This window comes from Acinetobacter sp. YH12137 (assembly GCF_013418535.1).
Lineage (GTDB): Bacteria > Pseudomonadota > Gammaproteobacteria > Pseudomonadales > Moraxellaceae > Acinetobacter.
Genome location: NZ_VPBW01000009.1, coordinates 1 through 57671 on the forward strand (window position 1 = coordinate 1; position 57671 = coordinate 57671).

The 57671-nt window shown below is 42.6% G+C and carries 52 protein-coding genes and 3 pseudogenes (1 of these 55 running past the window's edge); 27 read left to right on the forward strand and 28 right to left on the reverse strand.

Annotated features, from left to right (window positions below):
• Window positions 1–118 (forward strand): annotated as a pseudogene (locus tag FTU72_RS06585) (IS30 family transposase); the annotation flags it as partial.
• A 57-nt stretch (window positions 119–175) separates the two neighbouring features.
• Here FTU72_RS06585 and FTU72_RS06590 read toward each other — a convergent pair.
• Window positions 176–1375, reverse strand: coding sequence for an MFS transporter (locus FTU72_RS06590; RefSeq protein ID WP_159122894.1), 1200 nt, complete (start codon window positions 1373–1375; stop codon window positions 176–178).
• On the reverse strand, window positions 1372–1815 hold the full coding sequence (locus FTU72_RS06595; protein WP_179993230.1) for a MarR family winged helix-turn-helix transcriptional regulator: 444 nt from the start codon (window positions 1813–1815) through the stop codon (window positions 1372–1374). The genes FTU72_RS06590 and FTU72_RS06595 overlap by 4 nt, the downstream gene beginning before the upstream one ends.
• A gap of 260 nt (window positions 1816–2075) precedes the next feature.
• Between FTU72_RS06595 and FTU72_RS06600 the strand changes: the two genes are divergently transcribed.
• From FTU72_RS06600 to FTU72_RS06610, 3 genes are read left to right on the forward strand one after another with little or no spacing between them, the layout of a single operon-like run.
• A complete protein-coding gene (locus FTU72_RS06600) occupies window positions 2076–3521 on the forward strand; it encodes a cytochrome ubiquinol oxidase subunit I (RefSeq protein ID WP_005235865.1) in 1446 nt (481 codons plus the stop codon).
• Window positions 3518–4522, forward strand: a complete 1005-nt coding sequence (gene cydB / locus FTU72_RS06605) for a cytochrome d ubiquinol oxidase subunit II (RefSeq protein WP_034702762.1) — start codon at window positions 3518–3520, stop codon at window positions 4520–4522. Before FTU72_RS06600 ends, cydB begins: the two co-directional genes overlap by 4 nt.
• A 9-nt stretch (window positions 4523–4531) precedes the next feature.
• Window positions 4532–4639 (forward strand): DUF2474 domain-containing protein, encoded by a 108-nt coding sequence (locus tag FTU72_RS06610; protein ID WP_104426067.1) that lies wholly within the window; start codon window positions 4532–4534, stop codon window positions 4637–4639.
• A 78-nt stretch (window positions 4640–4717) separates the two neighbouring features.
• Here the strand turns inward: FTU72_RS06610 and FTU72_RS06615 are convergent, their stop codons facing one another.
• Together FTU72_RS06615 and FTU72_RS06620 are read right to left on the reverse strand one after the other, a co-directional pair.
• Window positions 4718–5335, reverse strand: a complete 618-nt coding sequence (locus FTU72_RS06615; protein WP_180011023.1) for a thermonuclease family protein — start codon at window positions 5333–5335, stop codon at window positions 4718–4720.
• 161 nt (window positions 5336–5496) lie between these two features.
• Entirely contained in the window at window positions 5497–6414 is a 918-nt protein-coding gene (locus FTU72_RS06620; RefSeq protein ID WP_180011020.1) for a LysR family transcriptional regulator, read from the reverse strand.
• 94 nt (window positions 6415–6508) lie between these two features.
• On the opposite strand from FTU72_RS06620, the gene FTU72_RS06625 reads away from it, so the two are divergent.
• From FTU72_RS06625 to FTU72_RS06655, 7 genes are all read left to right on the forward strand, one after another.
• Window positions 6509–7750, forward strand: coding sequence for an acyl-CoA dehydrogenase family protein (locus FTU72_RS06625; RefSeq protein ID WP_180031947.1), 1242 nt, complete (start codon window positions 6509–6511; stop codon window positions 7748–7750).
• 54 nt (window positions 7751–7804) lie between these two features.
• A complete protein-coding gene (locus tag FTU72_RS06630; protein ID WP_125278629.1) occupies window positions 7805–8926 on the forward strand; it encodes a phosphotransferase family protein in 1122 nt (373 codons plus the stop codon).
• Window positions 8923–9621, forward strand: a complete 699-nt coding sequence (locus FTU72_RS06635) for a histidine phosphatase family protein (RefSeq protein WP_034702771.1) — start codon at window positions 8923–8925, stop codon at window positions 9619–9621. The genes FTU72_RS06630 and FTU72_RS06635 overlap by 4 nt, the downstream gene beginning before the upstream one ends.
• 50 nt (window positions 9622–9671) lie before the next feature.
• Window positions 9672–10415, forward strand: coding sequence for an SDR family oxidoreductase (locus FTU72_RS06640; RefSeq protein WP_179993228.1), 744 nt, complete (start codon window positions 9672–9674; stop codon window positions 10413–10415).
• Between the two features lie 401 nt (window positions 10416–10816).
• Window positions 10817–11875: a fatty acid desaturase gene (locus FTU72_RS06645; protein ID WP_179993227.1), complete on the forward strand. Its 1059-nt coding sequence runs from the start codon at window positions 10817–10819 to the stop codon at window positions 11873–11875.
• Window positions 11876–12034: 159 nt separating this feature from the next.
• Window positions 12035–12745, forward strand: a complete 711-nt coding sequence (locus FTU72_RS06650; protein WP_179993226.1) for an SGNH/GDSL hydrolase family protein — start codon at window positions 12035–12037, stop codon at window positions 12743–12745.
• A gap of 32 nt (window positions 12746–12777) precedes the next feature.
• Complete coding sequence (locus FTU72_RS06655) at window positions 12778–13362, forward strand: uracil-DNA glycosylase family protein (protein ID WP_180011016.1); 585 nt, start codon at window positions 12778–12780, stop codon at window positions 13360–13362.
• A 60-nt stretch (window positions 13363–13422) separates the two neighbouring features.
• Here the strand turns inward: FTU72_RS06655 and FTU72_RS06660 are convergent, their stop codons facing one another.
• The 3 genes from FTU72_RS06660 to FTU72_RS06670 form a co-directional block, all read right to left on the reverse strand.
• Window positions 13423–13914 (reverse strand): pyridoxamine 5'-phosphate oxidase family protein, encoded by a 492-nt coding sequence (locus FTU72_RS06660; RefSeq protein WP_180011014.1) that lies wholly within the window; start codon window positions 13912–13914, stop codon window positions 13423–13425.
• 172 nt (window positions 13915–14086) lie between these two features.
• Window positions 14087–14524: a hypothetical protein gene (locus tag FTU72_RS06665; RefSeq protein WP_125278624.1), complete on the reverse strand. Its 438-nt coding sequence runs from the start codon at window positions 14522–14524 to the stop codon at window positions 14087–14089.
• Between the two features lie 263 nt (window positions 14525–14787).
• The gene (locus FTU72_RS06670; protein ID WP_180052589.1) at window positions 14788–16341 is read right to left on the reverse strand and encodes a phospholipase D family protein; all 1554 of its coding nucleotides are present in this window, start codon (window positions 16339–16341) and stop codon (window positions 14788–14790) included.
• A 120-nt stretch (window positions 16342–16461) separates the two neighbouring features.
• On the opposite strand from FTU72_RS06670, the gene FTU72_RS06675 reads away from it, so the two are divergent.
• The 5 genes from FTU72_RS06675 to FTU72_RS06695 all read left to right on the forward strand — a co-directional run bounded on the left by FTU72_RS06675 (window position 16462) and on the right by FTU72_RS06695 (window position 22952).
• Window positions 16462–17574 (forward strand): S-(hydroxymethyl)glutathione dehydrogenase/class III alcohol dehydrogenase, encoded by a 1113-nt coding sequence (locus tag FTU72_RS06675; RefSeq protein ID WP_166138145.1) that lies wholly within the window; start codon window positions 16462–16464, stop codon window positions 17572–17574.
• A 231-nt stretch (window positions 17575–17805) separates the two neighbouring features.
• A complete protein-coding gene (locus tag FTU72_RS06680) occupies window positions 17806–18330 on the forward strand; it encodes a hypothetical protein (protein WP_159122907.1) in 525 nt (174 codons plus the stop codon).
• A gap of 538 nt (window positions 18331–18868) precedes the next feature.
• Window positions 18869–19918 (forward strand): 3-deoxy-7-phosphoheptulonate synthase, encoded by a 1050-nt coding sequence (locus FTU72_RS06685; protein ID WP_180011009.1) that lies wholly within the window; start codon window positions 18869–18871, stop codon window positions 19916–19918.
• Between the two features lie 255 nt (window positions 19919–20173).
• A complete protein-coding gene (locus FTU72_RS06690) occupies window positions 20174–21352 on the forward strand; it encodes a PilT/PilU family type 4a pilus ATPase (protein WP_180011007.1) in 1179 nt (392 codons plus the stop codon).
• Window positions 21353–21755: 403 nt separating this feature from the next.
• On the forward strand, window positions 21756–22952 hold the full coding sequence (locus FTU72_RS06695) for a PilT/PilU family type 4a pilus ATPase (RefSeq protein WP_180031188.1): 1197 nt from the start codon (window positions 21756–21758) through the stop codon (window positions 22950–22952).
• Window positions 22953–23027: 75 nt separating this feature from the next.
• Here the strand turns inward: FTU72_RS06695 and FTU72_RS06700 are convergent, their stop codons facing one another.
• From FTU72_RS06700 to FTU72_RS06720, 5 genes are all read right to left on the reverse strand, one after another.
• Window positions 23028–24203 carry an MFS transporter gene (locus FTU72_RS06700; protein ID WP_179992609.1) on the reverse strand — a complete coding sequence of 392 codons (1176 nt, stop codon included), beginning with the start codon at window positions 24201–24203 and terminating at the stop codon, window positions 23028–23030.
• 252 nt (window positions 24204–24455) lie between these two features.
• Complete coding sequence (gcvH, locus tag FTU72_RS06705; RefSeq protein WP_104426083.1) at window positions 24456–24830, reverse strand: glycine cleavage system protein GcvH; 375 nt, start codon at window positions 24828–24830, stop codon at window positions 24456–24458.
• 82 nt (window positions 24831–24912) lie between these two features.
• Window positions 24913–25941 carry an AraC family transcriptional regulator gene (locus tag FTU72_RS06710; RefSeq protein WP_104426084.1) on the reverse strand — a complete coding sequence of 343 codons (1029 nt, stop codon included), beginning with the start codon at window positions 25939–25941 and terminating at the stop codon, window positions 24913–24915.
• 374 nt (window positions 25942–26315) lie between these two features.
• Entirely contained in the window at window positions 26316–28172 is a 1857-nt protein-coding gene (locus FTU72_RS06715) for an ABC transporter ATP-binding protein (protein ID WP_179992608.1), read from the reverse strand.
• A gap of 247 nt (window positions 28173–28419) precedes the next feature.
• Window positions 28420–29679 (reverse strand): mechanosensitive ion channel family protein, encoded by a 1260-nt coding sequence (locus tag FTU72_RS06720; protein WP_125278616.1) that lies wholly within the window; start codon window positions 29677–29679, stop codon window positions 28420–28422.
• Between the two features lie 430 nt (window positions 29680–30109).
• Here FTU72_RS06720 and FTU72_RS16510 point away from each other — a divergent pair.
• A pseudogene (locus tag FTU72_RS16510) lies at window positions 30110–30437 on the forward strand (hypothetical protein).
• A gap of 196 nt (window positions 30438–30633) precedes the next feature.
• Here the strand turns inward: FTU72_RS16510 and FTU72_RS06725 are convergent.
• The 5 genes from FTU72_RS06725 to FTU72_RS06745 all read right to left on the reverse strand — a co-directional run bounded on the left by FTU72_RS06725 (window position 30634) and on the right by FTU72_RS06745 (window position 35688).
• The gene (locus tag FTU72_RS06725; RefSeq protein WP_104426088.1) at window positions 30634–31170 is read right to left on the reverse strand and encodes a DUF2058 domain-containing protein; all 537 of its coding nucleotides are present in this window, start codon (window positions 31168–31170) and stop codon (window positions 30634–30636) included.
• Window positions 31171–31185: 15 nt separating this feature from the next.
• On the reverse strand, window positions 31186–31860 hold the full coding sequence (locus FTU72_RS06730; protein ID WP_104426089.1) for a YoaK family protein: 675 nt from the start codon (window positions 31858–31860) through the stop codon (window positions 31186–31188).
• Between the two features lie 42 nt (window positions 31861–31902).
• Window positions 31903–33099 carry a serine/threonine transporter SstT gene (sstT, locus tag FTU72_RS06735; protein ID WP_004785593.1) on the reverse strand — a complete coding sequence of 399 codons (1197 nt, stop codon included), beginning with the start codon at window positions 33097–33099 and terminating at the stop codon, window positions 31903–31905.
• Between the two features lie 313 nt (window positions 33100–33412).
• Window positions 33413–35161, reverse strand: a complete 1749-nt coding sequence (locus FTU72_RS06740) for a SulP family inorganic anion transporter (RefSeq protein ID WP_179992607.1) — start codon at window positions 35159–35161, stop codon at window positions 33413–33415.
• A gap of 206 nt (window positions 35162–35367) precedes the next feature.
• Window positions 35368–35688: a metalloregulator ArsR/SmtB family transcription factor gene (locus FTU72_RS06745; protein ID WP_179992606.1), complete on the reverse strand. Its 321-nt coding sequence runs from the start codon at window positions 35686–35688 to the stop codon at window positions 35368–35370.
• A 291-nt stretch (window positions 35689–35979) separates the two neighbouring features.
• Here FTU72_RS06745 and cysK point away from each other — a divergent pair, with 291 nt between their 5' ends.
• The 5 genes and pseudogenes from cysK (at window position 35980) to FTU72_RS06765 (ending at window position 40538) form a co-directional block, all read left to right on the forward strand.
• On the forward strand, window positions 35980–36978 hold the full coding sequence (cysK, locus tag FTU72_RS06750) for a cysteine synthase A (protein WP_004785600.1): 999 nt from the start codon (window positions 35980–35982) through the stop codon (window positions 36976–36978).
• A 237-nt stretch (window positions 36979–37215) separates the two neighbouring features.
• Window positions 37216–37323: pseudogene (locus FTU72_RS16555) on the forward strand (cation transporter); the annotation flags it as partial.
• 45 nt (window positions 37324–37368) lie between these two features.
• A complete protein-coding gene (locus FTU72_RS06755; RefSeq protein ID WP_373685624.1) occupies window positions 37369–39852 on the forward strand; it encodes a copper-translocating P-type ATPase in 2484 nt (827 codons plus the stop codon).
• Window positions 39852–40286, forward strand: a complete 435-nt coding sequence (gene cueR / locus FTU72_RS06760) for a Cu(I)-responsive transcriptional regulator (protein ID WP_159122916.1) — start codon at window positions 39852–39854, stop codon at window positions 40284–40286. The genes FTU72_RS06755 and cueR overlap by 1 nt, the downstream gene beginning before the upstream one ends.
• A 54-nt stretch (window positions 40287–40340) precedes the next feature.
• Entirely contained in the window at window positions 40341–40538 is a 198-nt protein-coding gene (locus FTU72_RS06765) for a heavy-metal-associated domain-containing protein (protein WP_034704558.1), read from the forward strand.
• A 53-nt stretch (window positions 40539–40591) separates the two neighbouring features.
• On the opposite strand, the gene FTU72_RS06770 is transcribed toward FTU72_RS06765, so the two are convergent.
• On the reverse strand, window positions 40592–41200 hold the full coding sequence (locus FTU72_RS06770; protein ID WP_005235816.1) for a TetR/AcrR family transcriptional regulator: 609 nt from the start codon (window positions 41198–41200) through the stop codon (window positions 40592–40594).
• Window positions 41201–41763: 563 nt separating this feature from the next.
• Here FTU72_RS06770 and FTU72_RS06775 point away from each other — a divergent pair.
• From FTU72_RS06775 to FTU72_RS06785, 3 genes are all read left to right on the forward strand, one after another.
• The gene (locus tag FTU72_RS06775) at window positions 41764–43545 is read left to right on the forward strand and encodes an acyl-CoA dehydrogenase C-terminal domain-containing protein (RefSeq protein WP_180010999.1); all 1782 of its coding nucleotides are present in this window, start codon (window positions 41764–41766) and stop codon (window positions 43543–43545) included.
• Window positions 43546–43623: 78 nt separating this feature from the next.
• Complete coding sequence (locus FTU72_RS06780) at window positions 43624–44799, forward strand: thiolase family protein (protein ID WP_180011048.1); 1176 nt, start codon at window positions 43624–43626, stop codon at window positions 44797–44799.
• Between the two features lie 125 nt (window positions 44800–44924).
• Window positions 44925–46421, forward strand: a complete 1497-nt coding sequence (locus FTU72_RS06785; protein WP_180010997.1) for a succinate CoA transferase — start codon at window positions 44925–44927, stop codon at window positions 46419–46421.
• A gap of 73 nt (window positions 46422–46494) precedes the next feature.
• Here FTU72_RS06785 and FTU72_RS06790 read toward each other — a convergent pair whose 3' ends face one another.
• Window positions 46495–47583 carry a putative zinc-binding metallopeptidase gene (locus FTU72_RS06790; RefSeq protein ID WP_180010995.1) on the reverse strand — a complete coding sequence of 363 codons (1089 nt, stop codon included), beginning with the start codon at window positions 47581–47583 and terminating at the stop codon, window positions 46495–46497.
• Window positions 47584–48040: 457 nt separating this feature from the next.
• On the opposite strand from FTU72_RS06790, the gene FTU72_RS06795 reads away from it, so the two are divergent.
• Both FTU72_RS06795 and FTU72_RS06800 read left to right on the forward strand, forming a co-directional pair.
• Window positions 48041–48499 carry a GNAT family N-acetyltransferase gene (locus FTU72_RS06795; RefSeq protein WP_179992616.1) on the forward strand — a complete coding sequence of 153 codons (459 nt, stop codon included), beginning with the start codon at window positions 48041–48043 and terminating at the stop codon, window positions 48497–48499.
• A gap of 229 nt (window positions 48500–48728) precedes the next feature.
• Complete coding sequence (locus FTU72_RS06800; protein WP_179992602.1) at window positions 48729–49616, forward strand: DMT family transporter; 888 nt, start codon at window positions 48729–48731, stop codon at window positions 49614–49616.
• A gap of 56 nt (window positions 49617–49672) precedes the next feature.
• Here the strand turns inward: FTU72_RS06800 and pcaD are convergent, their stop codons facing one another.
• The 9 genes from pcaD to benA all read right to left on the reverse strand — a co-directional run.
• Window positions 49673–50452, reverse strand: a complete 780-nt coding sequence (pcaD, locus tag FTU72_RS06805) for a 3-oxoadipate enol-lactonase (RefSeq protein WP_179992601.1) — start codon at window positions 50450–50452, stop codon at window positions 49673–49675.
• Window positions 50453–50549: 97 nt separating this feature from the next.
• Window positions 50550–51755 (reverse strand): 3-oxoadipyl-CoA thiolase, encoded by a 1206-nt coding sequence (gene pcaF / locus FTU72_RS06810; protein WP_179992600.1) that lies wholly within the window; start codon window positions 51753–51755, stop codon window positions 50550–50552.
• Window positions 51756–51885: 130 nt separating this feature from the next.
• Window positions 51886–52539 carry a 3-oxoacid CoA-transferase subunit B gene (locus FTU72_RS06815; protein WP_179992599.1) on the reverse strand — a complete coding sequence of 218 codons (654 nt, stop codon included), beginning with the start codon at window positions 52537–52539 and terminating at the stop codon, window positions 51886–51888.
• Between the two features lie 19 nt (window positions 52540–52558).
• Complete coding sequence (locus tag FTU72_RS06820) at window positions 52559–53230, reverse strand: 3-oxoacid CoA-transferase subunit A (protein ID WP_179992598.1); 672 nt, start codon at window positions 53228–53230, stop codon at window positions 52559–52561.
• 37 nt (window positions 53231–53267) lie between these two features.
• The gene (benE, locus tag FTU72_RS06825; RefSeq protein ID WP_179992597.1) at window positions 53268–54488 is read right to left on the reverse strand and encodes a benzoate/H(+) symporter BenE; all 1221 of its coding nucleotides are present in this window, start codon (window positions 54486–54488) and stop codon (window positions 53268–53270) included.
• A 58-nt stretch (window positions 54489–54546) separates the two neighbouring features.
• Window positions 54547–55332 carry a benzoate diol dehydrogenase BenD gene (benD, locus tag FTU72_RS06830; protein WP_180010993.1) on the reverse strand — a complete coding sequence of 262 codons (786 nt, stop codon included), beginning with the start codon at window positions 55330–55332 and terminating at the stop codon, window positions 54547–54549.
• A 21-nt stretch (window positions 55333–55353) separates the two neighbouring features.
• Complete coding sequence (gene benC / locus FTU72_RS06835; protein ID WP_179992595.1) at window positions 55354–56370, reverse strand: benzoate 1,2-dioxygenase electron transfer component BenC; 1017 nt, start codon at window positions 56368–56370, stop codon at window positions 55354–55356.
• A 91-nt stretch (window positions 56371–56461) separates the two neighbouring features.
• Entirely contained in the window at window positions 56462–56953 is a 492-nt protein-coding gene (benB, locus tag FTU72_RS06840; protein WP_179992594.1) for a benzoate 1,2-dioxygenase small subunit, read from the reverse strand.
• A protein-coding gene (benA, locus tag FTU72_RS06845) for a benzoate 1,2-dioxygenase large subunit (protein ID WP_179992593.1) crosses the window boundary here: on the reverse strand, window positions 56950–57671 show its 3' portion. Its footprint extends 667 nt past the window's final position; the window shows 722 of its 1389 coding nt (coding positions 668–1389); its start codon lies off the right edge, out of view — the gene reads right to left on this strand; its stop codon occupies window positions 56950–56952. The genes benB and benA overlap by 4 nt, the downstream gene beginning before the upstream one ends.

Below are 57671 nucleotides of genomic sequence, written 5' to 3' on the forward strand. Positions count from 1 at the left end.
AAACGAACAAATAGAGCAGATAGAATTTGCACTCAACCATCGTCCTAGAAAAACACTAGGTTGGTATACACCGAGTGAAGTTATGGCTGGTTTTTATACTGTTGCACTTGCCGCTTGAATCCGCCATATAAAAAACGAGCTAAATGCCCGTTTAAAAATTTTTGAATCAGCTGGTTTATGCTTTGACTGAGGTCGATTTAACCTTGCGGCCATGCAGCAGGTAATACCAGATCAGACAACTAAAGGTAAGCACTGCGGAAAACAAATAAAGCTGACGATAACCCACCTGATCCAGCAGCATACCGAGGAAATAAGGTCCGAAACCAAGACCGGCATCTAGTGCAATAAAGAAAGTCGAGGTCGCCAGACCCATCCGTTGCAAGGTGGTACTTTTCACGGCAATAGTTTGACACACGGACTGGATATTTCCAAAACCAAAACCTAATAACGCGGCACTCGCCAGTAACATCACAGAGTTTTGTGCCTGACTCAGCATTAGAATACCTACTGCCATAATCACGATTGCAGGATAGATAATGATGTTTTCACCTTTACGATCCATTAATGGGCCAGTAAATGGACGCGACAGCAGAATGGCAAAAGCATACATCAGGAAGAAGAAAGAGGCTGCTTCGACCAGATTGATGTCTTTGGCATAGAAGTGGATAAAGGACAATACGCCTGAATAACAGGTAGCCACCAGCAGGACAATGATAGCAATCGGCAAGGCATTCGGCTCTACATACTGAGCGAGCTTACTGGCAGATTGTGGAACAGAGGAAGTCGATGTACCACTCGCTTTAAGGCGCGGCGGCTGGATAAACAGACCGCAAATCAGGCAGCTGAGCGCAACAATAGTAGTAAAGATAAAAATCACCTGATAATTAAAATTCGTCATCAGCCAGATCCCGACAAAAGGACCAATCGCTGTACCAAGCGTACTGCTCATACTGAAATAACCAATACCTTCACCACGTCGTGTTGCTGGAATGGTTTGCGCAATTACTGTGCCGAGTACGGTAGATGCCATACCCATCATAAAGCCGTGTATCAGACGAATACCCAATAACACTTCTAGTTTGGCCGGAATCATATAAAGTCCGGAAAATAGCAAAAAGCCAGTCAGGCCAATCACCAGGGTATTTTTTAGTCCTAGACGATTCAGCAATTTCCCAATAAATAAGCGTCCAATTAGTGTTCCGACAATAAACAGACCGGATACCAGACCGGCTTGTGCAGTCGATGCTCCCAGTTCAGCGACCGAGAAACCGACAATCACAATCACCAGCAGGTAAAACACCAGAACGAGCTGGAAATTAACCAGACTGACCAGGACGAAATTAGAGGTCCATAAGCGGGCTTGATCTTGGCTCATTGTGGTGTTTCCTGAGATGAAGGATGTAATTGCTGAATCAGCTGTACCAAAGTGTTTTTACTGCTTTGCAGATCATCTGCATCAATCTGTTGCAGTAAGTGATCTTCAAAAGCATCAATCTGTTTGGAACACAGGTTAAAGGTTTTAACCCCTTGCTTGCTGAGTTTAAATAATTTCTGACGTTTATCTTCGGTTTCGATCTGGCAGATTAAGTCGAGTTCACTTAAATGCTGGATACGTTTGGTTATGCTTGGTTTTGAAACATTTAAATAGCTTGAAATATCAACCAGCGTGCATTGCTGTTGGGATTGAATGGTATAGAGCACTTGCCATAAGGAATAATTAAGTTGGGAGGATAATAAAATCGTATTGATTTCATCACTCATGAGTCGTGCGCAACGCAGCAACAGTGAACGAAATCTGGAAGAGGATTGAAACATATAGTTAACCTGGCTAACTAAATTGTGCCTAATTTACGCCTCTTTATTCAATTAGACAAGAGGGAAATTTTGAAAATTTTTGCATGGTTAACGTCTTTTTGACTAAGTTATTACAAGTCTTTAACCTGATTAAAAAACAATCAACAAAAGACTACATACTTTTAAGAATGATTCAGCCTAAGCTACCTAAGCACTAGAAAAATCCATCACTTAATAACTGAAGGGCAGATATGCCAAATAACACTGCATAGGTGAAGTTTATGACTCTGGGTTTAACTGCATTAGAGTTAGCACGAATACAGTTCGCCTTTACTGTATCTTTTCATATTATCTTTCCTGCAATTTCAATCGGATTAGCAAGTTTTTTGGCTATTCTGGAATGGCGCTGGTTAAAGACTAAAAATCCGATTTTTCAGGATCTGTTCAAGTTTTGGGTCAAAATTTTCGCCGTCGCATTTGGTATGGGCGTCGTATCCGGTGTGGTAATGAGCTATCAGTTCGGAACCAACTGGAGTGAGTTTTCCCGGGTCGCTGGAAGTGTGACGGGGCCCTTGCTGGCTTATGAAGTTTTAACTGCGTTCTTTTTAGAAGCCGGATTCCTGGGCATCATGCTCTTTGGCTGGGATCGGGTTGGCCCACGAGCACACTTTTTCTCCACTTTAATGGTCGCAGTCGGCACCTGTATTTCCATGTTCTGGATTTTATCTTCCAATAGCTGGATGCAGACCCCTCAAGGTTTTGCGATTGAAAATGGCCTGATCGTCCCGCAAGACTGGGTAGCGATCGTATTTAACCCGTCTTTTCCTTATCGTTTGGCTCATATGGCAATGGCCGCCTTTCTGGTCTCCGCCTTACTTGTAGCCTCAACAGCGGCATGGCATCTGATCAAGGGCCGTCGCGATCCTTTAGTCAAAACTTCATTTTCCATGGCCATGTGGCTGATTCTGGCACTTGCACCTTTACAGATTTTTGTGGGGGATATGCATGGTCTGAATACGCTTGAACATCAGCCAGCCAAACTGGCCGCGATGGAAGGCCATTGGGAAACCAATCATGATGAAGGAATGCCTTTATACCTGTTTGGGATTCCAGACATGCAAGCGGAAGAAACCAAATATGCTATTGGCATTCCTAAATTGGGTAGCCTGATTCTGACGCATTCTATGGATGGAAAAGTCACGGGACTTAAAGATTTTGCGCCTGAAGATCGACCCAATTCACTGGTCGTGTTCTGGAGTTTCCGGATTATGGTCGGGATGGGTATGTTGATGCTCTTGCTTGCATTATGGGGGCTATGGTCACGCACCCGAGGACGTTTTTATGAGTCACGTGGACTGCATCGTTTTGCACTCATCATGGGTCCATCCGGATTTCTTGCCATGCTGGCAGGATGGTTTACCACAGAAGTCGGCCGTCAGCCTTGGGTTGTCTACGGCATTATGCGGACCAAAGATGCATTATCACCAGTGTCCGCTGAACAGGTCGGTTTGACTCTGATTATCTTTGTGGTGGTGTACTGCGTCGTTTTTGGCGTGGGAATTTTCTACATGTTGCGCCTTATGCATAGAGGTCCAGAATTTATTCATTCCAGACCACACCATGAATCGGATAGCGATGTGGTTCAGGCTTCCCGTCGACCATTGAGCAGTATTCGCGAACGTATTGAAGAGGTTCCTGAACATCCGGATCAGGAGGATAAAAAATGATTGATTTATCATTAATTTGGATTGCGATTATTGGCCTAGGTGTACTGGTCTATACCATTCTCGATGGTTTCGATCTGGGCATTGGCATCCTATTTCCATTCTTCCCGCATCAGGATGAACGCGATGTCATGATGAATACGGTCGCTCCGGTCTGGGATGGTAATGAAACCTGGATGGTTCTAGGGGGCGCCGGATTATTTGCTGCCTTTCCATTGGCTTATTCGACGGTACTCTCAGCGCTATATATGCCCATTATCCTGATGGTGATCGCCTTGATTTTTCGTGGTGTCGCTTTTGAGTTCCGTTTTAAGGCGAATAAAAGCAAACACTGGTGGGATAAAGCCTTTATTGGGGGATCGATCGTTACCAGTTTCTTGCAAGGGATGATCCTGGGTGCATATATTCAGGGAATTGAAACACGAAATGGTGTCTATGTGGGCGGTGGTCTGGACTGGCTTAGCCCCTTCAGTATCTTTACCGGAGTCAGTGTCGTGGTGCTATATGCAGCATTAGGCTGTGGATGGCTCATTTATAAAACCGGTGATGATTTACAGGATCGTATGTTTAAACTGATGCCGAAGCTGATTATAGCCTTACTGATTATTTTAGGCGCTGTTAGTGTTTATACGCCGTTGACCCATCCGCAAATTGCGGAGCGTTGGTTCAGCCAGCCACAATTTACCTACTTTATGCCCGTACCGATCTTGGTCATATTGTTTACCTGGCTGGCCTTACGCGCCTGTAAAAGACGCAGTGAACTAGGTCCATTTTCCTATATGCTGGTGCTGGTATTCCTGGCATATACCGGTTTTCTGATTAGTCTGTGGCCATATATTATTCCGCCATCAGTCACGATCTGGCAGGCAGCGGCACATGAAAATAGTCAGTTATTTGCCTTGATTGGTGCCTTGATTCTGATTCCGATTATCGTGATTTATACCTGTATGTCCTATTGGGTATTCCGACACAAGGTACGTGTTGGAGATGATGGTTATCATTAAGGAGCAGTTATGACACGCAAACAGATAGTATGGTTTGTCGGCTTATGGCTTGCAGGTTTTTTGACACTAGCACTTATTGCAGGGGCATTCCGCTTTCTGGTGCATTTGGCCTATTAGGTATATTAAATGAACAAAGAAAAGGGATTTGTTAGTACAAATCCCTTTTTATAGGCTAAATTTTTGATTTTTAAAATATCAAGATGAGGCTTTGATCTGTTTACGATAAACACTTGGACGGACAGGGCGGCTGTTTTTCCATAACCCTTTTTTCTGCTTTTTAGCTTTATTCTGTAGTTCCATCATATAGCGTAAATGGTTTTTATCCCGGATATATTCCTCATAAACCCATGCCGCACCACGTTTCACAATCTCTTCATTGATATTCTTGCGATAATGATAGACCACACCGACACAGCGACCATAACGGTCAATATCCGTAATTTGTACCCGAATCATTTTATTTTTAACCATACTTTGAACTAGGCGTAGTGATTCCTTACCATAGGCCTGTGAAGATTCAGGTGCATCGACATAGGCAAAACGTAATTTGGTCTCAGAGCGACGGATATTAAAACGGTAGCAGGTGAGGGTGTCACCATCACTGACCGCACTTACCCGGCACCAATATTTCTTACCTTTCTTAAAGGGGCGAAATAGGTCCTTTAAATACACCGTAATTTTATGCAGCAAATAATAAGAAAAACACAGAAGTGCGAAGCCCAGCACAATTTGCCAGGTGGTGGAGAGATGTAACAAGGGCAAGATCCAAATCAGCAAAAACAGCCGCATAAACACAGCTAAAAGTTGAGCCATTTTAGATCAAAGCCACTCCGCATAGGGCTTAAAAAGCCATCAATCAGTGTTTAGTTTTGTACCGATAAAATAGCCTAAGCACTATCAAATTAGGCCAATCTCAATCCTAAAACCTGATAATAAAAATAGCCTAAGCAAGTTTAAATTATCTCATAAATAGCCTAAGCAAAAATTTTATAAATTTCATTTCTCAAAAATTGATGTCTTTTATTCTCCTGCAAATCTCTATGCCAATACATCCCCATATTAATTTTCGGAAGTTGTACAGGAACGTCAAAAATATTCAGACAGTTTGCTAACTGTAGATGAGTCAAAACATTTTTAGGAATTGTCAGCATGGCAGTCTTTTGCTGTTCCAGAATTTGCAGGGCTGTGGAATAGTGCTGACAACGTAAAAAAATCTGTCGGGAATAATGTTTTCGACTTAAATATATATCTTCAACTAAAACTCCCGTACGGCGTGAGGAAACGCCAATATGAGGTGAGGCCAGATAAATCTGTTCATTCATTTCTGTTCGTTGTGTACAGACCACGAATTCATCCTGTACCAGTCGTTCAAACTGAATTTTTTCACTAATACTTTGCTCCAGATCAATAACAAAATCGACCTGTTGAGAGGCGAGATCTGCAGCAATATTTTTACGGTCGAGTTTCATGCTACTCAGTTGAAGATCCAGGTTAATTTTTTGGAAATGTTGAACCAGTTTAGGAAAGATCATGGGTTCAATTTCGTCATGTACAGCAATTTTTAAGCTATGAATCGATTCCGGTCTGAATTGCTGATGCTGCATCGAAATATTCTGAATCGTAAAAAGTGCATTTTTAATTTCAGGATAGATCTGATCCGCAAACGGCGTAGGTTGCATCTTGCTACCAGTTCGCACAAATAAATCATCTTGTAAATGCTGTCTTAAACGTTGTAAAGCATGACTGGCCGCTGACTGGCTTATCGATAGAATTTGCGCAGCTTTAGAAATACTGTTTTGTTCGTAAATGGCAATAAAAAGTGGATAAAGATTAATATCAATACGATGAAAATTTCGTAGATCCATCACGGTTTTTGAATGAATACTATGCATACTACTATATGGAATTAAATCATTTTATTCATAATAAGTTTTGGGTTAAGGTGTTGTAAAGCGTATGAATTAGAATATTCAGAGGGATAAAGCAATGTTTGAGCTGTCAGCACGTGCACAGGATTATTTAAATAGAACAAAAAAGTTTATTACTGATGAAATTGAACCTGTCGAGGCTGATTTCTGGCATCAGGTGCATGAACTGAATCAAGGCGGTGACTGGACCAAATGGCAATGGCCGGCAGAACTTGAAACATTGAAAGATAAAGCCAAAGCGGCAGGTCTCTGGAATATGTTTTTGCCTTGTCCAGAATTAGGTCAGGGATTATCCGTTCAGGAATATGCGCATATCGCTGAACTTTCTGGACGAAGCCTAATTGCACCTACTGTCTTTAACTGTAATGCACCAGATAGCGGCAATATGGAAGTACTGTGGCGCTATGGTTCTGAAGAACAAAAACAGCAATGGTTAATGCCACTTCTGGAAGGGAAAATCAGTTCAGTGTTCTGTATGACTGAACCTGCAGTGGCTTCTAGTGATGCTACCAATATGCAGGCGACGGCGGTAGTTGAAGGTGATGAAATTGTTTTGAATGGTCGTAAATGGTGGTCTTCAGGTTTGGGTGATCCAAATGCCAAAATCATCATCTTTATGGCACATACACCGGATGAATCCAAAGACCGTCATCATCAGCATTCCATGGTTTTAGTTCCAGTCGATACTGCAGGCGTAAAAATCGAACGGATGCTTCCAGTCTTTGGTGACTATGATGCACCACATGGCCACGGCGAAGTCAGCTTTGATAATGTTCGTGTTCCAGTTTCGAATTTTATTGGCGGTGCAGGTCAAGGCTTTGAAATTGCCCAAGGTCGTTTAGGGCCAGGCCGTATTCACCATTGTATGCGTTGCATCGGTGCTGCTGAAAAATCATTAGAGTTGATGATTGACCGAGGTATGAGCCGTACCGCATTTGGTAAAGAGATTTTAAAACTGGGTGGTAACCTGGAACGTGTCGCAGAAGCTCGCGTTGCCATTGATCAGGCTCGATTATTAACCTTGTATGCTGCCTATAAAATGGATACTTTAGGGAATATGGCAGCACTGACTGAAATTTCTGCAATTAAAGTGGTCGCGCCAAGTGTGCTGGAAAAAGTCGTGGATATGGCAATTCAGATCCACGGCGGTGCGGGTGTTTCTCGTGACACACCGCTGACCGGATTCTTTGCCCAAGCCCGTGCCTTACGTCTGGCTGATGGCCCGGATGAAGTGCATAAAGGCATGATTGCCAAACTGGAACTGGCAAAACGCGGTTATAGCACACGTCGTAAAAAATAAGCTGGCTTTATATACAGAACATTGAAACGTATTAGAAGATTTTAAGGAAAAATTATGGCGGTCATTGATGTAGGTGGATCAGTTCGTGAAGGTGAGGAACTGGATGTACAGGCCATCACAGATTGGTTAAATCAACAAGGAGTAAATGTAGAAGGTCCTTTAGAGCTTACTCAATATTCCGGTGGAGCTTCAAACTGGACTTATCGTTTGCAATATGCCAATGCCGATTTGATTCTACGTCGTCCGCCTCAAGGGACTAAAGCTAAATCTGCGCATGACATGGCACGTGAATATCATGTACAAAAAGCTTTGGCTGAACACTATCCAGTCGTACCTGAAATGGTGGCACTTTGTCAGGATGAATCAGTCATTGGCTGTGATTTTTATGTGATGAAACGCATTGAAGGTATTATTCCGCGTGCCAAGCTGCCGCCTGAATTACAACTGACTGAACCAGATATCCAGACTCTATGTATTAATGTGATTGATAAGCTGATCGAACTACACCAAGTTCCTTACACTGGTACAGAACTGGAAAAGTTAGGCAAAGGTGAAGGCTATTGCCGTCGTCAGGTCGAAGGCTGGGATGCACGTTACGAAAAAGCCAAAACATTAAATGTTCCATCTTTTAAATACGTGCGTAACTGGCTGAAAGATAATATTCCATCTGATTCCAAAACCTGTGTCATTCACAATGACTGGCGTTTTGATAATGTCATTTTGGATCCAGAAAATCCAACTGAAGTTATTGGGGTGCTGGACTGGGAAATGGCCACCCTGGGTGATCCGCTGATGGACTTGGGTTCTGCCTTGGCTTATTGGGTAGAAGATACGGACAATGCCATTTTTAAAGCAACACGTCGTCAGCCCACCAATTTAAAAGGTATGTTTACCCGTAAAGAAGTGGTGGATTACTATCTGGAGAAAACCGGTCTGCAACCGGAAAACTGGACATTCTATGAAGTGTTTGGGATTTTCCGTCTCTCGGTAATTGCTCAGCAGATCTATTATCGTTATTACCACAAACAAACCAACAATCCAGCCTTTAAGGATTTTTGGGTAGTCATTCATGCCTTGCATATTCGTGCCTTAAAACTGATTGGTCTACAAAAGCTTGAAGCCAATGACATTGCACAAAAATATATCCTGAAATTTAAAGAGTTAATGCCAAAATGACCACCATTTACTTGATCCGGCATGGACAGGCATCTTTCGGGGCAGCCAGTTATGATCAGCTTTCGCCAAATGGGGAACTACAGGCAAAATTGCTCGGTCGTTATTTTGATGAAATTCTGAAAGAAGCACCGTATGTAGTGGCTGGTTCTATGCAACGTCATCAACAGACGGCACAGTTATCTTTAGATGAATGTTTTCCTGAAAGCGAGATTTTGACCGATAGTGCCTGGAATGAGTTTAATCATCAGCAGGTCTTTGCCCGTTATGAACCGCGTTTTAATCAGCCTGAACTGCTGAAGCAGGATGTCTCAGAACATGCCAATCCACGGGATTATCTGAGCAAGATCTTTAGTGGAGCGATTGCTCGCTGGACCTGTGATGATTATCACCATGAATATGATGAATCCTGGCCAAATTTTAAAAGCCGCGTAGAAACCGGTTTGCAGAACTTATGTGATCAGCTTGCGCAAACTAAACCGCGCTATGCAATCGTGTATACCTCGGGTGGCGTCATCTCTGTGGCGGTAGGCAAAATCCTGGGTCTGAGTCCGGAGAAAACTTTCGCTTTAAACTGGGCAATTACCAATACCAGCATTACTACATTGCGTCTGGTCGGAAATGAACCCCAGCTACTCAGTTTGAATGAACATCATTTTATTAAAGCACAGCGTCCAGACCTGCTAACCTGGATTTAAAAATTATTGAAGATAAAACACCTTATAAAATAAAGGGATAGGGTAAAAATATGGCTAAAACGATTTTAATTACTGGTGCAAGTTCAGGGATTGGTGCCGGTATGGCACGTGAATTTGCAAAAAAAGGGTATAACCTGGCGATTTGTGCACGTCGTCTGGAACGTCTGGAAACTTTGAAGCAGGAACTCGAGAGCCAATATGATATTAAAGTCATTGCCAAAACACTGGATGTGACCAATTATGATCAGGTTTTTGAAGTTTTCCGTGCCTTTAAAGAAGACTTTGGCACCATTGACCGGATTATTGTCAATGCTGGTGTAGGTGAAGGCCGCCGGATTGGTAAAGGTAATTTTGCGATCAATAAAGCTACTGTTGAAACCAACTTTATTTCTGCATTGGCACAATGTGAAGCTGCAGTGGAAATTTTCCGCGCACAAAACTCCGGTCATCTGGTGATGATTTCATCGATGAGCGCAATGCGTGGTATGCCAAAACACTTGACTGCTTATGGCGCAAGTAAGGCTGGGGTTGCACATCTGGCTGAAGGCATTCGTGCTGAGCTAATTGATACACCAATTAAAGTCACGACCATTTTCCCAGGCTATATTCGTACTGAAATTAATGAAGGCGCGAAAAAATTACCATTTGAAGTGGATGAGAAAACGGGTTCACGTTTATTGGCAGAAGAAATTGAGAAAGCGCCAGTCAAAGCCTATGTACCGAAATGGCCTTGGTTGCCACTTGGTTTAGCAATGAAAATATTACCGCTAAAATTAGTCAATAAATTAGGTTAAAACTTCAATTAAAAAAAGCTCCATTAGGGGCTTTTTTACTTTCTAGAATTAAAAAAATTAGATGAGATAAGTTTATTAATGGCTTTAAAGGTAAAAGATATGATGAATAAGGTTAGTTGAACTTCTCTAAATAGCTAAGACTTTGATGATGAATAAATTTTATTTCTATATAAAAATAAATATTCTATCAAAATAGAAATAATTAAATTTTTAAGAAGAGAATTTTTAGACGACAAGTTTTATAGAAAATACTCCTTATTTTTCTGCTTTATTCTTGATCTTGAAAAAATTACTAAAACTGCCCAAAACTTGGACATACTCGCTGCGAAAGTGGAAAGATAACTTCTCTTTTTTATAAATTCCTTTAATGTACAACTGTTCAGAAATCAAAGGTTGTCCATATGTCTACATCTTCGGATATGACTGACCAACAGCGAATCTCTAAGGTCAGAAATATCGTTACACAGGCCGGGGAAGAAATACGTACCCGTTATCCTATACTTAAACATCAGAATTTCATTGGTGCGAGTATTTTAGGTTTTGCCTGGACGGGGATGATCGCATGCGCATTGGCATATGGATATGGTTATCTTTCTGCGTGGTTCACCATTCCCCTAATTGCAATTTTTGCTTCACTGACACATGAATTAGAACATGACCTGATTCATTATATGTATTTCAAAAAAACACCTTGGGCACATCATTTAATGTTGGCTTTAGTGTGGCTGGCTCGTCCAAATACAATTAGCCCATGGGCTCGCCGACGCATGCATTTGCATCATCATAAATATTCAGGCACTGAATATGATCTTGAAGAACGTGGCATCAGTAATGGTATGCCATGGGGGGTTCGCCGCATTCTAGTGATCAGTGACCAGTTGATGTCAGTGTATTTGCGTCCTTTTCAGATGTTTAAAATGATTCATCTTTTTATGGAAAAACAGCCTGAAAAAGAACGTAAAGTTGCCATGATTTCTCAGCTATTAGGCTTCTTGCCATTAAGCTTGATTTATTATGGTCTGTGCTATTTATTTGTAGTCTTTCATGTAGGTAATGCCGTTGCACCAATCTTTGGTTATGAAATGCTTTGGTCGGAAAGTATCATCGAAGCTATGCCGCTCGTGAATTTCTTGGCAGTAATTTGGATCATTCCGAATTTTATCCGTTCTTTTAGCCTGCAATTCGTTAGCTCCAATATGCATTATTATGGTGATATTGATCCACGCGATGTCATCAAGCAGACTCAGGTACTGAATCCATGGTGGATGGTGCCATTCCAGTTATTTTGCTGTAATTTCGGTTCAACTCATGCGATCCATCATTTTGTGGTCAAAGAACCCTTTTATATACGTCAGTTGACCTCTAAAACGGCGCATAAAGTCATGAAAGAAGTGGGTGTACGCTTTAATGATATTGGGACGTTCAAGCGCATGAACCGCTGGAATGATCATAAAGTTTGATATATCAGCCACATTAAAAAAATCCCGTTAAACGCCGGGATTTTTTTATTTTGCTAGTTAAAGTTACGTGAATATTCATTAAAAATGACTGCTGAGGTATTACTCGTAATCCATAAATTGCAGTAAAATTAATCATATCTTTATATAAATTAGTCCATTATGTTGCTCAAAGCTGCCACTATCGCCTTAATTCCCACGCTCGTAATTCAGGGTAACCGTGTCAAAAAAAATACGATAAAACTTCCAGAACCAGAGGGTGCACGTGAAGGTCAAACAGGAACAGGCAAAAAACTTTCATTACTGATTGTGGGTGATTCAGCAGCAGCAGGGGTCGGGGTAGATCATCAGAATGATGCCTTACTTGGCGCGATTCTGAATGAGCTAAAAAATGACTTTGAAATTGAATGGAAGTTACAGGCAAAAACGGGCGATACCACCTCAAAGGTCATTCGTACTTTAGACCAGATTGAAGCTAAATCCTATGATGTGGTCGTGACTTCAGTCGGCGTGAATGATGTGACTAAGCTCATGCCTGCCGATGTCTGGATCAAGAAGCAGGAACAGTTTTATGGCAAAATCCAGCAAAAGTTTAATCCAAAACTGGTCATTGCAGCCGGTGTCCCTCCAATGAACATGTTCCCAGCTTTACCGAATCCTTTGGCCTGGTTATTTGGTCAATATGCCAAACACATGAACCAACAACTGGAAAAATTTGTGAACAAGCAGATCAACATGCAATGGATTGAATACGATATTGAAAAATATCGGGCCATGAATTTACAAATGGCCAAAGATGGTTTTCATCCAAGTAAGGAAGTTTATACACTTTGGGGACAAGAAGTCGCTAGCAAGATCCGTCAGGCATTCTAAAATAACTGAAATACCTGAATCTGGAACAGTTTATGTCGGATATTGAAACCCATCCATTACCGCCATTTTTACCGCCCAATGCCAAATTATTGATGTTGGGCAGTTTTCCGCCACCCGCAACGCGCTGGAAAATGAATTTTTATTATCCGAATTACCAAAATGATATGTGGCGGATATTTGGATTAATTTTCTTTAAAAATAAAGATTACTTTTTGGACTTACCTAATAAAAAATTTCAGGAACATCTAATCCGTGAGTTTCTAACTGAAACGGGGATTGCGATTTTTGACAGTGCTTATCAGATCCGACGCCTGAAGGGAAATGCTTCCGATAAATTTCTGGAAATTGTAGTGCCAACGAATTTGCAAAATCTATTAGGGAAAATGCCGGACTGCAACCACATCATGACTACAGGCGACAAGGCCACAGATACTTTGATGCTCTCTATGCCTGAAGGTACGTTGAAACCCGGTATAGGTGAGCCAACACAGGCACATTTTCTTGGCCGTGACCTGTATCTATACCGGATGCCATCTTCATCCCGGGCTTATCCTTTGGCTCTGGATAAGAAAGCAGATAGTTACCGGATGATGTTCGAGCATGTCGGTCTAATTTGAGTTATGAAAAAATATAAATATTAAGTATATTTATGAAATAAGCTTACTTTTAGAAAGTATTTAAATATTTTCTACCTGCATATTGGGATATTCGACCCAGCGATAATCCTTAACTTTAATATCCCGAACATGATGAAAGCTGGACCAGATCAGTTTGCTACCTTTACTCCATTTTAATGTAGAGATACGAGATTCAACTTTCTCAATCTCTTCCGCTGTTGCAGGACGTAAAGAGCCAATCTCTGCATATAAACGTACACCGGGATAATGCTTAAATTTTCCCTTGAACATGGAACTTAACCAGAACAGTTTGCTGCTATTCACAGCCTGAATGCAGGCAAGTGGCTGATGCTGTAAATTTTCAGAGAAGGTGGTGGAGTAGGTATCAAAAAAGAAACCTGTACTAGACTGCTGATCCAGAAAGACAGTTCCGATCGGAGTAATACTAGGAAAGCCTTGGGGATTGACGGTTGCGATCGAACAATGCATTGCTGCACGCTGCGCATCTGCAACAACTTGACGGATATTTTGCCATTCAGAAGGGGAAATCACGATGTTTTCTCTTTATTATTTTAATCAAGCTTAATCTGTATGTCTAAAATAGGCATTGCCATAAAAATATTCAGGCAAGGGCAATTTAACCAATTAAATATATTAGGTAAATTCCCTGTAAACGAAAAAGAGCCGATATGGCTCTTTCAAATTTTAGAAATGGAAAAATGAATTAACCATCATATTCCACATAATCCCACAGGTTTAAGCGCGCTTTAATTTCTTTGCGGATATTCGGCAACATCGGGAGTAATGTCCCGTCAATCCATAAACTTAAAGCTTGTGCAGAAATCAGTTGCTGTTGTTCATCGACCAGTTGCGCGCCTTTAACCATCACCAGTGTTTCTTCAGAAGCTTCGGTTTCAACACCTTTGAATAGCACCTGTAATTCATAACCGGTATCCTGAATCAGCCATTCCAGTTCGACCTGGATATTCTGATTAGATTTAAGTACGACCTGACCTTCGACCAAGTCCGAATCAGACAGGCAGTCATGTTCAACCCGTATTTTGGCTAAAAACCATTCTTGTTGAGACAGATCCTGCAAGGTCTTAACAGGGGTGAGAATATCACTGAGTTTAAACTGACGACTTAAATCAAAAAATTGCATGGGAGTGGAAAGCGAAAATTCGCAAAATACTGGAAAAGTGTAATTTTAGAGCAATCAACGGAATAGGTAAAACCTTTGTAGGTATTGATCTGATTAATGTATAAGAAATAAGCTGAAAAATATAAGTATAAAAACCTGCTTTATAGATTTAGTCAATTTTATATTGTTCAGCTTATCACCAATAAAGATCCAAAATATCTAAAGCCAACTATCAATTAAGGAAAAATCACACTAAATGTAATTTGATTGCAATGTATTTGTCATTACATCAACCATTCTCCGGGGAATTTTGTCGCCAGATTCATCATATAACGCTGGAATTGTGTCGTTTCAGGGTCATGATTATGCTGAATCACTGAACCATTTTTCTGATGTTCCAGCCAAATGATCTCACCCTGTTTATTTAACTTCAGCTGATAAGCCATTCTGGGTAAATACTGGTTTAAGGACTTGGTAATTTCATCTTGGAGTTGATCTGATTCAATCACCAGACCGACTTCAGTGTTTAAATAGGCAGAGCGTGGATCAAAGTTAAAGGAACCGATAAATACCATGCCATCCAGATCAAAGAATTTGGCATGTAGACTGGAGCTGTTCTTATTTTTGGCCGGAATAATATTACCGGTCATAATTTCATACCAGGTCCGTTTTGGTCGTTCAATATAAGGTTTGAATTCCCAGAGCTCGACCCCATTCTTGAGCAGCTGTTTACGGTATTGCTGATAATAGGCATGAACCAAAGCGACATCATTTGCCTGGAACGAATTGGTTAAAATTCTGATTTTGACACCCTGTTGGGCACGTTTACTTAAATAATCCGCACCTTCCTGAGTAGGAATGAAATAAGAAGAAACCAGTTCCAGATGATCTTTGGGTTCACCCATAAGTTCCAGCATATGGGTATAAATATAATCGCCATTCTGGGCGCTACGACGGACCTTGGAAGGGGCATCGGCAACAAAATAGGCATTTCCCCATTTGATTGGGCGCTTTCTCAACTGCTCATCAATCTGCTGTTCAGCAATACCGACTCGGCGTTTCAATTCATTTTTATCGACTTCATCTTCTTTAAATTCAGTTCTTAGTCGTTTTAAAAGTTGTGGATTACCCGAATCATTTAGAACTTGTCGGATATCATAGCTCAGATCATCGTTCCAGAATTTGATAAAGGTCTGATTCGCATCGTGGGCTGGTTTCCCGGCAAAGAAAATATCGACATCGCTAAACTGAAAATCCTCACTAGCATCAAAATATTCACTACTGATATTCCGACCACCCGTGACCGCTGCCGTACTATCCGCAATAATCAGTTTGTTATGCATGCGCGGATTAACATATTTCATACGAAATCCGTAATCTAGGGCACGCAATTGACGGAATTTATAAGGATTAAATAGTCGGACTTCGAAATTGGGATGCTGGGCTAAGGCCAGCAGCTTATCATCCAGTTGAGTTCCGTTCTGGTCATCAATCTGAACCCGAACCTTCACGCCACGGTCTGCGGCTTTTAATAATTGGGAGAGGATCATGTTGCCAATATAGTCATCTTTCCAGATGTAATATTGCAGGTCGAGATGGTATTTGGCTTGATTAATCAGATATAACCTTGCCGCCATACTCATAAAACCGTCATATAAAGGCAGATAAGCCGTTTTCCCTTCCTGAATCTGTGGCAGTTGTTCCTCTCTGATCCAGTGGGTCGATTGTACTGGAGTAATAGCTTCTTCTTTTGCTGTATTGGGAGCTAATTCACAGCCAGAAATAGTCAGGCTAAAAACAAAAATACTTAAACATGTAATTGACGAGGGCTTAGTCATTGATGTTCCATTAGTTATAGGGGTTTTATTCCTCAACTTGTGATGTTAATGGTTGAATCTCCGAATAGAAAGAGGTTACTGTTAACCATCTGTAAATCAGTAATAAAAGGATCGTTTTACATGAAATCACGTGCAGCGGTTGCATTTGGCCCAGGTCAGCCATTAGAAATTGTGGAAGTAGATGTTGCTCCACCAAAAGCAGGTGAAGTACTGGTAAAAATTAGCCATACTGGCGTATGTCATACCGATGCATTTACCTTGTCTGGTGATGATCCGGAAGGCGTATTTCCAGCCATTTTAGGCCATGAAGGCGCGGGTGTGGTCGTTGAGGTAGGTGAAGGCGTGACGAGTCTGAAACCGGGTGATCATGTGATTCCACTTTACACAGCAGAATGTGGTGAATGTCTGTTCTGTAAATCGGGTAAGACCAACCTGTGTGTAGCGGTTCGTGCGACTCAGGGTAAAGGTGTAATGCCAGATGGAACTACCCGTTTTTCTTATAATGGCCAGCCGATTTATCATTATATGGGCTGTTCAACGTTCTCTGAATATACAGTCGTTGCAGAAGTTTCTCTGGCGAAAATTAACCCTGAAGCTAACCATGAGCAAGTGTGTTTATTAGGCTGTGGCGTGACTACAGGTATTGGTGCAGTACATAACACTGCTAAAGTACAGGAAGGCGATAGCGTCGCTGTATTTGGCTTAGGCGGTATTGGTCTTGCAGTTGTACAAGGTGCTCGCCAGGCCAAAGCCGGCCGTATTATTGCCGTGGATACCAATCCAGATAAATTCGAACTGGCTAAACAGTTTGGCGCTACTGATTTTGTGAATCCAAAAGACTATGACAAGCCAATTCAGCAAGTGATTGTGGAAATGACCGGTTGGGGCGTAGACCACTCTTTTGAATGTATTGGTAATGTCGACGTAATGCGTTCAGCACTAGAATGTGCACACCGTGGCTGGGGTCAGTCTGTGATTATTGGCGTAGCAGGTGCAGGTAAAGAAATCTCGACTCGTCCATTCCAGTTAGTGACTGGTCGTAAATGGATGGGTACGGCATTTGGTGGTGTTAAAGGTCGTTCTCAATTACCGGGCATGGTTGAGCAGGCCATGAAAGGCGAAATTCAATTAGAACCATTTGTGACACATACGATGCCATTAGAACAGATCAATGAAGCCTTTGATTTGATGCATGAAGGCAAGTCGATCCGTAGCGTGATTCATTTTGATTAAGATGATTTAGCGATTTAAACTTCATAAAGGCCGGTGAACACCGGCCTTTTTATTTTAATAATTAAGGTATATCAGATACATTTGCCTATCAAAGCACCACAGAGCTTTACCTAAAAAACACAAGGCTTCTAAGGTCATTACATGCCAGATGCTTATAGTGAATAGAAGCGTATCGATAGACGCGATTAAAACCATGTTTAAGAATCATTTTAAAGAATAAGGATAAGCTCTATGTCGAATGATAGATTTGATCGTATTAAAAATTCTCCTAAAGATGTCCGTGATGATTTAAACGCCGATCCAATTAGCGGCGAGCCAGGTGCACATCCTATTGGCACAGGCGTAGGTGCCGCCGGTGGTGCAGCTGCAGGTGCAGCAGTCGGTGCAGCAGGCGGTCCGGTCGGTGCAGCAGTAGGCGGTGTTGTTGGGGCAGTGGTCGGTGGTCTCGCAGGTAAAGGCGTAGGCGAAGCTGTGAACCCGACTGAAGAAGCAGCTTTCTGGCGAGATAATGCTGTTGAAACCCCTTATTATTCAGATGCCCGTACCACGTATAGCGATTTAGATTACGATCGTGACTATGATGCGGCCTATCGTGTCGGTTATGAAAACCGTGGGGCATATGATGCCAATACCCGTTTTGAAGATGTAGAAAGCGATCTGAAAGTAAAATGGGAACAGGCAAAAGGCCAGTCACGCTTGAACTGGGAACAGGCAAAATTTGCAGTACGTGATGCATGGAATCGCGTAACCCGTTAATTGCAAATGCCAAAACCAAGATCTAATATGCTCTTGGTTTTAAGGAAATGGGCAAAGTCTGCTGACCGTCACGACTTTGTCCATTATTAATATCTGAAAGGTTAGAATTCTAGGGCGATAAGTAAAAGTATAAATACTGATAAATATTTTTTTATATTTACTACTTGTCAAAACTGGATAGAGCGCGTATTTTAATTTCAGATTCACATTTTTATGAAAGACATAAACATGTTAAAGCAACCTATCATTTCAAACGCTTATTTTTATTTCTGGCAGTTTAGATAATTGCCTGAATGCGTTTGGGCAATGAAAAGGTTGCCCACCAGTTAATACCTGATCGGCAACCCTGATCAGGTTTTTTTATGCATGTGATTTAACAATTTTTTGGAGACAGCCATGACAAACTTTAACTATTCATACTTTAGCAACTTTTATTGGTCTTACTTTAGCCAGCTAATGACGCTTTCGACATCTTCGATTAGACCCATAACGCTCAAATAAAAGTTTGGACTGATTGCCAGTCCCAGGATTTAAAGTCATGAATATTGCACATACATCACAACAACATCAAACAGAAACCATTTTAGCTTTACCACAGCAGCTTAAGCAGCAATTGCCACTGTCTCCGCAATTGGCTGTACAAGTCGCTGAACAGCGTCAAATTATTCAAAATATTTTAGAGGGTAAAGATCACCGTTTAATGGTGATTACCGGACCATGTTCCATTCATGATGAAGCTTCCGCACTGGAATATGCAGAAAAATTAAAACAGCTTCAGGAACAGGTTTCTGATCAAATTTTCCTGGTTATGCGGGCCTATATTGAAAAACCACGTACCACCGTAGGCTGGAAAGGCTTCCTGTATGACCCAGAACTCGATGGCTCATCCAATATGCAATTGGGTCTGGAAAAATCTCGTGCACTGTACCTAAAACTGATTGGCATGAGCCTGCCGATTGCCTCAGAGATCTTAAGTCCAATGGCAACGGCGTATTTCGATGATCTATTGGCCTGGGGTGCGATTGGCGCGCGTACCAGTGAATCACAAATTCACCGTGAAATTTCCAGCCATATGCCGTACAGCATCGGTTTCAAAAATGGGACAGATGGTTCGATTCAAATTGCTCTTGATGCTATTCAGTCAGCTTCCAATCCACATCAGTTCATGGGCATGAGCCAATCGGGTCTGCCGTGTATCCTGAGCTCAAAAGGGAATCCAAAAGCACATTTGATCCTGCGTGGTTCAAATAGTGGTCCGAACTACCAGTTGTCTGAAATTGAAAAAATTAAAGCGAAACACTCAACCGATTTGCCGGCCCTGGTTATTGATTGCAGTCATGGTAATAGTTCAAAAAACCCAATGCTACAACCTGAAGTGCTGGAGCAAATCGTCGCTGAACGTTTGCACAGCAATGTGCGGGGTGTAATGCTCGAAAGTCATCTGGTCGATGGCAATCAGAAAATCTCTGAAGATATGGTTTACGGCCAGTCAGTGACTGATGGATGTCTGGGCTGGACAAAAACCGAGCAATTATTGTTAAATATGGCTGATTCACTGCGATGCGAAAGTTTAAAGCGTAGCGCTTAAACTCACGATCTTATCTTTCCTCAATTCGTTGAGGAAAGATATTATGATCGGATATGGTTGTTCAGAAGTATTTTTCTAAATGCTGAAAGCAACAATTCGATATTTTGAAAATTAAAACAATGAGTATTAAAACGATTTTAAAAAATTCATAAAAAATAATTAATTTAAAAAAATAAACAATAACAATAATTTATTAGAGGTCAGCCTGATACTGTTTTTAAACAGCGGATGAGTAATGATCCTAGGAAGCTTGCTATGTATACAACTGAATTGCTCGATGAAGCACGTAAATTTATGCACCATATGCTGACCAAAGTCGTTGAATATGGTGGTTCCGATCTTTTTATTACAGCTGATTTCCCGCCCAGTATCAAACAGCAAGGGTTAATGAAACCGTTTGGCCAGCAGAAACTCACAGCCGATAAGACCCGTTTGTTTGCTTATGCCTTGATGAATGAGCGACAGATTCAGGAATTTGAATCGGTGATGGAATGCAATTTTAGTATTAGCATCCCGGGCGTGTCGCGCTTCCGGGTTAATGTCTTCCAGCAACAGCACAATGTAGGCATGGTGATTCGGGTCATTACGACAGATATTCCAAGCTTTGAGCAGTTAGGCTTACCAGCTTCATTGCAACAGGTCATCATGCAGAAACGTGGTTTGGTGCTGGTAGTTGGTGCAACGGGTGTCGGGAAATCGACTACATTGGCAGCCATGATTGATTATCGTAATACTCATACTGAAGGGCATATTATTACGATCGAAGACCCGGTGGAATATGTCTATCAGCATAAAAACTCGATGATCACCCAGCGTGAAATTGGTGTAGATTGCGTTTCCTGGCACAATGCACTGATTAATACCATGCGGCAGGCACCTGACGTTATCGTGATTGGCGAAATCAGGGATACAGACAGTATGGAGCATGCAATTGCCTTTGCTGAATCTGGCCATTTATGTCTTGCAACACTCCATTCTAATAATGCCGATCAGGCACTGGACCGGATTATTAACTTCTTTCCAGAAGAACGCCGTAATCAGTTACTGCTAGATTTATCAGCTAATATCAAAGCCGTGATTTCTCAGCGGCTAATTCGCACTGAAGATGGTAAAGGTCGTCGGGCTGCGGTAGAAATTCTGCAAAATACTCCTTTAGTTTCTGACCTGATTCGTAAAGGTGAATTCCATGAACTTAAAACGATTATGGCTCGTTCGCGGGAACTGGGCATGCAAACCTTTGATCAGGCATTATTTGATTTATATAACCAAGGCATTATTTCTTATGAAGAAGCCTTGCGTAATGCAGACTCCAGCAATGAATTACGTTTGCAAATCAAGCTGAAGAGCAGTCGTATTAATCCTGTTTTACAGGCAGAAAATGCACAGATTTCACTTCTGGAACAGTCCAGATCGCGTGCACTTTCTCCTGATTAATCTTGGCTTTTTAATAAACAGACTACTATTCAGTTCAATAGAACTGAGTCATAAATCTTCTTTAATGGTGGCTTTTAAGCAAGGCAGTTTTAGGCCACCTATCTAATTTTTTAATTTTATCCTTACTTGCCTGGTGAATTCAGTTTCACCGTCTTGCATTTATCCTGAATATGATCTTTTTCATTGTAATATTCTTTTAAAATGAAATAGGTTTTAAAAGGCAATATATGTCTACTTAATTGATATTTAATTGAACTACATCATATAAATTTTAAAAAATATTTTCTTTATAAATCAAATCTGTTTGAGGCTTTAAAAAAAACGCTGCACAATAAAAATCAAATGATATTGGCATGAATCAAGCATTTAAATTCATGTAATTGTGTATTTCCAGGGGAAGAGAATGTTCACGGCAGAACTGTTGGACGAAGCAAAAAAATTCATGCATCACATGCTGACCAAAGTAGTGGAATATGGGGGCTCAGACTTATTTATTACCTCAGATTTTCCACCGAGTATTAAACATCAGGGCTTAATGAAGCCCTTTGGACAACAAATTCTTACTGCTGAAAAAACCAAACTGTTTGCTTATAGCTTGATGAATGATAAACAGCGTCAAGAGTTTGAAGCTGAACTAGAATGTAACTTCGCGATTACTGTACCGGGTGTATCGCGCTTCCGGGTAAATGTTTTTGTACAACAGCTTCAGGTCGGGATGGTAATCCGGACCATTACGGCAGAAATTCCAAATTTCCAGAAACTGAAATTACCAGAATCATTGAAACACGTGATTATGGAAAAACGCGGTCTGGTACTGGTTGTAGGAGGAACGGGTTCAGGTAAATCGACCTCTCTGGCAGCGATGATTGACTACCGCAATGAAAATTCGGCGGGGCATATCATTACCGTGGAAGATCCGGTGGAATATGTACATAAACACAAGAAATCCATGATTACTCACCGTGAAGTTGGAGTCGATTGCCATTCCTGGCACAATGCGCTGAAAAATACCTTGCGTCAGGCCCCCGATGTAATTCTGATCGGTGAGATTCGGGATACCGAAACCATGGAACACGCAATTGCCTTTGCTGAAACCGGACATTTATGTCTGGGTACACTGCATTCCAATAATGCTAACCAGACTTTGGACCGGATTATTAACTTCTTCCCGGAAGAACGCCGTAATCAGTTATTAATGGATTTATCTTCGAATATGAAGGCGATTATTTCCCAGCGTCTGATTCGTACTCAGGATGGAAAAGGGCGTCGGGCTGCAATTGAAATCATGTTAAATACACCTTTGATTTCTGATCTGATTCTAAAAGGTGAGTTTCATGAGCTGAAAGCCATTATGGGCAAATCTCGTGAACTGGGCATGCAGACTTTCGATCAGGCCTTATTTGACCTGTATAACGAGGGTGCGATTTCTTATGAGGAAGCATTGCGTAATGCTGATTCGACTAATGAATTACGTTTACAGATCAAGCTGAAAAGCAACCGCCAGGATAATCCTGCTGCTGGAGAAGCAACACAATTCACGATGATGCAAGAACCGAAAGCTGAAGAAAAAGAACAGGAAAATACTTCAGCATCTGAATAAATACATCTTCGTGTCAGAATTAAAACAGGCAGTTCATCTGCCTGTTTTTTTATTATATTTAGATATTAACTTGTATTAGGCAGTCTTAACTTGAACGACCAGTTTAAAGTAAACAATACTGCATAAGGTGAGTAAACTACAGAGAATAAAGGCGAACTGATAACTATAAGTCGCAATAAGCGCCCCAATCAGTAGCGAACCGACCGCAATTCCTACATCATAGAAGGTATAAAAGGTCGAAGTAGCATAACCAATCCGGTGTTTCGGTGCACGTTGAATGGCCAGTGTTTGAATGCAAGGTTGTGCGCTGCCAAAACCGATACCAATCAATACCGCAGCCAGCAGGAATCCCCCCAACGTCTGAATCTGACTGAGTAAAAAGAGTCCTAAGCTAAAGATGAGTAGCGCAGGATAAATCACATATTGTGGACCTTTGCGATCGTAAATTTTTCCGGTAATCGGACGTAAACTCATCATGGAAATGGCGAATACGACAAAGAATAAACTGGCATAAGCCATCAGGTTTTTACTGGCAGCAAAAGGTGCAATAAAAGACATGATGCTGGCATAAGAGAAAGAAATCAGAGCTGCCAGAACAGCAACAGGCAATGCTTTCTTTTCTACAACATCAGACAACACCAGTCCTTTTTTCTCAGGAATAGTTTGAATGATGTGCTCAGGCTCTTTGACCGGAATCATTAAGCAGAAAGCAAATCCGATAAAAACTAATGCAATAAGCAGCGTTGTGATCTGAAAATAAGACCAGTATTCAATCAGACTTAAGCCAATCAATGGTCCTAGAACAATACCCAGATTGACTGACATGACGTAATAGCCCATGCCTTCGCCTTTACGCTGTTCTGGAATAAACTGATTTACTACAGGGACACAGACGGTAGTCAAAATACTAAACCAGATCCCATGCAAAAAACGGATGATAAATAAGGTCGTCAACTGATCGGCAAGCAGGTAGGCTAGGGAAAATAGACTGAAAAAGATTCCAGAAACAATCAGGGTTTTACGGATACCCAATTTTTCAATAATTAGGCCACTAAATGGTCGTACAGCAATCGCTGAAATCATGAACAAGGTCATGGCCAGACCAGCTTGGGCTAAGTTTCCGCCTAATTCTTTCAGGATATAAATCGGTAAAATCGTGGTTTGTGCAAAATAGAAAATAAATAAAAACAGGTTATTGGCCAGACACAGCACAAAAGGCTTGGTCCATAAAGGCAATAGATTGGATTTCATAATTTTCCTAAATTGATCTATAGGGAAATGCTGCGATGAGCATGAATATTATTTTTATAAAGCAGCCTGAGCTATCTGATGCGAGTGATAGCAGGTACAGCAAAGACTTTAAGAAAAATGTGTGAAAAATACAATAAAATTCCGATATAAATACATTGTATTTGATGGTGAGCTTTAAATACGAAGTTTTCAATGCGTAAAAAAATCAGCCCGCAGGCTGATTCTTATTTTTCCATACTAAATCAAAGTAGCTTATAGGCCAGCTTCATATTCTGTATTAGACAATAGCTTTTCTACATCTGCCATATTGTCCGGTTTGATTTTATAGATCCAGCCTTTGCCATACGGGTCATCATTAATGAAGTCAGGATCATCTTCAAGCGCAGCATTGATTTCAACCACTGTACCAGAGACAGGTGCATGAATATCAGAAGCAGTTTTCACTGATTCAACCACGCCAGCCTGTTCGCCCGCAGTAATATGTGAGTCAAGATCTGGTGCTTCTACATAAACCAGATCACCTAATGCATCCTGTGCATGGTCGGAAATACCGGTCACAACAAGATCACCCTCAATGCGTACCCATTCATGCGTACTTGCGTACTTTAATTCTGAAGGATGATTCATTGATAACTCCCTAAAAATCTTAAGATCATTTTTGATATGTTTTATACATTCTTTTTGGCCAAAACAAAAGGTTTATCCGTGCTTATAAATAAGGATCTTTACGCCAGTTGCTCGGGCTACGACCACTCCAGCGCTTAAACGCCCGACTAAAATTGGCCACATCACTATAGCCAAGTTCATCAGCGATCTGCTCCAGAGTAAAGTCTGTACGGGATAATAAGGAAGTGGCATGCCGGTAGCGCACTTCATCCACTAGCGTAGAGAAAGAAGTACCTTCAGCGGCCAACTGACGCTTTAAGGTTCGATCCGACATATGCAGCCGTTCAGCTACGCTTTCAATACTCAGATAATGCTGTTCGGAATGAGTCAGAATATCCCGTACCCGCATGGCAATCCGGTGCCGTTCACCAAGTGCCGATAATTCAGCTTCACACTGGTTAATCGCAATCTGGCTAGCAATCGGATCAGCGTGTACCAACTTGTTCATCAGGTAGCTTTTATCAAAGCTTAAAATTAAATGCGGCTGTTCAAAACGGAACTGATGCGTAGGAAATTTCGCCATGAAGCGCTCAAAACCTTCCGGTTTTTTGAAATCAAAGTCGATTTCACCGGTTGCATCGTTAACCCCGGTAATGGCTTTGGCCATACTGATCAGGCCAATCATCAGGGCAATTGAAATTTCGGTGCGAAGCGGTTCCAGCTGAATATCAGTTTGCAACTGTACGGTTGCCTTAGCGCCAAAGGTCGAGAAAAATAGCTGCAGGAAGGGTAAACGTAACTGAATGAATCGGTTCGCTAGCACCAGAGCTTCGGTAATATTATTCGCCGTCATGATGGCATAACCGATAAAGCCATGAATCGAAATCCGCATCTGGGTACCTAAGTGATAACCCAGTGTCGGTTCACCAGTGAGCTTCAGGGCATGCTTGACCAGTTCATTGGCCACAGGGGTCGGAATACGGTAATCAGGATCTGCCAACTGTTCACTGGTCAGGCCAAAAGGCTTAAAAAGCGACTCATTATTATACCCCCAGCGGGAAATGACATCGAGAAGCAAGAGACCGTATACACCTGGAATACCTTGGTCTTGGCGTGGAGCTATTGTTTTCATGCGCGATCCGTTGCACTCATTCAAATTTTTTTATTTTCACTTCATATTGGCATGAAAAAGCCATTTTCTTGATAAAAATTGTTGGACAAAGCTGTGGCAATTTCCACAAGCAGATTTTAATCAACTTCAAGCAGAGTAGCTCAACTTAAAGTTGGAAATCAATGTAAACCAGAGATATTTTAGGGATTTAATTTTAAGCCTACAGATTTCTATTAATTCAGAATAGGGCTGTTTTTTGAATAATCTGGAATTTAAAAATGCTTGTGGAATAGTTGATATTCCCATAAAAGCAAACCGAAGCATGGCTATTCAAGTGACTCAAATAGAATGCTTCGGTTTCTGTTGTAGAGCTTAGCTACTACTGAATAGAGCGATTATGCTTCGTGTAAGTTATCAGTTTTGGCATGTTGCTGTACCAAGAACCCGCCGGTTTGACGCTGCCATAGCTGCGCATAGATTCCGTTTAAGGCCACCAGTTCATCATGCGTACCTTGCTCGGCAATTTTACCTTGATCCATCACAATCAGACGATCCATCTGCGCAATGGTAGAAAGACGATGCGCAATCGCAATAACCGTTTTGCCTTGCATCAAGTCATCCAGACTATTCTGAATAGCCGCTTCAACCTCAGAATCCAGAGCACTGGTGGCTTCATCCAGAATCAGAATCGGTGCATCTTTCAAGAATACCCGGGAAATGGCAATACGTTGGCGCTGTCCACCAGAAAGCTTCACGCCACGTTCACCTACATAGGCGTCATAGCCTCTACGGCCACGCAAATCAGTCAGATTCGGAATAAATTCTTCTGCTTTGGCCTTGCGTACAGCTTCAAACATCTCTTCATCAGTTGCATCCGGACGACCGTATTTGATATTTTCAGCTACGGTACGATGCAGCAAAGACGTATCCTGAGTGACCAGCGCAATATTTTTACGCAAACTGTCCTGAGTGACATCGGCAATATCCTGATCATCAATCAGAATACGGCCCTGATTCAGATGATAGAAATGCAATAGCAATTGAATCAGGGTCGATTTACCAGCTCCAGAACGCCCCACGATGCCGATTTTTTCACCTGGGCGAATGGTCAGATTAAACTGGTCAATGACCGGTTTTTCATTATAGGCAAAAGTGACATTATCAAATTTAATCTCACCGTGTTTTAGCTCCAGTTCTTTCGCATCTTCTTTGTCTTGAATATTGATCCGACGACCTAGAGTTTTCATCCCGTCCTGAATGGTACCGACATTTTCAAACAGGGCAGAGGTCTGCCACATCATGAACTCGGCAATACTATTCAGCTTTAATACCATCGCTGTAGTGGCTGCAATAATCCCAAGCTGCGCTTGACCTTGCATCCAGAGCCAGATTGCAGTACCCAGCACACCTGCATATAGCACAACACTCAGCATCAGAATGCTGATTTCGTATTGAGCGCCCAGACGCATTTGCTTATACACCGTAACCATAAATTCCTGCATAGAGGATTTGGCATACTGGCTTTCACGACCCGCATGCGCAAACAATTTTACGGTCTGAATATTGGTATAGGCATCAGTCACACGTCCGGTCATGACTGCACGCGCATCCGCTTGTAAGGATGAAATTTTGCTTAATCTTGGAATGAAATAGCAAGCAGCACAAATAAACAAGAATAGCCAGACCATAAGCGGCAAGATAAGTAAGGGTGAAATGGCACCCAAAACAATATTAATTGTGACGAAATAAATCAGCACATAAGCCAACATATCGCCCAAAATGACCCAGAATTCCCGGATCGCCAGCGCCGTTTGCATGACTTTGGCCGATAAACGTCCGGCAAAATCATTATGGAAGAAGTCCAAACTCTGTTTGAGCAATAAATTATGGAAGCGCCAACGCAGACGCATCGGGAAATTACTGTATAAAATCTGATGCTTGATCAGGGACTGGGCACTGGCAAACAGGATATTGGCCAGCAAGATAATACTCAATAAGGTCAGGTTGCTGGCATGTTGATCTAAAAAAGTCTCTGGCTGACTTTGACTCAACCAGTTCACCAGATCACCAATTTTTGAATACAGTAAGGCCTCAAAACTGGCTGCACCTGCGGTACACAATACTAGAATCAGCAAATAACGGCGTACCCCATAAGCTGCTTGCCAGACAAAGGGGAAAAACCTGGTGGGTAAAGGTTGATTCAGGTTTTTGGTGGGATAGGGGTCTACCAGCCGTTCAAGCCATCGAAACATTAACGTACTCTTATCATGTATTTTCTTTGCGAGGATTATAAAGGATTCTGCTTTTTGAAGTCTGAATTTGAGTGAAATTGCCACAAATGTTTAACTAAATCAAACTTTAGGTTGCAGAGCAGAAACTCATGCCAGATTTATGCCAGCTGATATGAAAACTAAAAATAAGAGCTTGAAATCGTTTTAAATACTGAGAATAAAAAAGCCCGAAATAGAGATTATGTCGGGCTTAAGTTAAGAGGTTAGTTTAAGTGATAATCGGAGATGAAGAACTCGCGTTAAAAGATTCTTTAAAATCACTTCCAGAAGGCGCCTGATAAACTTTCAATCCAAATTCCGGAATAATCGCCAGAATATGGTCCATGATATCTGACTGGATATTCTCATACTCTGCCCAAACCGTCGTATTGGTGAAAGCATAAATTTCCAGTGGCAAACCTTCGCTGGTCGGTTGTAACTGACGCACCATCAATGAGAAATCTTTGGCAATACCCGGATGCTGTTGCAGATAAAATTCCAGATAAGCGCGGAACGTTCCTAAATTGGTCAGACGGCGCTGGTTGTATTGTGAATGATGCTGGAGCTGCTGGTTAAACTTCTCTAGTTCTTCTGATTTGGTATTCAGATATTGATCCAGCAGGATAAAATTTTTCAGCTTGTTCTGTTCTTCAGCCGTCATGAAATGTACGCTGGTTTGATCAATATGAATTGAACGTTTGATCCGGCGGGCACCCGCTTCCTGCATGCCGCGCCAGTTTTTAAAGGTATCAGTCACCAGTTTATTGGTCGGAATCGTGGTCACAGTCTTGTCAAAGTTCTGCACAGTCACTGTATGTAATGACATATCAATGACATCACCATCGGCATTTAGGGTCGGCATTTCAATCCAGTCACCAATACGTACCATGTCATAAGATGAAATCTGAACCGAAGCCACCAGTGACAGAATCGTATTTTGAAAGACCAGCATCAGGACAGCGGCCATCGCACCAAAGCCAGCGAGCAAGGTGAATACATCTTTTTTCAGGAAAGTGCCTAAAATCATCAAGCCACAAACAATGAAGATGATCAGCTTGACCAGCTGTAAATAACCTTTAATCGGCTTGTTGCGTGACTTGGGATTACGCTGATAAATCAGGTTAAAGATATTCAGTAACTCACCGAGTGCCAGAGCAATGGTCAGGAAAATAAACGCCTGAGCACCCATTTGCACAAAGGTTTGCACCTTATCGGATAAATGCGGGACAGTGGTAATCCCGTTCATGATCACGATTGCCGGAACAATATTGGAAATCCGGCGAATCACACTATGTTCAGCAAAAATCTGATTATTGGCAAAGGGCATTTTGGAAATCAGTTGACGAATACCGCGTACGACAATCTGTTTGGCAAACACATTGGCAAGGATGGCCAGTAAAATCACAATACTCAGTGAAGATAACATTTCCAGCCATGGGTACTGATCGGCCCAATCTCGAATATTCTGAATAAAATTAAACTGTTCCAACTGATCTTTCTCTTTAACTCAAAAAATTTGTTAGAGTTTATAGGTTTAAACGCAATTTTTTAATCTTGGATAACCTTTTAAAACATATCTTTCTTAGAGGCTGCAAACTTAATCACTATTCAGGCATTTGTTTTTATTTTATCGGAACAGTATTTTTTTCCTTGAGGTTAATTCAGATTGAATAGATCAATGAAAATTGATTGGTTAATGGCTAGGAAATGTGAAAAATCGATAGAACAGCCTAACTTGGTATTCCTATGCTTCTTTTTAAACTTTAAAAAATTAAAAAAGGTCAGAGTGAATTAAAGAATTTGGTATAGCGTTTATTATGTTAGTTCAACATAACTTAATGTTTATTTTACATTTTATATACTTACTTTTTTTAGGGGATAGTGCTAGGATTAAAATCATATAATCTTAATCATTAAAAATGAAAAATCTTCAAATAGTTATAGCACAAGCTTACATTCCTATGAACTGGAACATATTGAGCAATCAATAAGCCATGAAATTAATAACACTATATTAGAGATAGTGGTTAATGATGAATCTTTTGAAAAAATTGATTGTTACTTGTATTCAAAAAAAGATACGAAAAAATTCTTAAAAGCTCTATACATTATGTAATAGCACTCTTAGAAAGAGCAAAGTATAGGGTAGAAAAAGCTCAGCAAAATAACGTGAGTCCTTTGCATATCTGCTTATACGTGATTAAGAAAATTGAGGGATTTATTGAATATTTACAGACTAAATTTTAGTTATTAGCGCTTTCATTTAAAGCCTGTTATATGAAATCTGAAGTTTCCACATAGGATTTGAATTGAGTGAAATTTGCTATCTATTAAAACAAGAATATGCAAAAGACAAGCTGACATAGACTTAATGAAACAGATTAAAAAAACCGGCAAGTATGCCGGTTTTTTTATTTATGCTTTTCTTTTAAGGAAAATGTGTTTACCACATTAAATCATCAGGAATCACATAAGCTGCATATGGATCTTCTTCATCAGTAGTTTCTTCATTTTTCTCTGAATTATTCACGATGATAAAGCCTTCCATTTTTGAATTGATGCGATCCGCCAGAGCTTTAGGCAGGAAGGCATAACTCTCATTTTCACGTGCAATCACCAGACTGCCAGCGACCAGTGCATTATAAATCTGCTGGTTGATATAAACTTTCTTGATCTTGCTGTCATCAATAAACTGATAACTAATTTCGCCATCCGTATCGCGGATTTTATGCTGGTTAATCATCTGCATGATGGCAGCTTTGAGTTCTTTTTCCTGCAACTGGGCTTTTTTCGCCTGTTCAATGGCTTGGTCTTTAGCCAGCTTTTCCTGTTTGTCCTGCTCAATCTTGGCCTTGATTTCGGCTTCTTTACTGTCACCTGTGCGTTTTTCATGTACAGCCTGTTTAGACAGTTTTTTGGCTTTTTTATTATCGACCAAGCCTGCCTTTAACAATTGTGCCTGTAATGCATTTTTAACCATGAGAATTTCCAGAAATTAGTCGTGTTGATGTCGATAACGTAAATAGATCACCCAATAGGTCAGGCTAAGCAGCAGGCTTAACACTGTAGGGACCAGGAATGCATTTAATTTTAAATAAGGATAAATCCAGCTGGCAAGTATGCCACCCACCAAAAAGCCGGCCAGAATCAGCATATGCAGGATCACTTTACGGGATTCTACTACCAGACCACGCAGGCGATAGCCCATAGCCAGACCTAAATCGGTCAGTACACCAGACAAATGGGTGGTCCGGATAATCGCACCTTTATAGTGGCTGACCATGGCATTTTGTACACCCATCGCGACACAGGCCCATAACAAGGCATAACGCGGGAAATAGGGCAATAACAGCCAGCAAATGAATATAAAAAAAGCCACCAGGCTTAAAGGATAACCATACAGGCGTCCCAAGCGAAAGTGACTATTTCCTAAAATCAGCCCGCTATACATCGAGCCAATCACATAACAGAGCGTAACCAGAATCAGATACAAAATCTGGCGTGGTTGCCAGTCCAGCAGCGCCATCGCCAGCATACTGACGTTACCGGTCATATGTGAAACGGACTGATGCAACACGGTCACCAGTCCTAATACATTAATCATTCCGGCATTTACCGCAAGGAAGAATGCACCCAATTGAACCCACGATGGTAAACGCTGTAATGGCATGGCAATATCATTAGAAAAACATCTTGATTCTTCAATATAAAATCAATCTGTAGCGCGGTCTACTGCTGTTGTAAATAAAACATCGGTAGATGAGTTGAGTGCAGTCTCGGTAGAGTCCTGCAATACACTGATCACCATACCAATTGCCACCACTTGCATTGCGATATCTGAAGAAATCCCGAACAGGCCACAAGCCACGGGAATTAGCAATAGTGAACCACCAGCCACACCTGAAGCACCACACGCAGACACAGTCGCTACGATAGAAAGAATTAGCATAGTAGTGAAGTCAACATTAACACCTAAAGTATTTACTGCAGCTAAAGACAACACGGTAATCGTCACTGATGCACCGGCCATGTTAATTGCTGCACCTAAAGGAATTGCTACGCTTGAAGTAGTCTCTTTCACACCTAAGCGTTTTGCCAAGTCCAGGTTTACCGGAATATTGGCAGCAGAACTGCGGGTAAAGAACGCGGTAATGCCACTTTCACGTAAGCAGGTAAAGACCAGTGGATACGGATTACGACGGGTAATGAAACCGACCATTAACGGGTTAATCACCAAGGCTACAAATACCATGGTACCCAGCAAAACAGCTAATAAATGCGCATAGCTGGTCAAGGTATCTAGGCCCGCTTCAGCAAAAGTCACGGCAACCAGACCAAAAATACCCACTGGCGCAAAGCTGATCACCAGACGAATTACATAATTGATTGCATTGGCAGCGTCATTTAAACAGGTTTTAGTTGTGTGTGATGCATGACGGAAGGCAATTCCTAACGCAATTGACCATGCCAGAATTCCAATAAAATTCGCTTCAGCAATGGCAACCACCGGGTTCGCTACAAAGCTCAGCACCAAATTTTTGAGAATTTCACCTAGGCTGCCTGGCGGCTGTAAATCACCTTGCGCTGCAATATCCAGGAACAATGTGCTTGGAAATAAAATACTGGCGATCACAGCGCTTAATGCTGCCAGGAACATGCCGACAGCATACATCAGCATAATAGGTCTTATCGTTGAATTGGTCTGGCCAACCTGGAAATTTGCAATTGATGCAAGAACCAGAATGAAAACCAGAACTGGCGCGACGGATTTTAGTGCCTTAATAAACAGATCACCCAACAGGCTTAAGGAAGGTGCAGCTTCAGGAAATAACAGAGCCACACCAACGCCTAGAATAATGGCGATGATGATTCGGGAGACTAAACTCAGACGCGATAGGGCAGAAAACATAAGGTTGCCTTGTGAAAATTACGAGGGCTAAATGCGAAAAAAATTTGCGTTATTTTATACTTAAATTAAGGATCGCTTAAAATATATTTTTAGATAATATTTAAGTGACTGAAAATTAATAAATAATTAAGATGGTTTTTTATCTTGATCGTATTATTTCCATACAAAATTCTTAGAAATAGCCAGATTTACTGATTGGTTTTTAATCTTTATTTTTTAAATGAATATAGAATTTAAATCAATCATTTCCAGTTATGTTTCAGTTCAATTCGTTGCATGACAGCATGTCTATCATACAACGAATTAAAAAATCTTAAATCATATAATGTTGAGGCTTCTCGAAGATTTCCGGAGCCAGATCCTGAATTGCCTGAAAATGGGTTAGATAAATCCGGCCACTCAAATGTGTCATGAGTTTGGAGGCTTGCAAGCGGTCGAATACCGGGCCTTTCACTTCTGCAAAGTGCAGGCGAATATTCAGTTTGGATAATTCAGCATTGAGCTCTTCCAGCGTTTCCAAAGCACTCAAGTCAATGGCACTAATACTAGAGCAGTTCAAAATCACATGCTCTAACTTGTCATTTAAACTTAACTGATTAATCAGATAACCTTTAAGAGTATGCGCATTTAAAAAACTTAGGTTTTCATCAATACGCAGAGATAGAACCCGATCAGAAGTCATCACCTGATGACGCTGGATATTCCGGAAATGCTGGGTGCCTTCGACCAGACCCACGACTGCAATATGAGGGCGGCTGATGCGCCATAGCATAAGAATAAAGGTCGAAATAATCCCGACGATTAGACCGGTAGTAATATCCAGTAATACCACACCAAAAAAAGTAATCCACATGGCAATGCCATCAGCTTTGGAATAACGCCAGGCATCGACGAAAGGCTGGAAATTGACCAGTTTCCAGATAGACACAATAATGGTTGCAGCCAGAATGGTCAGCGGCAGATCCTCAAAGAAGCTGGTAAAAAACAGACTAACCACGACAATCAATAAAGAAGACAATACGCCAGCCAAAGGTGTTTTGGCACCAGCGTCAGCATTAACCACCGTACGTGACAGGCTGCCGGTTACAGGAAAGGCGGAGCTGATTCCGGCACTGATATTGGCTACACCGAGCGCAATTAATTCTTGGTTACTGTTTAAATTGCTACGCTGCTGTAGCGCCGTTGCCTGAGCAATAGAGAGAGATTCTACAAAGCTGATCATGGCAATCATGCTGGCACCCGGTAATAAGGTCATCACCAGTTCCCAGTTCCAGTGCGGGAAAGACAAGGGCGGAAAGCCTGAAGGAATTTCTCCGACCGTTTTAATGCCTTGAACTTTTAAATCCAAAAACAGAACGGCAGCAATACCGAGAAAAACCAGAATCAGTGGAACTGCTCGAACCAGAAAATCAGTCGAACCGATCCGACTTTGTATCGCTTGAGATTTTAATAGTTTTGGCAGATAAACCAGTAGGCCGATAGAAAGCAGGCCAAAGATCAGGCTCGGAAGATGCAAAAGTGGCAAATATTCAACCAGGCTTTTCACCAGCTCGGGAATATTATTGGCTTTTAAAGGCAAATCCACCAGAAATTTGAACTGTCCAAAAGCAATCAATAGAGCCGAAGCAATAATAAAACTCTGAATGACTGGATGGCTGATCAGCTGAATCAAAAAGCCAAAACGGAACAGGCCCAAAAGCAGGGAAATAATGCCGACCATCAATGCCAATAAAGTTGCCGCTTCAATATAGACCGGAGAACCTACTTCAAATAAAGGATTCAGTGTGGCAAAGGTCATCATGGAAATGATGGCTACTGGTCCAATCGATAAGGTCGTACTGCCGCCCAATAAGGCATAAATGATCATTGGTAGAATACTGGCATAGAGTCCCATAATCGGTGGCAAACCTGCCAGCATGGCATAGGCCATCCCTTGGGGTACCAGCATCGCGACGACAATCAGGGCAGCCAGTACATCTGATTTTAATTTCACTGGGCTGTACTGACTTAACCATGACCAGGCAGGGAGTCTATTGAGCAGTCTAGACTTAAAATTTGGCATATACAGGTCTAAATCACAAATATAGATATATTATGCACAAATTCTGCTAAGAAGTCTTAGGATATAAATAGGTGATCATTCACATTTTAAAAAATGAATGAGAGGACAAAGGATCAAGGCAAAAGACTTAAAACTCTCAGTAGAGAAAATTTAAATCAGGCAGATCGCTTTAAAATAAAACAGGACGAATGAGGTAAATTGCAGCTTTAAGCGACTGCTTGATTTACACAGTAGATTTGATAAAGCTTTTTTAACATTTCTACCAGGTTCTGGTCTTTGATCGAATAATAGATCTGTTTACCGTCTCGACGGGTATTTACCGCATCGCTTTTACGCAAAATCATGAGCTGCTGAGACAGGGTTGGCTGTCTGATCTCGGTAATCTCTTCAATTTGAGAGACATTCAGTTCATTTTGGGAGAGATGACATAAAATGAGCAGTCGGTCCGTATTGGCCATTAACTTTAAAATACCGACAACCTGTTGAGCTGAATCCCGCATCGCGGCAATTTCAAGATCGGTTTTCATTTACTATGTCCATTTATACAATTACAGCCCGCGAATTATACGACTCGAACAGCATGAATTGATGGATAGAAAGCGTGAATTACTATGGTTTTTAATGAATTGTGTTATCAAGAATAGTTATAATTTACTAATTAAAATATAAGATAATTTTATCGTGTTCCGGTTTTTTAGAAAGAAGATGTTTCATTTCAAACTGCTATCGTGATTCCATCTTGTTTCAGGCATCTACAAAGCCGGAAAATGCTTGTATCATGTAAATACATCTTGGCGAATAACATCAAGGATATTCTAATGACTACAGATTCAGCTTTTCCAACACCTGCCAATTTAGGTATCGCGGTTTATAGCAATAATGCAGAGGCAATTGGTAATACCCCTCTGGTTCGTATCAATCGTGCCATTTCAGGCGGAGCGACTGTACTTGCGAAAATTGAAAGCCGTAACCCGGCATTTTCGGTGAAATGCCGTATTGGCGCAGCCTTGATTGCTGATGCAGAAAAGTCAGGTAAATTGAAGCCGGGCATGCACATTGTTGAGCCAACCAGTGGTAATACCGGTATTGCGCTGGCATTTGTAGCAGCGGCTAAAGGCTATGATATTACCTTAACCATGCCATCCAGCATGAGTATTGAACGCCGTAAAGTGGTGAAAGCATTAGGTGCTAATTTAGTACTGACAGATCCAGCCAAAGGCATGAAAGGCGCGGTGGAAGAAGCACAACGTCTGGTGAATGAAAATCCTGAACTGTATTACCTGCCACAACAGTTTGAAAATCCGGCCAACCCAAAAATCCATGAAGAGACGACCGGTCCTGAAATCTGGGAAGCGACTGGAGGTAATGTCGATATTCTGGTAGCGGGTGTAGGTACAGGCGGTACGATTACCGGTATTTCACGCTTTTTTGAAAAAGTGAAAAACAAGCCGATTTATTCAGTTGCTGTAGAGCCTGCTGAATCTGCCATTATTGGTCAGGCAAAACGTGGTGAGACACTCACTCCAGGACCACATAAAATTCAGGGTATTGGCGCGAACTTTATTCCAAAGAACCTGGATCTGGATCTGGTAGATGAAGTGATTGCCATTACTAGTAGCGATGCAGTGGAATGGGCACGTAAAACTGCGACTCAAGAAGGCATCTTGGTGGGTATTTCAAGTGGTGCTGCAATGGCTGCAGCTGCGCAACTGGCTGCACGTCCTGAAAATGCAGGCAAAAATATCGTGGTGATTCTGCCAGATGGTGGTGAGCGCTATTTATCTTCAATTCTTTTTGAAGATATTTCTGCTGAGTAAATATTTAACAAATTAGTTTCACTAAATCTCGAAAAAGCCTGAAGTCATCTTTGGGCTTTTTTATTGGACTTTATGCCTTCATATAATGAAAGATCAAGAATTTAAACCAGAAGCTTGACCTTCCCATTATGGTAATGTTTAAGCTATAGCATAGGCAGTGAATGGGTGAATGGAGAGTGCAGAATGAATAAACCAGCAACCACACAGTTGTACGAACAGCAGGTACAGATTTCAGGAATGACCTGTGCCTCTTGTGTCGCACGTGTGGAAAAAGCCTTAAAGAAAATTGAAGGTGTGGTGGAAGCGAACGTCAATCTCTCCACTGAACAGGCTTTTTTAAAAAGTGAACAACCTATTCCTGCAACGCAACTCGTCAATGCTATCAATAAAATCGGTTTTGAAGCCGTGATCCAGCAGTTTGATTTAAATATTGAAGGCATGACCTGTGCCTCTTGTGTAGCTCGTGTTGAAAAAGCCTTGAAAAAAGTCAATCAGGTACTGGATGCGCAGGTTAATCTGGCAACCGAAAAAGCTCATGTCACTGCAATTCGTCCTCTCGCTGTTTTCCAACTGGTTAAGGCGGTACAAAAGGCCGGCTTTGATATTCAAACCGACCGAATTCAACTGGCTATTGAAGGAATGACCTGTGCCTCCTGTGTGGCACGTGTAGAAAAGGCTTTATTAAAAGTCGATCAGGTAAGTGAAGCACACGTCAATCTCGCTACTGAAACAGCTTTGGTCAAGGCGCCGCGTAGTCAGCTTCCAGCTTTAATTGCTGCCGTCAAAAAAGCGGGGTATAACGCCCATGAAAAATTAGATACACAGGCTACCGATGCCCAGACGGCATTTCAGGAAAAGAAAACCGCTGAAACTGAACAGCTAAAACGTGACTTATGGTTAGCACTAATTCTGGCTGTTCCGGTGTTTATTCTGGAAATGGGTTCACATCTGATTCCGGCTTTTCATCACTGGATTGCACATACGCTAGGTACCCAAAACAGCTGGTATATCCAGTATGTACTGACGACTCTGGTTTTGCTGATTCCAGGACGGCGGTTTTATCAGCATGGGATTCCGGCATTGTTGCGACTGGCACCCGATATGAATTCTCTGGTTGCCGTGGGAACAATAGCCGCTTATGGATTTTCCTGTATTTCCACTTTCTTTCCGCAATTATTGCCGCAAAGCACTGTACATGTGTATTTCGAAGCGGCGGCTGTGATTGTTGCCTTGATCTTACTGGGACGTTATCTGGAAGCTCGAGCCAAAGGTAAAACCTCTGAAGCGATTCAATATCTGGTTGGCTTGCAGCCAAAAACTGCTCGAGTACAGCAAAATGGAACCTGGGTTGATCTGGCGATTGCTGATGTACAGCAGGGCATGCTGATCGAGATTCGTCCGGGTGAGAAAGTCGCAGTTGATGGTGAAGTCGTTTCTGGTCAAAGTTATATCGATGAAGCCATGATCAGCGGTGAACCTTTAGCTGTGGCTAAACAGGCTGGAGATCGGGTAATTGGCGGAACGGTGAATCAGAATGGCACTTTGCAGATCAAGGCGACTGCGGTCGGTCAAGATTCCGTCCTGGCTCAGATCATTCATATGGTGGAACAGGCACAAGGCGCAAAGCTTCCCATTCAGGCAGCTGTCGATAAAGTGACCTTATGGTTTGTGCCGGCTGTGATGCTTCTCGCGACTTTGACCTTTATCGTCTGGTTCCTGTTGGGTCCTGAACCAAATCTGACTTATGCACTGGTCAATGCTGTTGCTGTACTGATTATTGCCTGTCCTTGTGCAATGGGCTTGGCTACGCCAACATCTATCATGGTCGGCACCGGCCGGGCGGCAGAGCTGGGTGTATTGTTCCGTAAAGGCGAAGCATTGCAACTCATGCAGCAAACCAGAGTTGTGGCGGTAGATAAAACCGGAACCTTAACTGAAGGAAAACCAGCCCTGACCGATTTTGCAGTGACGTCTGGTTTTGAGCAGCAAACAGTATTGCAAATGGTCGCAGCAGTGGAAGCCAAGTCTGAACATCCCATTGCCCATGCGATTGTGGAAGCTGCGAAAGCACAACAGCTGCAACTACCTGAAGTCAGTGATTTTGATTCAATCACCGGTGCAGGCGTGAAAGCTCAAGTTTCAGGTCAGCAAATTCATATTGGCGCTGAACGCCTGATGCAGCAATTGGGTTTAAGTGTCGATATTTTTAAAGAGAAGGCACAACAGTTGGGCGAACAGGGACGCACGCCTTTATATGTCGCTATAGATCAAAAATTGGCTGCCATTATTGCTGTGGCTGATCCGATTAAAGCCACAACCTATAGTGCGATTCAGGCCTTACATGATCAAGGCTTAAAGATTGCCATGATCACCGGTGATAACCAGCATACTGCACAGGCCATTGCCAGACAGTTGAAGATTGATCATGTCATTGCTGAAGTTCTGCCTAATGAAAAAGTCGATGCGGTACGCCAACTCCAACAGCAACATGGCATCGTCACTTTTGTCGGTGACGGGATTAATGATGCACCTGCTTTGGCTCAGGCCGATGTTGGAATGGCAATAGGAACTGGTACGGATGTCGCAATCGAAGCAGCAGACGTGGTGCTGATGTCTGGAAATTTACAGCATGTGGCAACCGGTATTGGCCTGAGTCAGGCGACCATGCGCAATATCAAACAGAACCTGTTCTGGGCCTTTGTCTATAATATTGCCTTGATTCCGATTGCTGCCGGTCTGTTGTATCCATTCTTCGGTATTTTGTTATCACCGATGTTTGCAGCAGGCGCGATGGCATTATCCTCAGTTTTTGTGGTCAGCAATGCGCTTCGTTTAAAGACTTATCAGCCGATCCAGTTGAAGGAGGCAGTGTAATGAATATTGGACAGGCCGCGAAACGCTCCGGGATCTCGGCCAAAATGATCCGTTATTATGAAGATATCGGTTTATTACCCAATCCTAAACGTAGCGATTCGGGTTATCGTATCTATAGTGACGATGACATCAAGACTTTAAGTTTTATTCAGCATGCGCGTGAACTGGGTTTTTCTTCTGAACAGATGAAAGAATTGCTCGGCCTGTGGCTGAACGATGCCAGACACAGCAGTGATGTCAAACAGTTGGCGCAAAAGCATATCGAGTTACTGCAACAGAAAATTGCGGACATGCAAAATATGATGAAAATTTTGCAGCAATCGGTTGCACAGTGTGCTGGAGATGAGCAATCTGACTGTCAGATTCTGAAACAGATTGAGCAGGGTGTGTCACATGGGAAAACTGCACATACGGCTATCAAAGCAGATCAATAGCCTTGAATTAAAATTCGCTTAACCCAAATTTAAACTGATCAAAGGGAGATCAAGATGAAATTCCGTATTGAAAATATGACTTGTGGTGGTTGTGCACGTAGTGTGACGGCAACCATTCAGGAGCTGGATGAAAATGCTAAAGTAGATGTTGATGTGGTCAGCAAAATGGTGGAAGTTGAATCGAGTGCAAGCGAATCTGAGATTATCGCGGCATTAACTGAAGATGGCTTCCCGCCTGAAACTATGGCTTGATATTTGCCATTTAAAAAATAATTCTAAAATGCCTAATCATGATTAGGCATTTTTTATGAAACTGCCGATATTTTATCTGGCGTCATCAATGCCTGATTAATATATAGCTTAATCAGGCGTTCACGTGAACCAATCGCTTTTTGATAACTGGTCGAATTTAATAATAATGAAGCGCCATAAGTGACTGTCCAGATATAAGATAAATAATCCCGGATTGACATGGCACTGTCTAAAGATACCAGATAATCATGGGTCATATCTTTAATGCGGATAATCCGTTCTTCACGAATACGATAGAGTTCCTGAAATAACTCTTTCAGGTTTTTTTCATTATTGGTTAAACGCTCTTCAATAACATGCAGCAAAATAGTCCGGTTTGAATTGAGCATGTGATAAAGCATATATTGCGAAACATAATTTTTAATATCGTTATTATATTTATCGGAAATTGCCAGAATTCTTTTTTCATTCAGAATGATGAGTTCTAAATATAACTGGTTCTTGCTTTTAAAATGCTTGTAGATGGTTCCTTTGGCGATGTCCAGTTCTTCAGCAAGTTCACTCAAGGTGATGTCCTGATTATTATCAAGCAGTAGACTTTCCGCCATGCTCAGGATCTTCTCTTTACGAAGAAGGAAGTTCTGCTGTCTTACAGTCGTCATCTTCTTGACTCATCATTTTCGAAAAGGAACCTACTAAGAATATGCTATTTTCACAGGTATAGCTATAAAACTAAGGTCGTGATATTTATCTAAATTTGTATATTTATTCAACATTTCTTGTAGAAAAAAGTCATATACAGCTGCGCTAAAAATATTGTCAAGAAAATTGAACCCTTGAGATCAACTTTGCTAAATAAAATTCCATTTTCAATATATTTGATTTATGGTTTTAGGGCATAAAGCTGAATCATATTTTCGTTTTAAACCCAGACCAGACAAGGTTTAGCGAAGTGAAGCCAGAGTCATTTTAACAGCTTAAATTTTTCATTCATCAATGGATTTAAGTTTTAATGATTCAGTAAATACCAGAGGTATAAAGTTTTTGATTTTAAATTTTATATCGCTAATTTATGTCAATGAATTCATCGCCAGATTAATTCGATATGATGATTTTTGAATGACATGCATGGATTCGAGCAAAAATCCTCAAAATATTTTCTCGAATCCATAATGAAAAAATACTCAGTAACAGAATTGAGTATCACCAGTGAAGGAATATGAAAATGCCTATTTATAATGCGCCGCTAAAAGACATGGAATTTATTTTAAATGATGTGTTTCAGGCCGAACAATTTTGGCAAGACAATGAAAATCTTGCACATTTAGATATGGCAACTGCAAATGCAATTCTGGAGGAGATGGCCAAGTTTTCCAAGAATGTGATTCTTGATCTGAACCGCCCTGCAGATGAAGAAGGTGGTGCTCAGTTTAGTAATGGTGAAGTCAAAACACCTGCAGGCTTTAAAGAAGCTTTCAAACAGTTTGCCGAAGGTGGCTGGGTGGGGCTGGGCGCGCCTGAAGAATGGGGCGGTCAGGGCATGCCAAAAATGCTGACTGTACTTGCAGACGAAATGATCTGGAGTACCAATCCCTCTTTCATGCTTTACCCGCTGTTAACCGTGGGGGCTGGCATGGCGATCAATGACCGTGCTTCGCAGGAACAGAAAGAAACCTATCTGCCAAAATTCTATACGGGTGAATGGTCAGGCACGATGTGTTTAACTGAGCCGCATTCAGGGACAGATCTGGGCATTATCAAAACCAAGGCTGAACCAAACGAAGATGGTTCATATAACATTACCGGGACCAAAATCTTCATTACTAGCGGTGAGCATGATCTGAGTGAAAATATCATTCACCTGGTACTGGCCAAAACACCGAACGCGCCAGCAGGTTCACGAGGTATTTCTCTGTTTATTGTCCCAAAATTCCTGGTTAATGCCGATGGTTCCCTGGGTGAGCGCAATGCGGTCGCTGCCGGTTCGATCGAACATAAGATGGGTATTAAAGGCTCGGCAACCTGTGTCATGAACTTTGATGGTGCCAAAGGCTATATGGTGGGTAATGAAAATGAAGGTCTGGCGGGCATGTTCGTGATGATGAACTATGAACGTTTGTCGATGGGGATTCAAGGCATTGGCGCGGCAGAATTTGCTTATCAGAATGCCGCACAATATGCGACCGACCGTTTACAGGGCCGTGCATCAACCGGTGCTAAATCACCAGAAAAACCAGCCGATTCAATTCTGGTACATGGTGATGTACGCCGTATGTTGCTGAATGTGCGTGCCAATAATGAAGCTTCTCGTGCTTTCGCAGTCTATGTCGGCCAGCAGCTGGATATTACCAAATACTCCACCGACCCTGAGGCGGTACGTAAAGCAACTGATCGTGTGGCTTTATTAACGCCTATTGCCAAAGCTTACCTCACCGATAAAGCACTGGATGCTGCACTTGAAGCACAAATGTGCTTCGGTGGTCATGGCTATATCCGTGAATGGGGCATGGAACAATGTATCCGTGACCTGCGCATTTCACAGATCTATGAGGGGACCAATGGGGTGCAGGCAATTGACCTGATTGGCCGTAAAACTACGAAATGTAAAGGTGCATATATTGCAGAGTATATTGCAGAAATCCGTGAATTTGCCCAAAGTCTAGATGATGCCTTAACGATTAAAAAGGCAACCTTAGATACCTGTCAGCAACTGGAAGATATTACCAATTTTATTGTTGAGCAGTCTCAGCAGAATCCTGATTTCGCCAACTCCATTGCTGTTGATTATCTGCACGCCGTAGGTTTGTTGAGCTTCGTCTATATGTATGCGCGTATCAGTAAAGCGGCGGCTACCAAAGAAGAAAGCTATTTCCAGAATAAACTGGTACTGGCTAATTACTATATTGCTAAAGTACTCCCGGATTTGAGTGCGAGAATTCAACGTATTCAGGCAGGTGCGGAGCTGGTGATGCAATTGCCAGAAGAATATTTCACTGCACAGGCCTAAACCCGCAAATATTGCGAAGGACGAACACTGTAGAGCTATTACTTTGCAGTGTTGATAACAATGATGTTAAAGGATGAGATTAGAATGATTGTAATTGTAGAAGCTGTACGTACCGCAATGGGCGGTTTTCAAGGCTCACTTTCAAGCTGTACGGCACCAGATTTGGGTGCTGTAGCGATCAAGGAAGCGGTAGCGCGTGCAGGTCTGGCAGCCAATGATATTGATGAAGTGATTATGGGCTGCGTTCTTCCTGCCGGTTTAAAACAGGGTCCGGCACGTCAGGCCATGCGTCAGGCGGGTCTACCGGATTCCACCGGGGCGACCACGATTAATAAAATTTGTGGTTCAGGCATGAAGGCGGTGATGCAAGCAGCAGACGCAATCAAGGCCGGTTCAGCAGAGATTGTGGTTGCAGGTGGTATGGAATCGATGTCAAACGCACCCTATTTAATGGACAAGGCACGGGCCGGATTCCGTATGGGGCATGGAAAAGTCATTGACCATATGTTCCAGGAAGGTCTGGAAGATGCGGAAACAGGTCTGTCGATGGGAATCCTTGCTCAGGAAATGGCAGATAAAAAGGGCTATACCCGTGAGCAGCAGGATGCCTATGCGATTGGCTCATTAAATAAAGCCGTGACAGCGGTGCAGCAAGGTTTCTTTAAAGATGAAATCGTACCGGTCACTGTCAGTAGCCGTAAAGGCGATGTCGTGGTAGAACAGGATGAACAGCCTTTAAATGCCAAGGCTGACAAAATTCCAACCTTACGTCCAGCTTTCAAAAAGGATGGAACAATTACTGCGGCAAATGCCAGTTCAATTTCCGATGGTGCTTCAGCACTGGTCGTAACATCGAGCGAGATTGCAGCACAGCGTAACCTGAAACCTCTAGCGAATATTCTGGCTTATGCCAGCCATTCGCAGCATCCATCAGAATTCACCATTGCACCAGTGGGCGCGATTGAAAAAGTCTTGCAAAAAACGGGTTGGGATGCTCAGGACGTAGACCTTTGGGAAATTAATGAAGCTTTTGCCATGGTAACCATGTTAGCAATAGATGCTTTTAAACTTGATCCAGCAAAAGTGAACGTCAATGGCGGTGCCTGTGCGCTTGGTCATCCCCTAGGTTCTTCCGGTTCCCGAATTATTGTGAGCTTGATTCATGCCTTAAAGCGTACTGGTGGCAAGAAAGGCATTGCAGCACTGTGTATTGGCGGTGGGGAAGCAACAGCGATTGCTGTAGAACTGATTTAAGTCTTTTCATAATTGCATGATCATATGCTTAAAGTAGCAAACTTAAATATTTTTTGAATTAGACCACAATGCTTCTGGTACGCCAGGAGCAGGCGTCTCTTTATTTTTAATTTTTGAGAATTTTTATGAACGGTTTAGAGCGTATTCGTTTGCTCGCATTACAAGATAAAGTAGTACCTGTAGAAAAAGCACTACAATTGATTCAAGATGGTGATGTAATTGGTTTGAGCGGTTTTGGCGGCGCCGGTGAAGCGAAAACTGTGCCTTTGGCATTGGCTGAATATGCCCGGCAGCATCCGATCCATATTACCTTGGCGACAGGTGCAAGTCTGGGGAACCGGATTGATGGGAAACTGAATGAAGCTAACGTTATAATCCGCCGTTATCCTTATCAGGCTGATCCTTCTTTACGTCAGGCCATCAATAATGGTGAAGTGATGTATATCGATCAGCATCTTTCTGAACTGGCAGACAATATCCGTCATAAAAACCTGCCGGCGATTAATGTAGCTATAATTGCCGCAACGGCCATTACTGAAGATGGCCAGATTATTCCGACCGGTTCTTGTGGAAACTCGGCGAATTTCATCGAAATGGCAGATCGGGTCATTGTTGAAATTGATACAACAGTTAATCCGGTGCTAGAAGGCGTACATGATATTTATTTGCCTAAAACCCGTCCAAACCGTGGTCCGATTCCTTTGACGCAAGCCAGTGACAAGATAGGTACAATCGGAATCCATGTTGCACCTGAAAAAATTGCTGCGATTGTCATTAATGAGATTCCGGATACTTCTTTCGCAATGGATGAGCCGGATGAAGAAACACTGGCGATTGCCAGCCACTTAATTCAATTCTTTGAAAATGAAGTCGCCGCAGGACGATTACCTGAAAATCTGGGGCCGCTGCAGTCCGGAGTAGGTTCCGTGGCAAATGCCGTATTTGCAGGTTTTGAACATTCTAATTTCAATAATCTTGAAATGTATTCTGAAGTCCTGCAAGACTGTACTTTCCAGCTTATCGATTCAGGAAAAATGACCTTTGCTTCTGGTTGTTCCATGACCCTGAGCGATGAATGTGCGGCACGGGTGATGAAGAATTTTGATCAGTACAAAGATAAAATTGTCTTACGCCCGCAAGAACTTTCCAACAACCCTGAGCTGATTCGCCGTCTGGGTATAATTGCAATCAATACCGCACTGGAGTTTGATATTTACGGGAATGTGAATTCAACCCATGTCGCTGGCACCAAGATGATGAATGGTATTGGCGGCTCAGGTGATTTTACCCGTCATGCACATATTGCGATTTTTGTGACTAAATCCTATGCCAAAGGTGGTGCGATTTCGTCTGTGGTTCCACTGGTGAGCCATACAGATCATACTGACCATGACGTGGATATTCTGGTAACAGAGCAAGGTTTGGCCGATCTGCGCGGATTGGCACCACGTGAACGTGCCCGCAAGATTATCGATATTTGTGCTCATCCCGATTATCGTAAAAGTCTGAATGATTACTTTGAGCGCGCCTGTGCGCATGGTGGGCAAACACCGCATTTGTTAAATGAAGCTTTGTCCTGGCATGCCCAGTTTGAAGAAACCGGTTCAATGAAAATTGCTTAGTTCTCTTTCTTAAAATAAGCCCAAAATAAAGCCTGTGAATCACGGGCTTTATTTATTGTACTAGATAAATATTTTAGTTCTGAATCAGACGTGGGTTATTAAAGACTTTATCCAAGATATGCCGATGAATGAAACGCAGTTTATCTTTCACAGCTTCAGTCAGCTTAAAGGGGTAAGCATCTTCCAGACCCATACTGCGGTTTAAGGCATTCAAATTAAAAGTCAGGGTGACCCAGTTTTCCAGGATATGTTCAAAATCCTGTCCACCAATCGGGCATTCTTTAAAGTCCATACTGGCTAGATTTCGGCCATTACCTTCCACGCGTAGACCGGCATAAAATGCAGTTTCCAGTGTTTCCATGATATGCAGATAATGTGACCAGGTTTCAGCCCAATCTTCCCACGGGTGTGCAGTGGCATAGGGACTAATATATTTTTCATGCCAGTTGATAGGCGCACCTTGATTATAGTGCCTCTCTAGTGCTTCACTATAATTTTGCCGCTCATCTCCAAAATAATGGCGAAGTTCATCGAGTAATTCCGGATGTAGATGCTGGATGACATTAAAATAAAAATGCCCACTTTCATGACGAAAATGCCCTAATAATGTCCTGTAATTTTCACCCATATTGACCCGGGTGGTTTCACGATAAACCACATCGGCCTCGAAGGCATTTAAGGTAATCACCCCATTGGCATGGCCGGTAAGTACTGGCTTGTCTTTTTCAGGAAGAAGAAAATCAAAACGCAAACCTAATGGATCATCATCCGAATGTTTTGGACGAGGCATAATGTTCATACGTTGGGTCAGATATAGAAACCGGCGTTTGGCTTCCTCAAGCCGATACCAGTAAATCATGTTTTCGGCATTTTCCAGATTTGGAATTACATGAGTCAGCTGGCAGGATTCGCAAAAATCTTCCTCGTCATCTACGGGGATCATCCAGTTACATACCTGATAATGGGTATAGTTATAACAAGGTTTATAACGGGAATATTGATACTTCTCGGCAACGGGAACCCACTCCTGAGCATTCAGCTTTTTAAATGTCGTCATTTCTTTTTCGGATGCGATATAGCCGATAGACGAAAGGCAGTGATCACATACGAATTTGGCGAAAAAGATCTGCTGTTCGCAAACTGGACATTCAAAATACTTCATCGATACTCCCTGCAAAATGAATGAATTACAATGAATTACTGAAACTCTATAATTTATATTCAGATTGCATTGCGGAATTTTATCCTGTTTAAAAATTCATCATAAAAATTTCTTAAAAAACACTATGTTGATTAATTGTAAAATGCGTGTGATCAATTATTCATTAAATTATAGTTTAGTGACTGTTTATAGACGAAAAGCTGACAGAAATAAAAAAACCGATGAACTGACTTATGTATTTTTTTCTTAAATAAAAACGAGAGTATCAATTTAAAAAAACTGAATAATGCAAACTATAAAAAAATTAGAGATCAAAAATTATTGAAAAAAATTGATTGAATAGCGTTTTTCATAAGACCTAATTGGTATATATTTTCCTCAATGTTAAAACATACATCGTGCAGAAAAATAAATTATTTTTCATTTTATAGTTCTGCTTTTGGGGTATTAAAATATGATGAAGATAAGAAAAGCCACTGTTCAGGACACACTAGCAATTGCGAACGTCATTGCCCCATTTGTTGATGTCTTGATTTCTAGTGAAGAGGGACGCAAGCGTTTTCAACCTGAAATTCTTCAGACCATTTTTGATCGAGCTGATATTCATTATTTTGTTGGAGAAATTAATCAAAAAATTGTGGGCGTGGTGGCCTATATGGAACCTGCACACTTCATGCACTTTTTTCTGGATCCAGCTTATCAGGGGCAGGGATATGGACGACAAATGTGGAATTTTTTAGAAGAACAAATCTGTAATCAAGGGCATCAAAGGATCACAGTCAAATCCAGTTTATATGGCTTCAATATTTATAAAAAATTTGGTTTTGTAGAAACAGGTGAACTTACTCATGAACATGGCATTCGCTTTATTCCAATGGAAAAAGTTTATTCTGATGAAACATCTTCAGTCTCTTAAAATAGAAGAGCCGTTTATTATAAGTTAATCAAAGATCAGGAGTTATTTTCTTATTAGCATAGTTGGAATCTGAGAAATCAATTTTATCCCTGTCAAATTGATAAATTTTAATTATTTTTAAATTAGAAAATTAAACTTTTAGCTATTAGCCATTATCTCATTTTTAATTAGTCATAGATTGTACTAAGGCATAGAATTAATTCACTTTTACGGTATTAATGATCAGGGTATGGCAATCAGCTGGATTTTCTTTACTTTAATGGCTGCATTTATGCAGGCCTGGCGAAATGCCTTTCAAAAGCAGCTCAGTACCACTGTCGATATTTGGGGCGTGACACTGGCACGTTTCCTGTTTGGCTTTCCGTTGGCCGGGCTTTACATTGCAGCTTTATACCACTTCAAACCGGTAGAAAGTGTGGTGCATTTTACCCCGAAGTACTGGATCTATATCCTGATTGCGGGTATCAGCCAGATTCTGGCAACCGCCTTGATGGTGCAGCTGTTTAAACAGAAAAATTATGCGATTGGCGTTGGACTGGCAAAAAGTGAAGCGATTCTGGCAGCCATTATCGGAGTGATTTTTCTATCAGATCATCTTTCTGTACTGGCATGGATCGGGGTGCTGATCGGTGGTTATGCTGTGTTTTTGCTTAGTAAAGGCAATCAGCTGACCGGCTTATCCACCAAGACTTTAGCCATCGGAATCGGCAGCGGTTTGAGCTTTGCTATTACTTCACTCTTGGTACGTGAAGCCAGTCTGGAACTACCGATGTTGCCAACCGTGCATCGTGCTTCATGGGTACTGATTTCAGTGATTGGTTTCCAGTGCATCAGTATGCTGATTTACCTCAGTCTGTTTAGCCGAAAAACCTTAGTTGCCATGTGGCAACGTTTGGGGCTTACTTTTAAAGTCAGTTTTTGTAGCTTTATGGCCTCCCTTGGCTGGTTTACCGCCATGAGTATGATGAGCGTGCCAATCGTGAAAACCTTGGGACAAATCGAAATCCTATTCAGTCTGCTAATCTCCGCTTATTTCTTTAAAGAAAAACTGGCGCGTGCCGAACATTGGGGCTTGGGGCTGGTGGTGATTGCAGCGATGCTAGTGATCTGGGCTTAACAAATACTCGAATAAAAGAAAGCCACGAATTATCGTGGCTTTTTTATAAGAATGAATTAAGCAGCAAGAAAAGTTTGTACTGCCTGATTAAAGGCTTCCGGTTGTTCAATATTGGAAATATGCGAAGCATTGATTTCAAACAACTGGCTATTCGCAATACGTTGCTGCATAAACTGTCCATCTGCAACAGTCGTCACCGGATCCTGCTGACCCGCAATAATCAGCACAGGGATTTGAATGCTACTAAGTTGTTCGCGGACATCCGCCTTAGCCAGAGCTTCACAGCAGTTTGCATAGCCTTCTGGGCTGCCAGCTCCGAGGTCGTTTGAAAGTTCTGCAACGACTGCCGGGTTGCTCTGGATAAAGGGATCGGTAAACCAGCGTGATGCCGCAGTTGCAGCAATCGGAGCAAGACCTTGCTCACGGACAAGCGCAGCACGGTCTTGCCATGCCTGTTCCTGGCCAATTTTGGCTGCAGTATTGCAGACAATCACCTGGCTAAAACGTTCTGGCTTATGAATCGCTAACCATTGACCGGTTAAGCCACCCATAGAAATACCACAGAATGCTGCTTTTGCAATGTTCAAATGATCCAGAAGATTCACTATATCCTGACCCAACTGCTCCAGGCTATACGGGCCTTGCGGTGCTTCCGAACCACCATGACCACGGGTGTCATAGCAGATTACGTAATAATCTTGCTGGAAATGCGCAATCTGTGGCTGCCACATGCTGTATTTGGTGCCCAGTGAATTGGAAAATACCAATGCAGGTTTGCTAGCATCCCCAAAAGTCTGGTAATTAATCTGGGCATCATTTGATGTAAATATTGGCATTTGTTATTCCTTTTATTTCCTTCTAAAAGTTCCTCCCTGAACAAGGCATAAGCACTGCTTAAGCCTTGTGCAAGAAAGGGAGGTTAGGAGGGATTTTTTAAACACGTTCAATAATCAGCGCGATACCTTGGCCTACGCCAATGCACATAGAGCAGAGGGCATATTTCCCGCCAGTCCGTTCAAGCTGGTTCAAGGCCGTGGTCACCAGACGGGCACCGGAAGCACCAAGTGGATGACCAAGGGCAATCGCACCACCATTCGGGTTTACATGTGCGGCATCATCCGGAAGACCTAAGTCACGGGTTACCGCCAGTGCCTGTGCGGCAAAGGCTTCATTCAGCTCAATCACATCCATTTGCTCAAGAGTTAAACCCGTTTGAACAAGCAATTTTTTAATGGCAGGTGTCGGACCAAAGCCCATAATGCGTGGCTCTACACCGACAACCGTTGAACCAATAATTTTGGCACGTGGTTTTAAACTATAGTGTTGAACGGCTTCATCGGATGCAATCAGGAGTGCCGCTGCACCATCGTTAATGCCAGAAGCATTGCCTGCCGTCACCGTACCATCTGCTTTGACGACTGGTTTTAACTTAGTTAATCCTTCCAGTGTTGTAGAAGCACGAGGATGTTCATCAGTATCTACCACAACTGGTTCGCCTTTACGCTGAGGAATGACCACGGGCACGATTTCATTTTTAAAGAAACCTTTGGCTTGTGCTGCTGCTGTACGTTGCTGGCTGGTCAGGGCAAACTTGTCTTGATCTTCACGATTAATATTGAACTGTTCTGCCACGTTTTCAGCAGTTTCCGGCATGGTTTCCACGCCATACAGTTCTTTCAGTTTCGGGTTGATAAAACGCCAGCCCATGGTGGTGTCTTCAATTTTCTGGCTACGGCCATAAGCGGTTTCTGCTTTACCCATGACAAAAGGGGCGCGTGACATGGATTCCACACCACCAGCCACAATCAGATTCGCTTCACCGGCTTTAATGGCACGTGCCGCAATCGCTATTGCATCCAGGGAGGATCCGCAAAGACGGTTAATGGTAGTGGCTGGCACTTGATAAGGTACACTTGCAAGCAGTGCTGACATACGACCCACGTTGCGGTTGTCTTCACCGGCCTGGTTGGCACAGCCGTAGATAATGTCATCAACTTTTTCCCAGTTGATACTTGGGTTGCGTTCCATCAAGGCTTTAATCGGGATCGCGCCAAGATCATCAGCACGAACAGGTGCCAGCCCACCAGCATAGCGACCGAATGGGGTACGAATGGCATCAATGATATATGCATTTTTCATTTATTAAATTCCTTGTTCCTTTAAATCCCCCTAAATCCCCCTTTATCAAAGGGGGACTTTTCCTCCCTTTCTTATGCTGAATTTTAAAAGCTGTGCTTTAAAACTCACTCAGGGAGGTTAGGAGGGATTATTAACCCTGTGTCGCATCAATCAGTGGTGCACCCGTCATGGACTGCAATTCTTCAAATGACAGACCTTCGACTTTTTCAATGACTTTCATGCCTTCAGGAGTGACATCAATTACACACAGGTCAGTATAGATGCGGTCCACACATTTCAGGCCAGTCGCAGGATAAGTCAGTTCAGCCACAATCTTAGGTTCGCCTTTTTTAGTGACGTGATCAGTAGTGATAAAGACTTTCTTGGCGCCGACGGCCAGATCCATCGCGCCACCGACAGCAGGAATTGCATCTGGTGCACCGGTATGCCAGTTGGCCAGGTCACCATTTTCAGCGACTTGGAAAGCACCCAAAACTGCGATATCTAAGTGTCCGCCGCGCATCATCGCAAAAGAATCCCCATGATGGAAAAAAGCACCGCCAGTCAGCATGGTCACAAATTCTTTACCGGCATTGATCAGTTCAGGGTCTTCTTCACCTTTGGCAGGTGGCGGGCCAAAAGCTAGCAAGCCATTTTCAGAATGCAGGAAAACATCCTTGTCTGTAGGCAGATAGCTGGCAATCTTGGTCGGCAGGCCAATACCAAGGTTGACATAGGTACCATCAGGAATGTCTTGTGCCACACGTTCAGCGATCTGGTCACGGGTCAGTTTGCTATAGCTCATTATTTATCTCCGATGCCAATTATTGTGCAGGTTTAACTTGAACAACGTGTTGAACAAAAATTCCCGGGGTGATGATGTGTTCCGGATCCAGTGTACCCAGTTCAACCACTTCAGAAACTTGAGCAATCGTCACATCCGCAGCCATCGCCATAATCGGGCCGAAGTTACGTGCGGATTTACGGTAAACCAGATTGCCCCAGCGATCGCCTTTATGCGCCTTGATCAGGGCAAAGTCTGCTTTAATTGGATTTTCTAAAACGTACTCTTTGCCTTCATAATTCAGGGTTGGCTTGCCTTCCGCCAGCAAGGTACCAAAACCGGTAGGCGTGTAGATTGGCCCTAGCCCCATACCTGCAGCCTGAATCCGGCAGGCCAGGTTTCCTTGCGGCACCAGTTCCAGCTCGATTTTTCCGGCACGGTACAGCTCGTCAAAGACCCATGAGTCTGACTGGCGCGGGAAAGAGCAGATGATTTTACGTACTGCGCCAGTCTTTAGCAGTTTTGCCAGACCATAGTCGCCATTACCAGCATTATTATTGACAATAATAAGATCCTTGATTCCCAATTCGATCAGACCATCAATCAGTTCAGCAGGCTGACCCGCTGTCCCAAATCCGCCGATCATAATGGTAGAACCATCCTTGATCTGGGAAAGTGCTTCTTTCAATGATAATGAACTTTTATCTATCATAATCTGGTCCTTACATACCCTAAACTAATGGATGTCTTTAAATTCGTTTTGAATCTGATGTTGCAACCGGAACAGCATTACGGTCTTTCTGTGACAGCAGAAAATGTGCTACCAGGCCAATACAAATCCCCCAAAAGACTGAACTCAGCCCCAAGAAATGCATGCCGGAAGCAGTTGCTAAAAAGGTGATCAGTGCGGCATCACGTTGCGACTCTTTGCCCATCGCCATAGAGATGTTAGTGGCAATTGCTCCGAGTAAGGCCAGTCCTGCCAAAGCTGCAATTAATTCCTTCGGCATCAGGCTAAACAGCATGACAATGCTGCCGGCAAACAGGCCGCCTAAAATATAAAAAAGCCCGTTCGCCACACCCGCGATATAACGCTTTTCTTTCAGCTCGTGCGCGTCTTTGCTTAAACACAATGCGGCCGTAATAGAGGCCAATACAATAGTAATCCCCCCCACACAGGCTACTGCGAGCGAGGCAATACTGGTTGCACTGATAATTGGCTTGGCAGGCATGTCATATCCACTGATCTTGATAATGGCCATTCCTGGTAAGAACTGGCCCGACAGACTGACCAGAATAAGCGGGAGGGCCAGATTCAGGGTGGAACTCCAAGTCCATTCCGGTGCAATAAATTGCGGAATTGCCAGACTGAAATCTGCCGTGACCGGATTAATCTTGCCCAGCAGCATGCTTAAAATCACACCGGCAACCAGCACCCAGACCATGGCATAACGTGGACTGAAACGCTTGGCCAGCAAAAACACCGCCAGCATGCCAAAGACGATATAGGGCATGGTATCGGTCGCGGTGAACAGTCCTAAACCAAACTGCAGTAAAATTCCGGCCATCATTCCGGCAGCGACTTCCTGGGGAATCCAGGACAGCAATTTGTCGAAATAACCGGTAATCCCAATGAGAAAAATCACCACAGCAGAGGTGATATAGGCCGCAACCGCTTCATTGAGCGAAATATCGGGAAACAGCGTGACCAATAGTGCCGTTCCGGGCGCAGACCAGGCGGTGACAACAGGTATTTTGTATTTAATCGATAAAAAGATACCTGCGAGCGCCGCACCAATAGAAATTCCCCAAATCCATGAAATCATCATGTCTGGGGAAACCTGGGCTTGCTGCGCTGCCTGGAAAAAAATGATCAGTGGTCCTGAATAGGAAATCAGCACTGCTAGAAATCCTGCAACAGTCGCTGAAATTGACCAGTCATTTTTTAATGTCTGAAACAGGGTGTTCATTGGTAATGTGCCTCCTTGCGTCGAACCATGAGCCTGTCAAAAATCGTGATGATCAGGACTAGCCTTGATCTCCACCACCGACCGGTACTACGGTACCTGTCATATAAGATGATTCATCTGAAGCCAGGAACAGAATGGCATTGACCTGTTCCTGGATCGTGCCATAGCGTTTCATATGGCTGCGATCCTTGGTCTGGTCGACCACATCCTGCATCCATTGTTCTTCCTGTTCGCTCAGCGGTTTGGCATTGCGTGGAATCTTGCGTGGCGGTGCTTCGGTACCACCTGTTGCCACAGCATTCACGCGGATACCATCTTTGGCATAGGCAAAGGCTAGGGAAGCGGTCAGCGCATTCACGCCACCTTTGGATGCTGAATACGGCGCACGATGAATCCCACAGGTTGCAATCGAAGACACATTCACGATGGTGCCATGTTGCTGCTTGATCATTTGCGGTAGTACTGCACGGCAGCACCACATTGTTGGGAAAAGAGAGCGGTTCACTTCCTTGATGATTTCTTCTTCAGAGAATTCTTCAAAAGGTTTCATCCAGATGGCACCACCCACGTTATTGATCAGTACATCGACACGACCATAGGTATCTAAGGCTTTTTCAACGACAGATTGAGCACCCGCATAAGTTTCCAGATTTGCCTTGACGAAGATGGCATCACCGCCAGCCGCTTCGATTTCTGCCAGGGTTTCCTGCACATAGTCCGAAATATCGGCCAATACTACTTGTGCGCATTCAGCAGCAGCCTGGATGGCTACACCGCGACCGATGCCTTGCGCAGCACCAGTCACGATTACGACTTTATCTTCAAATCTTGGGTTACGGTTCATGAGATTCTCCGGCTTCTAAACTTAGTTGGCAGAGAATTTTTCAAACAAGAAGCTGGCAGGTTTGACACCTTCAGCATCCAGCCAGCCGCGAACCGCTTCAACCATTGGCACTGGACCACATAGGTAGATATCGACATCTCCAGCGTTCAGCCATTCGTTTTCGATATGATCGGTTACATAGCCTTTACGCTCATGTGCAGATTCTGGATTTGCGACCACTGTACGATATTCGAACCATGGGAATTTATCCTGTAGTTCATTCAGCTTTTCAATTGCGACCAGGTCGAAGTCATTGGTCACACCAAAGACCAGACGTACTGGATATTCAGAACCTTTTTCTTCCAGTACCTGTAACATTGACATAAATGGCGCGATGCCTGTACCACCTGCCAGCATCAATACCGGACGGGTCACATTACGCAGATAGAAGCTGCCGAATGGACCGGTAAAGGTCATTTTGTCACCCGCTTTTGCATCAGCGCTGAGGAAACTCGACATTTTGCCGTTCGGGACATTACGAACTACAAAACCAGTTAAACGGTTGCCCGGCTTGGAACTGAATGAGTAAGAACGGGTTTCAGTGGTGCCAGGAATGCCGACATTGACATATTGTCCGGCCAGAAAATGGATATCTGGTTGACCATCATCGAGTTGAATATCAAAGGTAATGGTGGAATCAGACAGGTTTTCTACACGGGCCAACGTACCTTGAAATGCATGAATCTCGGTTTTACAGACATCAGAGGAGGCCTGAATTTGGAACACGGCATCCGAAGTCGGTTTACATTGGCAAGCCAGAATAAAACCTTCTGCGGCTTCTTCTGGTGTCAGTGCATCTTCAATGTACATTTCTTCAGGCATGTCATACGCACCTGATTCACAAAAAGCGCGGCACGTTCCACATGCACCGTCACGGCAATCTAGAGGGATATTGATCTTTTGACGGTAAGCTGCATCGGACAGGGTTTCGCCTTGGGCAACACTAATAAAACGTGTAACGCCATCTTCAAATTGGAGTGCAACATTGTGGTTTGACATGGCTGAATATCCTATATAAATCTTTGAAACTAGACCTTTCAGCCATATTTCCCTGGCTGAAAGGTTTTTTGACCTTGCTGTCGAAACAGTCTTAGAGGTGATAAATGTCGATAACCTGGTTGATGTAATCGTTTTTCAGCACCACGTATTTGCTTAAAATCTGTGGTTTTTCGCCTGAAAAATTGATTACATAACGAGACATACCAAAGTAGCTGTAACTGGTTTTGTAGCGGAAACTCAGGGTATTCCAGTTAAAGCGCACAGTGACCTTGTCGCCGTCACGTTCCACAATTTCAATATTGCAGATGTTGTGACTAGTACGGGTATCCGGCATGGTGGCAGATGAACGCTCCGTCTTGATGCGGAACACACGGTCCTCAAGACCCTGACGGTCAGGGTAGTAGATCAGTGAGATTTCAGACTGTGGGTCTTCAGTCAGACGGTCATCATCATCCCAAGCTGGCATCCAGAAAGAAGCAGTAGGAGCGTAGCACTGTAACCAGTCATCCCATTGCTCATCATCTAAAAAGCGGGCTTCCTGATACAGGAACTGTGCAATGTTTTCTAAAGTGATGTCGCTCATGCGGTTTCTCCTTCAGTGTTTGCAGCAATTTCTTTTTCAGTCGCAATGCCTTTTTTGATCAGTTCTAACCAGTACTGGTGTTGTGCCAGATATAAGCCTTCATCTTCAGTTTTAATGCCGGACAGTTTTGGTTTCAGACCAATTTCATTGGCTGCATCATCCGGCCCTTGAATCCAGTGCTTAGAACCACGGCACATGTCGTTCCATTCCAGTGCGATCCCGGCATAACCAGCCTGACAGGCACGGAATTCTTCCAGATCGTCCGGAGTTGCCATACCAGAAGCATTAAAGAAGTCTTCATACTGACGGATACGGCGAGTGCGTGCTTCCGGCTCTTCACCGACAGGACCGATACAGTAAATGGTCACTTCAGTCTTATCGACAGAGATCGGACGCAGGACACGAATTTGTGAGCCGAACTGATCCATAAAGTAAACGTTTGGATAGATACACAGGTTACGTGAACGCTCAATCATCCATTTCGCCATGGCTTCGCCATAACGCTCGGTATATTCATCTTTCTTGGCAAAGTTTGGACGGTCTTCCGGGTTGGCCCATTGTGTCCAAAGCAGCATGTGACCATGTTCAAAGCCGTAAGAACCACCGCCTTGTTTGCCCCATGAACCTGCGCTCATGGCACGAATATTATCGCCAGCTTCTTTTTCCTTACGTTGCTGAGTCGTTGCAGCATAGTTCCAGTGCACGGCAGAGACGTGAT

What these genes read in the sequence shown, in the direction of transcription:
- FTU72_RS06635 (WP_034702771.1), top strand. Translation starts at nt 8,923, where the DNA reads ATGACCACCATTTACTTGATCCGGCATGGACAGGCATCTTTCGGGGCA.
- FTU72_RS06640 (WP_179993228.1), top strand. Translation starts at nt 9,672, where the DNA reads ATGGCTAAAACGATTTTAATTACTGGTGCAAGTTCAGGGATTGGTGCC.
- pcaF (WP_179992600.1), bottom strand. Translation starts at nt 51,755, where the DNA reads ATGAAAAATGCATATATCATTGATGCCATTCGTACCCCATTCGGTCGC.
- FTU72_RS06715 (WP_179992608.1), bottom strand. Translation starts at nt 28,172, where the DNA reads ATGTTTCGATGGCTTGAACGGCTGGTAGACCCCTATCCCACCAAAAAC.
- FTU72_RS06790 (WP_180010995.1), bottom strand. Translation starts at nt 47,583, where the DNA reads ATGAAGTATTTTGAATGTCCAGTTTGCGAACAGCAGATCTTTTTCGCC.
- FTU72_RS06800 (WP_179992602.1), top strand. Translation starts at nt 48,729, where the DNA reads ATGGCAATCAGCTGGATTTTCTTTACTTTAATGGCTGCATTTATGCAG.
- FTU72_RS06710 (WP_104426084.1), bottom strand. Translation starts at nt 25,941, where the DNA reads ATGAAAACAATAGCTCCACGCCAAGACCAAGGTATTCCAGGTGTATAC.
- FTU72_RS06700 (WP_179992609.1), bottom strand. Translation starts at nt 24,203, where the DNA reads ATGAAATCCAATCTATTGCCTTTATGGACCAAGCCTTTTGTGCTGTGT.
- benB (WP_179992594.1), bottom strand. Translation starts at nt 56,953, where the DNA reads ATGAGCGACATCACTTTAGAAAACATTGCACAGTTCCTGTATCAGGAA.
- FTU72_RS06615 (WP_180011023.1), bottom strand. Translation starts at nt 5,335, where the DNA reads ATGGCTCAACTTTTAGCTGTGTTTATGCGGCTGTTTTTGCTGATTTGG.
- FTU72_RS06675 (WP_166138145.1), top strand. Translation starts at nt 16,462, where the DNA reads ATGAAATCACGTGCAGCGGTTGCATTTGGCCCAGGTCAGCCATTAGAA.
- FTU72_RS06655 (WP_180011016.1), top strand. Translation starts at nt 12,778, where the DNA reads ATGTCGGATATTGAAACCCATCCATTACCGCCATTTTTACCGCCCAAT.
- FTU72_RS06590 (WP_159122894.1), bottom strand. Translation starts at nt 1,375, where the DNA reads ATGAGCCAAGATCAAGCCCGCTTATGGACCTCTAATTTCGTCCTGGTC.
- FTU72_RS06645 (WP_179993227.1), top strand. Translation starts at nt 10,817, where the DNA reads ATGTCTACATCTTCGGATATGACTGACCAACAGCGAATCTCTAAGGTC.
- FTU72_RS06695 (WP_180031188.1), top strand. Translation starts at nt 21,756, where the DNA reads ATGTTCACGGCAGAACTGTTGGACGAAGCAAAAAAATTCATGCATCAC.
- FTU72_RS06595 (WP_179993230.1), bottom strand. Translation starts at nt 1,815, where the DNA reads ATGTTTCAATCCTCTTCCAGATTTCGTTCACTGTTGCTGCGTTGCGCA.
- FTU72_RS06815 (WP_179992599.1), bottom strand. Translation starts at nt 52,539, where the DNA reads ATGAGCTATAGCAAACTGACCCGTGACCAGATCGCTGAACGTGTGGCA.
- pcaD (WP_179992601.1), bottom strand. Translation starts at nt 50,452, where the DNA reads ATGCCAATATTTACATCAAATGATGCCCAGATTAATTACCAGACTTTT.
- FTU72_RS06740 (WP_179992607.1), bottom strand. Translation starts at nt 35,161, where the DNA reads ATGCCAAATTTTAAGTCTAGACTGCTCAATAGACTCCCTGCCTGGTCA.
- benC (WP_179992595.1), bottom strand. Translation starts at nt 56,370, where the DNA reads ATGTCAAACCACAATGTTGCACTCCAATTTGAAGATGGCGTTACACGT.
- FTU72_RS06600 (WP_005235865.1), top strand. Translation starts at nt 2,076, where the DNA reads ATGACTCTGGGTTTAACTGCATTAGAGTTAGCACGAATACAGTTCGCC.
- FTU72_RS06620 (WP_180011020.1), bottom strand. Translation starts at nt 6,414, where the DNA reads ATGCATAGTATTCATTCAAAAACCGTGATGGATCTACGAAATTTTCAT.
- FTU72_RS06725 (WP_104426088.1), bottom strand. Translation starts at nt 31,170, where the DNA reads ATGGTTAAAAATGCATTACAGGCACAATTGTTAAAGGCAGGCTTGGTC.
- FTU72_RS06770 (WP_005235816.1), bottom strand. Translation starts at nt 41,200, where the DNA reads ATGACGACTGTAAGACAGCAGAACTTCCTTCTTCGTAAAGAGAAGATC.
- benD (WP_180010993.1), bottom strand. Translation starts at nt 55,332, where the DNA reads ATGAACCGTAACCCAAGATTTGAAGATAAAGTCGTAATCGTGACTGGT.
- FTU72_RS06610 (WP_104426067.1), top strand. Translation starts at nt 4,532, where the DNA reads ATGACACGCAAACAGATAGTATGGTTTGTCGGCTTATGGCTTGCAGGT.
- FTU72_RS06775 (WP_180010999.1), top strand. Translation starts at nt 41,764, where the DNA reads ATGCCTATTTATAATGCGCCGCTAAAAGACATGGAATTTATTTTAAAT.
- FTU72_RS06730 (WP_104426089.1), bottom strand. Translation starts at nt 31,860, where the DNA reads ATGCCATTACAGCGTTTACCATCGTGGGTTCAATTGGGTGCATTCTTC.
- FTU72_RS06785 (WP_180010997.1), top strand. Translation starts at nt 44,925, where the DNA reads ATGAACGGTTTAGAGCGTATTCGTTTGCTCGCATTACAAGATAAAGTA.
- FTU72_RS06745 (WP_179992606.1), bottom strand. Translation starts at nt 35,688, where the DNA reads ATGAAAACCGATCTTGAAATTGCCGCGATGCGGGATTCAGCTCAACAG.
- FTU72_RS06680 (WP_159122907.1), top strand. Translation starts at nt 17,806, where the DNA reads ATGTCGAATGATAGATTTGATCGTATTAAAAATTCTCCTAAAGATGTC.
- benE (WP_179992597.1), bottom strand. Translation starts at nt 54,488, where the DNA reads ATGAACACCCTGTTTCAGACATTAAAAAATGACTGGTCAATTTCAGCG.
- FTU72_RS06690 (WP_180011007.1), top strand. Translation starts at nt 20,174, where the DNA reads ATGTATACAACTGAATTGCTCGATGAAGCACGTAAATTTATGCACCAT.
- cydB (WP_034702762.1), top strand. Translation starts at nt 3,518, where the DNA reads ATGATTGATTTATCATTAATTTGGATTGCGATTATTGGCCTAGGTGTA.
- FTU72_RS06685 (WP_180011009.1), top strand. Translation starts at nt 18,869, where the DNA reads ATGAATATTGCACATACATCACAACAACATCAAACAGAAACCATTTTA.
- FTU72_RS06765 (WP_034704558.1), top strand. Translation starts at nt 40,341, where the DNA reads ATGAAATTCCGTATTGAAAATATGACTTGTGGTGGTTGTGCACGTAGT.
- FTU72_RS06630 (WP_125278629.1), top strand. Translation starts at nt 7,805, where the DNA reads ATGGCGGTCATTGATGTAGGTGGATCAGTTCGTGAAGGTGAGGAACTG.
- FTU72_RS06820 (WP_179992598.1), bottom strand. Translation starts at nt 53,230, where the DNA reads ATGATAGATAAAAGTTCATTATCATTGAAAGAAGCACTTTCCCAGATC.
- FTU72_RS06625 (WP_180031947.1), top strand. Translation starts at nt 6,509, where the DNA reads ATGTTTGAGCTGTCAGCACGTGCACAGGATTATTTAAATAGAACAAAA.
- cueR (WP_159122916.1), top strand. Translation starts at nt 39,852, where the DNA reads ATGAATATTGGACAGGCCGCGAAACGCTCCGGGATCTCGGCCAAAATG.
- sstT (WP_004785593.1), bottom strand. Translation starts at nt 33,099, where the DNA reads ATGTTTTCTGCCCTATCGCGTCTGAGTTTAGTCTCCCGAATCATCATC.
- cysK (WP_004785600.1), top strand. Translation starts at nt 35,980, where the DNA reads ATGACTACAGATTCAGCTTTTCCAACACCTGCCAATTTAGGTATCGCG.
- FTU72_RS06795 (WP_179992616.1), top strand. Translation starts at nt 48,041, where the DNA reads ATGAAGATAAGAAAAGCCACTGTTCAGGACACACTAGCAATTGCGAAC.
- gcvH (WP_104426083.1), bottom strand. Translation starts at nt 24,830, where the DNA reads ATGAATCATCCTTCAGAATTAAAGTACGCAAGTACGCATGAATGGGTA.
- FTU72_RS06670 (WP_180052589.1), bottom strand. Translation starts at nt 16,341, where the DNA reads ATGACTAAGCCCTCGTCAATTACATGTTTAAGTATTTTTGTTTTTAGC.
- FTU72_RS06650 (WP_179993226.1), top strand. Translation starts at nt 12,035, where the DNA reads ATGTTGCTCAAAGCTGCCACTATCGCCTTAATTCCCACGCTCGTAATT.
- FTU72_RS06665 (WP_125278624.1), bottom strand. Translation starts at nt 14,524, where the DNA reads ATGCAATTTTTTGATTTAAGTCGTCAGTTTAAACTCAGTGATATTCTC.